We start from the raw sequence: 57,671 nt of genomic DNA on the forward strand, positions 1-57,671 counted from the left end.
TCCAAGTCATCCAACCCCTTCATGTCAAATGGGTTTTCTAAATTATCTTGGATGTTACTTAACATCACTAAAACAAGACTATAAATAAAGGCCACTACCAGTCCCACGGAATAAAACTCACTACTTAGTGATGCAAAGTAGGGAGAGAATAAGATTGGAAATATAGCCAAAAAAACATTACTGTAGGCTTTCAAACCTCTTGGAGTCCTATACTCCGAAAGACTATTTAGAGTTTCATAACTGGACATTAAATTATTGTAGAAAAATACTAAGCTGGAATCAGGGCGAATTTTAGAAGTTAATTTAAATAACTCCTCAAAATTAGTGTATATTTCTTGTTTTATTAGATTTGTAGATTTCTGGTCTTGTAAATCTTCCTTTATCAGATCAAACAAAGCACTGATAGTTTTTTTCAAACTATCTAGGTTACACGTGTTTTCTTTATCATCTAGTTGCCAATTTTTGGCTATAAAAAATATCGAAGCAAAATTAGAATTAATTGCACCATATTCTTTAAGGGCTAAGTCTCTTCTTTGAAAAGCAGTTCCTATTGTAAAAACAAGAGGGAAGACCACAGCTAATCCAATTAACGAAATAGGTATTTCAGTGACAAATTCATTTTCTATACAATAAATTGTAGCACCTAAAGCAGCTGCGGCTACTATCAAAGTTTTTATAGTTATAACGTATAAAAAGTCTTTTATAGTCAAAATTAAATTTTCCAATAATATACCTATTTTTTAATAAATGTTAAAAACACTTTCATTTCAGGAAAGGCTAGCCGGTGATATTAAGTGGCGCAATAAAAATCTGGCGTGGGACAAATAGCTACAGTTTTTGTACTAGCTGGACGGGGCGAGATTGTTATTTCTAAAGGGTAGCTGTTCATAAAAGGACAACAAATGCGTTTAATTAATAAAATAGCAATGGCCGTTGCAGCGATATGAAAAAGTTTTTTTTATTTTTTGTTGGGTTTTTTCTAATCACATTCAATCTGAGTTTTGCTGAAACGAAAGCCGACCACTCAAGCGAAAAAGTAGAGATTTCAGACATCAATACTGATCATTTAGTATACACCAAAATCCTCTATGATGAAATTTATGATATTGACATCTCTGAGGGACACTATCGTGCCTCCGTCGAAGTTTTGCTCGCGTGGGAGGATGAAAAAACTGCAGAATTTTTAGCTAAGTTTGGCGACGAAATAATTCATGGCGAGGAACTTAATGAATATCTCCATGAAATTTGGTACCCCGAATTTTTTATATCAAATGCTGAAACTCCAAGAACAGTTCATTATAAAACACTAGACGTGCTTGACGGTAAATTTGAATTATTTGAGCGATTTGACGCCGAATTAAGTATTGATGCAGAAATGCCGAAGTATCCATTCGGTGATCTTGATTTATTTTTAGATATCGCGTCATTTTCTGGAAATAAGCAAAAAATGGTTTTTTATCCTGAAAGCATAGAAATTGGCCATCACGATGCTCATCATAAAGTGGTAAAGGGTAATTGGGAGGTAGAAAAAACCATTCTGGAAGAGGAAGGTAGAACAAGTTTAAACCACGGCGGTCATGAAAAATTTTCTTATATTATAGCTCATGTAAATGTAAACCATGGGTTTTTAGATGCCTTACAAAAAATACTATTTCCAATTTTTTCTATAGTATTTCTGTCCTTGTTGATGAACCATTTCTACCCGTCTGGAAACTACGATATTTATAATTGGCGAATTGGTGGTCAATTGACTTTATTTCTCACGATCCCTGCGCTTAAATTCTCATTAGCGGGTGAATTGCCAACAACTCATTATCTGAACTTTACGGATGCATTGTTTATTTGGGCAACGGTCGTAGTAACCTATAATATGATGATCGGAATAATTAGCCATTACAAAATGGCGAATGAAGGTGCCAACACGGGTCGTTCAATCGAAAGGTTTGCAAGGATTTCAAGTCCTTTGGTTGCAGTATTGGTTGTTGGGGTGTTGTTATCTTATATCTTTTAATGATAACTATGTCGGTTTAAGATAGCGAAGAGGGTCGAATTCCGTTTTTTAGGTCAGGAGCCAAGTTAGTGGCGGTCGGCGCCAAACCCTGGTGCAATATCTCCCCATAGGCAACGCCCAATAAATGGATAATGCAAGGTTATAAAGTAAACATATTTGCCATTTAATTGTCCACCGTTACACTGGTCCAGAGCTTCATGATCGTGAGAATAGACATAGTCCTCATTATAAGTACCGTCAAAAGCTCCTCCAGGACCACTAGTTCTCTCTCCAGATCTAAGCGTATATCCTGACTGCACTTTTCTACCCACAAAATGGATTTCAAATCCATCACCAGCGTATCCGATAAAGGAGCTTTCAGGGTTCCCAATCAAGCTTTCAGCGATCCCATGATAATGATACAATCCATTAGGTCCCACGTGACCGTTGTTTATATCTAAGCCTAGTTTATTTTTCGCTCCAAAGATATCAAGCGTCCATCGCTTGTCACCATTGCGACTATGACCACTTTTCGATGACGGATCATAAGATCCTGCGGTATTGGGTCGAAACTGAATCCCATTTAATGCTATCCCTATTGTCCCTTTGATGAATTGTGGTTTGGAATTTTTCTTGGGATTATTTGAAACACACAATTTGATCCTTTGTTCTCTGATGCTATGTGGGTTCGCACGGTTAGGAAATGTCCCTACTTTGTGATCTGGAATGCTATTCGATTCTATACATATCGCATCGCCTTGTGTGATTTTACTTTGGTTTACTTGCGCGAAAGCATACCCAACGGAGAATTTTAAGAAAATGAGAAGTATAATTAAATTGCGCAAACGTGAGTTCCAAACAATGTTTTTTGTTCAAACACTATTTGAAACTTTTAATAAACAGAAACAATAATTACTAAAGAAGAACATTATCCAAGAAAAATATGGGGTTGTGATGATGCGTTGTCAGCAAACACACCGCGTTTCTAAGATGCCAAAGCCTCAACCCCGGCCTGACACAAACTAACGCTGGGTGCCTAATGGGTGCCCGCCGTGGCCGGACACCACAAGCCACCAGAAGCCAAAAACCCAACCATAGTGGCCGTAGACGGACACCACGAACCACCAGAAGACATAAAATAACGGTTTTGAGCCCCGTCAACCGCGCCACTTTTTCACAAAGATTAAAAATTAAATGGAAAATATTGGATTTGTTGCAGCAAGGGCAAATGCTAAAAAAATGCCGTGTAATGTGCCTATTGTATATGATCCGATATTTTTTCTTTGGAATTTTCCTATGTAACCAAATACTAGAAAATAACATATATATATCGGGACAGTTGTGAACATAACGCCATATTTTTCGGGAAAAATTGCTAATAAAATTGAAAATCCTATTAATGGCACGAGCCGAATAAAAATTGCTATGGCAGTAGCTGACATCGAAATAAGTTTTTCGATCGCTACACAAAAAATAGTTAATGGTATTATCATACTCATAAATGCAAAAACTCTATTATTAGAAATAAAGAATGAGCCAATAAAATGGTTGATTAAAATGACTAAAATCGAGAAAGCGACCAACATTTTAATAAATGGATAAAAATTGAATCTTTCTGAATTTTTCCATATTTCTCTGCATAACAGCAAAGTAGCGGCCCCTACTAATCCAAAATATGCTGCGACACTCCCAAAACCGAAGATTGAAAAGAGCTCATATTCAAAGAAGCTCGAGGATAGGGCGATAGTTGGTGAAGAAATGCCAACGACAATTGATTTGACTGAACTGACCCTTGTGTTCTCATTGTAGTTCATCGATGATACCTTACTTCGTGACAATCCATAAGTTATCATAGTTAAACCAAGCAATGTCCAAATAATGTGAGTCGACCAGAGCGTTCTATGAACATTTTCTAGGTTAAACCATTCTGTAATTGTTGCGCTCGTTTGGGGAGAATAGATAACGCTTACATGCCCTGTGTTTTTTGTGAAAGAAGCCTTCCTGCGAACAAGTCCATTAGAATATTCAACATTTTCATCCGCATCTTTAGCTATTAACTTTGTAAATTTTAAAGAATGATTGCGAAGATGTTTTTCAAATTGGCCTGATGTTAGTAATAGGTCCTGAGGAAAATTTTCTGTAACCTTAGTAGAATAAGGCGAAATAGCAGCTATTGATGAAATATTTTGCTTTTCGCTAGCCCGAATAACAATATCTGATGCCATAGAATGGCCAATTAAATTCAATTGAATATCGCTACCGTATTTTGATTTTAATAAATCAATTACCGAAATTACTTGATCAACAAGTTGTTGTGTGGTCCCAGAAAGCTCAGTGGGATTATTTATTAACTTTTGGGAACTGGATCCATGCCCAATGAAATCAAAAATTACAGCATTACTCCCTGCGTTCGCAATGTCGAATGCTAGTTGCCTCATCATTTCTTTGGAACCAGCGTAGCCATGACAAATGATTGTAAAAATTTTTGAGGGCACCTCACTCTGTATTATTTCAATAGTATCGTTGCCTAGGTGCTGAAAATGACTTTTATATGATTGCCTATCGATTTGGATCAGAACCAACAAAAATATCCCAGCAATAAATGTATAGGAAGAAAAGCTATGTAATTTAATCATTAAATGCTCATTCAGTAGCTGAAGTAAGATTCAATTAGGCGTTTGTTAATAGCAAATTTTTCTTACCCACTCTTAATAGTTAGAACTTTTTAAGTTTAATAAAGTTATTTGCAAATTTAATATGTCGATGACATTTTATCATCTTTTGAAATTCAATTTCTAGATCTCAAAGAGTACAATTGTTTCCAATCGCTCGGCTCAATATAAAAGTATCACAGACAATTATAATCATCAAAGTAATTTAACTTGACATCTCGAATAGGGTACGGTGTCTTTGAGCGATGGGATCGGGGGATACTATGGGCAGTCAGAAAATACAGGGATTTAAAATTTCTGAAATAAGTGAGTTAGCCAGGATAGAGTTTAAAAGGAATGAAAAGACAACTCGAAATCATTTGGGTAAGCCAGACAAAAAAATAAAGCAATCTGTTCTGCGTCAGCTTCAAGAGCATAAGAAATTTCTAAAAAATACCTAGAAGCAATAGTATTATTGTAGAATACCAAAAATGATCACGATCCATGCGAGACCAACTGCAATAGCGGATATGGCAACAGCAGCACTGGCAGTATCCTTCGCTTGTTTTGCACGATCTCTTTTGTCCTCAGAGATATCATCAACTACTCGTTCTATGGCAGTATTCATGCATTCCATTGCAATTATCATGATGCCCCCCATTATTATTAGAGACCTTTCAGCCACTGATAAAGGCAGTGAGAAAGCTGCGATCGTGGAAACAGTATTTGCGAAAACCCATTGGTAGATACTTCGCTCAGTGGTCAAAACGTGAGAAAATCCTTCCCAGGACCATATTGCTCTTTGCGTTATGTAACTAATTATCCTTAAAAACATCGAATGCGGCCTGAAGGGATACTAATTTATGTTCACATCAAACTTTCTCTTCGGAACTGAGTTCTGATGCTCTTTGCTCCACCAATTCTACAATATGGTCAATCATTTTGGCGTTTTCTATTCTATGGTCTTGTTTTCCAGCCCAATAAACCATTCCATTTCCTGCACCGCCACCCGTAAAGCCTACATCCGTCATTAACGCTTCACCTGGGCCATTTACAACGCACCCTATTATAGACAAACTCATTGGAGTTTTTATGTGTTCGAGCTTTTGTTCTAAAATTTCAACTGTTTTTATTACATCGAATCCCTGCCTCGCACACGATGGGCAAGAAATTATATTTACACCCCTGTGTCTCAATCCAAGCGATTTTAGTATTTCATATCCGACTTTTACCTCCTGGACTGGATCTGCAGACAAAGATACACGAACCGTATCTCCTATGCCCATCCACAATAAGTTTCCAAGTCCAATCGCAGATTTAATTGTTCCGCTAGTTAGGCCACCTGCCTCAGTAATTCCAAGATGAATAGGCGCATCTGTAGCTTCAGCTAGTGCTTGATAAGCCGCCGCCGCCATAAATACATCCGATGCCTTGCAACTTATCTTGAACTCGTGAAAATCATTGTCTTGAAGAATTTTAATATGGTCCAAACCGCTTTCAACCATCGCATCAGGGCAGGGCTCTCCATATTTTTCCAGAAGATGTTTTTCCAGTGAGCCGGCATTTACACCAATTCTTATAGCACAATTGTTGTCCTTTGCTGCCTTAATAACTTCTTTAACGCGATCTGCTGATCCGATGTTACCAGGATTAATTCTTAAACATGATGCGCCAGCTTCTGCAGACTCAATACCCCTTTTGTAGTGAAAATGAATGTCGGCGACTATCGGCACTGAGCTATTTTTGACAATTTCTTTTAATGCTGCGCTGCTTGCTTCATCGGGAACTGAGACTCGAACTAAATCTGCTCCAGCTTCCGCTGCTGATGTAATTTGTTTAAGGGTTGCTTTGACATCAGTTGTATCTGTGTTTGTCATAGTCTGTACTGATATTGGTGCATCCCCACCAATCGCAACATTCCCAACTTTTATTTGCCTAGAACGCCGCCTCTCTATGGTGCGCCAGGGACGAACATGGTTGATAGACATACTAATCCTCGAATGTTACCACTCTATTGCTTGTAAGGCTAAAACTAAGTTACGATTCTAGCAAGGCACCTATTGATCAAGTGACTCAGCAGTGAAGCTATTTAATCCTAGCTCGGCAACTAACTTCTGCAAATCTGGATCACTTTTTATTTGTGCGGGTTCATAACTCAAGATTATAGATTGAGGATCCAAAGTGACATCTTTCACAACATTTACACCTTTACCGGCAGGACCATACAGAACGCCATCTATTGCCATATAAACATAGCCAGACATACCGGCTAGTAGTTTAGGGGCGCTCTCGGTCTGAGGAAGGGCAAATTCAACTCCTGGTTGCATCAAATTTTTGTAAATTACAGATCCATCAGCTGCGACAATTTCGATCCAAGCCTCTTTTGAGGTAACTAATGTTACAACCGGAGGAGTGTCGGCAGATACTTTAGGAAAGTTTATTTGAAGATTTTCATCGGTACTATTTTTTCTGGGTATTAAATCAGAAATAATTTCTTCGATTCCAATTTCTTTGCTGGATGGAATTGGCGCAAAAAGCCCAAATTGATTTGGATCTAGCTTAGATATAGGTTCGTCTCGGGCGACAATGACGGGTTGATCTAGTGCAGTTGATCTGTAAATTCTGTTAATCCTAGATGACCCTTCCTGAAAATTTTCTGTATTGTCCAGCATAGGATTATTTGTAATATTCAGTGCTGTAGGTAAGTTTTGCAGCTCTGTAAGTACTACAGGCTGACTTTCTGTAGGAGTTATATCAACTTTTTGTATTTCTTGAAAAAACGACCAAGCTCCATATCCTAGGGCTGAAACTAAAGCGATCGTAACACAAAGAGAACCTACGGCACCTGGTTCAATATTTTCATACCATTTTTGTTGCTTTGGTAAATATGCTGTAGTCGGCTTGATGAATATACTATCTTCTAGATTCCTATTGCCGTATTTTTTTTCTTTCTCTTTTGCACTTTCCTTTGCCATGCCATGCATGGTCTGAAAGCCACTTTCATTGCAAAAAAGTGTATAGATAATGTCTGGATCTAGCTCAAGATAGCGCGCGTATGATCTAACAAAACCGGCAATAAAGCCCTGGGATTCAAATACTGTCGGATCGCAGTTTTCTATTGCTGCTACATAGTTGGCCTTAATCTTCAATTCTTTTTCGACATCAAGTAATGACTTGCCTAATGTAGCACGCTCACCTCTCAAAATATCCCCAAGACGAAAGTCATAATCATCGAACCCTTTAGGGTGCGCTGTTCGAGAAGTTTCGCTACCTTTGGGCTCTCGCCATTTCATATTTCACTCAACCAAAAATATTTGAAGTCGATTCGCAAATTGCATGCCAAATACCTAGCACAATTACTATATAATGCACATATCCGTTAGATTGTGCTGCTAGGCAGTAAGTTCAGTCCTGTTCAGTGCGCAATGAGACCAGAGTTCGTCCATAGCTCTCACCAAATAATCGATTTCCTGGATTCCATGCACTGGAGAAGGTGTAAAGCGCAATCTTTCTGTTCCTCTGGGTACAGTTGGGAAATTTATAGGCTGAACATAGATTTTGTGGTTTACTAATAATAGATCAGATAGTTTCTTGGTATGAACTGGATCACCTACAATAACGGGTACGATATGAGACCCATGATCAATAATTGGTAATCCCAGACTTTTTAAACGCATTTTTAGTATCTTCGCGTTCAATTGATGTTTGTCTCTAACCTCTTGGTGTTCTCTCAAATATCGAACTGAAGCTAAAGCGCCGGCCACTAAAGCTGGAGATAGTGAGGTTGTAAAGATAAAACCCGGGGCATAACTTCTGATTGCATCACAAACCTTTGCACTTGCTGCAATATATCCACCCATTACCCCGTATGCTTTTGCGAGGGTTCCATTGATTATATCTATTCGGCCCATTAGCTCTTCTTGCTGTGCGACCCCTGCTCCGGTGGCTCCATACATGCCTACCGCGTGGACTTCATCTATATAGGTCATGGCCGAAAACTCTTCAGCCAAGTCACAGATCTCTTTAATCGGTGCAAAGTCACCGTCCATTGAATAAATTGATTCAAATGCTATCAATTTTGGGTTTGAACTATTGTCTTCTTGTAAAAGTCTGCGAAGATGCTTCATATCATTATGCTTGAAAACCCTTTTTTCGCCACCATGTCTGCGAATACCTTCAATCATGGAGGCGTGGTTTAGCTCATCCGAGTATATTATCAAATTAGGTAGTAATTTTGCTAATGTAGATAGTGTTGCATCATTTGCAATGTAGGCACTTGTAAACAGTAAAGACGATTCTTTGGAGTGAAGGTCCGCCAACTCTCTTTCAAGTTCTTTGTGGTAAACAGTTGTTCCGGAGATATTTCTTGTCCCGCCTGAACCGGCTCCTGCTTCGTCGAGCGCCTCGTGCATAGCTTCAAGGACTAAATTATTTTGCCCCATTCCCAGATAATCGTTTCCGCACCAAACTGTTATTTTGTCTAGGTCACCGTTTGGCGTTTTCCATGCTGCGTACGGAAAATTCCCGCGTTCGCGTTCTATATCAATGAAGGTTCTATATCGGCCTTCTTCGTGCAAACGATTTATAGCAGCTTCAATATGATCTTCATAGTTCATTATTTTCTCTTCCACTTGGGTCGTTTGAAAGCATACTTTCTGACATTCCGTAAAACAACATATTCATAAAATTAAATATGTCAAAAAAATAAACATTTCACTTTCGATTTGAGTAATAGATAGCAGGAGTTTAAGAAGAAGCTAGTTAAAAAATGGTGCTGATTGACGCATCTGGTTGAGTAATTCGTACCCAATATATAAAAGTTAAAATAAAAAGATTGAATAAATATTAGACTGTTCAGGTTACAAATTTGCGACTATGATATTGTTAACTATCTCTTTGGGTTTAAGAAATAATTCGTAAATAACAAACATCGGGCTTTGCATGTTTGGAGGATTTAAAAAACATCGTTTAGTTTTAAAAGATTGTGATATATTCTTTGTTGATAACGGCAAGGGTATCCCTGTCGTCCTCTTACATGGATTTCCTCAAACCCACGCGATGTGGGCTAATGTAGCCCCGTTACTATCAAACGGCTATCACGTTATTTGCCCTGACCTACGCGGATATGGTCAATCAGCTAAGCCACTAGGTTATGAAAATTATACTTTTCGCAATATGGCAAAAGATGTCGTTGCTATTTTAAAATCCCGAAATATCAAAAAGGCGCATATCATTGGCCATGACAGAGGTGCTCGAGTTGCATATCGGCTGGCCATAGATAATCCAGAATTAGTATCTTCCACGATGTTTATGGATATAGTCCCAACGAAGACAGTATTTACCGAGCTATCTGCATCATTAGCTTTCTCATACTATCATTGGTTTTTTCTATCCCAACCTTTTCCAGTTCCTGAAAAACTTATAGAAAGGGACCCTGATCAATTTTATAATAGCTGTCTCCAAGGATGGGGTGCCACTGGCATTAATGCTTTTTCAAAAAACCAACTAAATGCTTATCAAAAAAGCTGGAAAAATAAATCCTGTATCCGCGCAATGTGTGATGATTATAGAGCAGCATATCACATTGATCAGCATCATGAGGCTGCTGACGGTAATTCCCCAATTAAAGTACCATTTGCCGCTGTATGGGGGAGGGATGGGGTTATGGCAAAAACGTTTGATATGGACTCTGTTTGGAAAACAAAAGGGAAACTTTATTCAGGGATAGAAATGCCAGGGGGGCATTTTTTTGTTGATCAATATCCCTTGGAGACTGCTGAAATGATCGACAATTTTATAAAAAAAGTAGGGGTGACAAACTGAAACTTTTGTCTCGTCATTTTTTTCTCTCGGATTGAGCCACCTGTAAAAGCATCTCTAAAGGTACAAATCCACGCAGAAATTGGCTACCCAAAATAAATGTTGGTGTCCCACTGATTTGAAGTTTTTTAGCTAATTCTGCAGTTCGAGAAATTTCCTTTAAAACTGCATCGGATTTCATTTCTTTAAGAAGTTCATTGGGGTCTAGTTTTAGTTCTGTGGCTATTCTTCGAAGATAAATTTCATTCGGCTCTGCAGTAAGTGTCAAAAGGATCTCATGAGCTAATTTATATTTCTCTGATCCACCAATATTCTTAACTGCTATTGCGAATTTTGAGGTAGTAAGTGAAGCTTCCCCTAAAATAGGAAATTCTTTAACAATAAATCGAATATTGTCATCTTCTTTCAGTAATTCTCTAACTATTTCAGCGGCTTTTCGACAATAGCTACATTTATAATCTACAAATTCCACCAACGTTATATCGCCGTCTAAGTTTCCTCCGACATAAGAGTAATTGTCATAAAATATATCTTCATAATTGGATTTGATCAGCTCTTCATCTTCAAGAATTTCGATTGCCGCTTCCCGCTTTCTAACAAGATCGGCAGCTTCAAAAATTATATCTGGGTTTTCAAGAATGTATCGTCGAATTTCTTTTTGCAAAACTTCTCGATCTGTATTTGTTAAATTGTTTAAATCTAGCGCAATCACCATTGAACTGAATGCAAAGAGAAATATTGACGTTAATAGTGCTTTATACAAAATTTTACCAAACTTAAGTGCGCTGCAAGTGACTTGATCTAAGATCAACTCTCCGATTTTTTGAACGTGTTAAAGGCGTTTTAAAGCTATTCTTAAAAAGTTCAACTTGTCTCTTTAATATATTATATATCTTTTTGGGTATACAGTAATTACAATTGATTTGAACTTTAAAAAGAACTTTTGGAATATTAGGATGAAGAACTCAGCTCGTGGTAGAGTGGATCCATTTATCGTTATGGATGTTATGGAGGCCGCCCGACAAATTGAGAAATTAGGGCATGAAGTAATACATTTGGAGGTTGGGCAGCCTGGCACTGGAGCCCCCACCTTGGCTAAAGAAAAAGTGATAAATGGTTTGTCTGACTCTACGATGGGTTACACTGTTGCGTTGGGTATCCCAGAATTAAGAGAAAAAATAGCTGATTTATACTGGCGATGGTACAAAATTAAAGTCGATCCAGGCAGAATTATAGTAACACCTGGTTCATCGGGATCATTTATACTCGCCTTCACAGGGCTATTTGATGTCGGTGATACTGTGGGAATAGGATCGCCTGGCTACCCAAGTTACAGGCAAATTCTCAAAGCTCTTAGTCTAAATACGTGTGCGATAAAGACAACAAATGATAATAAGTTCCAACCTGTAGCTACTGACATTATCGATAATAACCTTGATGGTTTACTAATTGCTTCACCAGCTAACCCAACAGGATCTATGTTAAATAAAGATGAACTTGAGGGGCTGATGGAGGCATGTGATCGGAAGCAAACAGTTTTCATTAGCGATGAAATTTATCATGGAATTGAATATGATGCGAGGGCTGTATCCGCTTTAGAAATTTCTGATGACTGTTTTGTTATAAATTCATTTTCCAAATATTTTTCCATGACCGGTTGGAGATTAGGGTGGATAGTCGTTCCTGATGATTACATTCGGCAATTCGAAAGATTAGCACAAAATCTATTTATTTGCGCGCCCCACATATCACAAGTCGCGGCTCTGGGCGCATTGGATTCTCATGATGAGTTAAATCAAAATCTCAAAACATATAGAGCAAATCGAGCTTTGCTAATACAGCAACTACCCAAAATCGGTTTTAAAAAATTTGCCCCTCCAGATGGTGCTTTTTACTTTTACATAGATGTTTCGGAGTATACAGATAATAGCCTAAATTTCTGCAAAGCAATTTTGGAAGAGGTGCGTGTAGCAATAACTCCAGGGAGTGATTTTGATCCGGAGCGTGGACTTGAAACTGTTCGGTTGTCGTACGCTTGCAGCACTTCAGACCTAAAGAAGGGATTAAGACGACTTAATAATTTCATGAGCAATTACAGACTTTAAAATGAAATATATAAAAATATTGTTTTTGTTGTACCTGATATGGGCAAATTTCGGACCTAAAATTGGTAGCCATCCAATATTTCAAATGGCGAATGCTTCAGATTTCAATGCTATTTATGATTTCCGATTAAAATTGGATGAGGCGGTACCATTCAGAGTTTATAGTTTTAATCATCCCAATAGGATTGTCCTTGAATTGCATACATCTGCTGTCAAAGGTCTTGAAAATTTAGAAGTAACAAGTTCACCACTTTTAGGAGAAATAAAATTTTCGAAAGGTTTAGATGGGTGGTCAACTATTTCTATCGAATTAGCCAAACCAGCAAAAGTCCACAATCTAACCATGGACCAACATAAATTGCACGGTTTGGATGCAGAACTAAGTTTTGCACTGGTTCCAATCGAACAGGAAGATTTCAATAAAATGGTTAGAGTTTTTGCTGACGACCGCTTTGATACGTTACCAATCGGTTTGAAAAATGAGGACTTTGAAAATACAAATAATAATTTGACTGTAGTTATTGATCCGGGTCACGGTGGATTAGATCCCGGTGCGAAGGTTGAAAGTATTCGAGAATCAGATTTAATGCTCACTTTGGCTAGGGTGGTAGCGGAAGAAATGAACGCTCTTGATAACACAACCGTCATTCTAACTAGAAAAACCGATGAATTTACTTCATTGGATAAAAGACTTACATTAGCAGTTCAAGTTGGTGCCGATCTATTTATTTCTTTGCATGCAGACACTGTTAAAAAGGGTAAGGCGTCTGGATCAACTGTCTACACTCTATCAAACGAAGCTTCTGACAAAGCGAGTGCAAGATTGGCTGCCAGGCATGGTGGAAACGAACTTATTTCTGGTCTAGATCTTTCAGGCGCAGAAACAGCAGTAACATCTACCTTAATGGGTCTGTTGAGACGGGAGAATACTGTGCGATCCAATACATTGTCAAAATCAATTATAGAAAATTTGGAAACCTTTGATATTAAGCTAAACCCTAAACCTTCACGAAAGGCAAACTTTTCTGTACTAAAGCTACCTAGTGTACCCTCAATTTTGATCGAAACTGGTTTCATGTCTACGAGTTCTGATTTAAAAAACTTACAAGATCAAGAGTGGGCTGAGAAATTTGCGTTAGCGATATCTTCAGGAATTTTAGAGTGGATTGAAGAGGATCAGTTGTTTGCAAAGAATAGAATGAAATGACGCGGAACATAAAATATAATGCTCGAACTGAGGTTACCATTTTTCATAAAGCTGCGAATTATAGAATTGCTTAGTCAATTTGTTCGCAGTGTGTTCGGCTTTTTGGGCACTATTTTTACTCTTATTACTATGAGTACCATTGTTTGTGGGCTGTCTTTAGGTGGTATTTTTTGGGTTTATGGCCGCGATTTGCCAAGCCATGAATTTCTTGCTCAGTACAAACCTCCAACTATTAGCCGAATTTATTCCGCGGAGGGAAAAATAATTGATGAATTTGCAAAAGAAAGACGGTTATTTACGCCAGCAAATCAAATCCCAGATTTGATAAAAAATGCGTTTATTTCCGCAGAAGATAAAAATTTTTATGAGCATCCGGGTTATGATATGAGAGGTATTTTAGCCGCTTTAGTCGATGCAGTTCAGTCGAGAGGTAAGCGAATACGGGGAGCATCAACAATAACGCAGCAAGTTATGAAGAATTTCCTACTGGATCGTTCTCGAAGAGCGGAGCGAAAGGTTAAAGAGATAATATTGGCTACTCGTATTGAGAGAAGTTTGACAAAAGAACAAATTCTCGAACTTTACTTAAATGAGATCTTCTTGGGTCAGAATTCTTATGGAGTAACAGCTGCTTCTCAGACTTACTTTAATAAAACTTTAGATGAATTAGCTCCACATGAAGCAGCATTTCTGGCTGCTTTGCCTAAGGCACCATCAGATTATCATCCTGTTCGTGAGAAAGAACGTTTATTGGAAAGGCGTAATTATGTTTTGAAAGAAATGTTCCAGAATGGTTATCTTCCTAAGAGAATTTATGAGTATGAATTAACACAACCCATAAAATCGGTGCAGGGTCGGGATTATACAGGTTTTCGATCCAGATTGCCTAGTCGTAACTACTTCACAGATGAAATAAGAAGGCAACTCAGCGGGACTTTTGGAGAAGAAGAGTTCTTTACGGGAGGTCTGACGGTGCGATCGACTTTTGATCCAATTTTGCAGCAAAAAGCTGCTCTGGCTTTACAGAGAGGTCTTCAACAATATGACCGTAAGCAAGGCATTTGGCGAGGTACTGGCAAAAAGATACCGTTTGCAATTTTAAGTGATGAGGCAAAGTGGCAAAATTCATTGGCTAGTTTAAATCTACCTAGGGACATAAATTTAGATGGTCAATGGATCCCAGCGGTTATTCTTGGAATTGAAAATTCTGAATTGCGTATTGGCATTGAGGGGATTGAGGATACAGCTGAAGGTAATTGGATTCCACCAACTGATATGACTTGGATTAAAAAGGTTTTTGCTTCGGGAAAGCTGGTAGATGTAGTTGGGCAATTTTCAGATTTTGTTAATATTGGAGATGTTGTTCTAGTCCGAAGGCTTAATGATCAGGATGGTAATTTTTCGCATTGGAGTTTGCGGCAAGTTAGTGAAGTTCAAGGCGCCTTTATGGCAATGGACGTCAACAATGGACGCGTTATTGCAATGCAGGGGGGCTTCTCTTATGAATCGTCGGTTTTTAACCGCGCTACACAAGCAAAAAGGCAGCCTGGATCCAGTTTTAAACCATTTGTTTACGCCTCAGCTTTAGATAGCGGGTATTCTCCAGCTACAGTTGTTGTAGATGCTCCAATTGAGATCGATACCCCTCAAGGTTTGTGGCGTCCCAAGAATTCGAATGATAAATTTTATGGTCCAACTCCACTTCGGACTGGAATAGAAATGTCACGAAATCTCATGACAATTCGTTTAGCTCGAGAGGTGGGTCTAGATATAATTGCGGAGTATGCTGAAAAATTTGGCGTATATGATAATATGAAAGAATTCCTTGCAAACTCTCTTGGTTCCGAGGAAACAACATTATATCGGATGGTAGCAGCCTACGCCATGTTTGCAAATGGTGGCGAAAGAGTTATGCCTACTATGGTAGATAGAATACAAGATCGATATGGTAAAACTATATTTAAGCATGATCAGCGAATTTGCTTAGATTGCGGAATTGATCAACTATCTTTGGGAGATGTTCCTACGATTTTAACTAATAGAGAGCGCGTTATGGACCGAATAACAGCTTACCAGTTAACATCTATGATGGAGGGGGTAGTCTCTCGTGGCACCGCTAGAAGGACAGTTAATCTAGCAGTTCCAACCGCAGGAAAAACTGGCACTACCAATGAAGCAAAAGATGTCTGGTTTTTAGGCTTCACGTCCAACATTGTGGCAGGCTGCTACATTGGGCATGACATTCCGCGGCCTTTGGGACGGGGGTCCGGGGGTGGTTCCATGTGTGGTCCTGTTTTTAATGAGTTCATGTCCGCTGTATCGGAGATTTATGGAGGAGCTGATTTTATAATACCGCAAGGCGGTAAGTTTATAAAAATCGATAGATACTCTGGAGAGCGGCTTCCAGATCATGCCGACGGTGAGCACGTTGTTGCGGAATTTTTTCGGGATGGTGAGGAACCAAAGTTTGGCTTAACTTTTGATGGGGGCTTTGCAATGGGTAGTAATTTTACCTTGATCAAGCCCGGTGAAACAGTTCTTCGAGAAATCAAAACAACCACTGGGGAAACAGTTCTAGTAGCCCCTAAAGCAACGTTGGGAACTTTAAGCGCAGGCGGTTTATACTGAGCTTGCTCTTGACGTATCACTGGTTTAACTAACTTCCTGACTGCTAGTGGGGTAAGTTTCAGATATGCGCGCTGACATACAAATTATTATTAGTGAAATCGACAAATCTCTATCGCTCTTAAGGCAGAGGCTTGATTGGGATAATGTTAGAAAAAAGCGAGAAGAGTTTGATGCTTTGACGGAAGATCCTGATCTTTGGAATGAACCTGATAAAGCCCAAAAGCTTATGCGGGAACGGCAGAATTTTATTGATCAGGTGGATGCTCATGATGCAATGAGTACTGAATTGAAAGAGAACATTGATTTAATCGAATTAGCTGAAATCGAAGCTGATGAAGAAATATTGCAAGAAGTAGTTACAGCTTTACAACTGCTCAAAAACAGGGCCTCAGCGAAAGAATTAGAGGCTTTATTGAACGGTGAGGCAGATGGCAATGATACATTTCTTGAGATTCATGCTGGAGCGGGAGGTACAGAAAGTTGTGATTGGGCAGGAATGATTTCTAGGATGTATGTAAGGTGGGCTGAAAGGTCAGGTTATAAAGTTGAACTTCAGTCAGAAACGGCCGGTGATGAAGCGGGACTTAAATCTGTAAGTTACAAAATCTCTGGTCAAAATGCCTATGGATGGCTCAAAACTGAAAGTGGTGTGCACCGATTAGTAAGAATTTCACCTTTTGACTCAGCCGCAAAAAGGCACACCTCTTTTTGCTCAGTATGGGTTTACCCCGTTGTAGATGATAATATTGATATTGATATCAGTCCTAACGACATCAGGATTGATACTTTTCGTTCATCTGGAGCGGGGGGACAGCATGTGAATACAACAGACTCCGCAGTTCGGATAACACATAATCCCACTGGAATCGTTGTCACAAGTTCTGAAAAGTCGCAGCATCAAAATCGGGATATAGCGATGAAGGCACTAAAGTCTAGGCTTTACCAGATGGAGTTAGACCGTAGAAATGCTGCAATTACGGAAGCACATGAGAATAAAGGTGATGCCGGTTGGGGTAATCAAATCAGGTCATATGTGCTTCATCCATACCAAATGGTTAAAGACTTAAGAACTTCTTATGAGACTTCGGATACGAAAGGCGTGCTAGACGGCAATATTGATGAATTTATGGCAGCAACGTTAGCCCTTGATTTATCTGGTAAATCGAGAGCAGAGGCAACATCTTGAAATTGATAACTTTTAATTTAAAGTACTAAGAGCTTTTGGATAAGTGATTGATAAACAGTGGATATTTTAAACAAAGAGGCTTGGGAACAAAAAGCGCTTATTAAGGCTGGAGCGCTGAGTGTTTCAGAATTAATGCAGGAGACTTTAGCTCGCATAGAGTTAGTCAATCCTAAAGTTAACGCTTTAGTTAATATATTGAGTAAAGAGGCCTGTGAGAAGCTGACATCAGCAGAGTGCCCTCTTGGGGGGGCTTTGGGCGGGATGCCCATGGCAATTAAAGATCTAGCGAATGTAAAAGGTTTTAAAACTACCGAAGGATCTCCTTTGTATTCCGAGAGAGTAGCTCGAAAAGATGATCAAATGGTTGCTCGATTAAGAGCCGCAGGAGCATTATTTATTGGAAAGACAAATACGCCTGAGTTTGGACTGGGCAGTAACACCTTCAACCCGGTGTACGGTAAAACTAAAAACCCGTATGATCTCACCAGGACATGTGGTGGCTCGTCTGGAGGAGCTGCAGTCGCGTTAGCCGCCAGAATGCTAAGTATTTCTGACGGATCTGATATGATGGGGTCTCTAAGAAACCCAGCTGCTTGGAATAATGTTTATGGTCTGCGTCCTACTTGGGGACTTGTTCCTCCTGAGCCATCAGGGGAAATCTTCCTGTCTCAGCTCTCAACTTTAGGTCCAATGGCCCGATCGCCAAAGGATTTGGCTTTGCTTTTGGATGTTCAAGCAAATTATTTTGACAATAAGTCTTATGTTTCACAGAGTAAGAGTTTTTCGAATTTTACAGCACAACCACGTATGAAAGGTATCAAGATTGGATGGTTAGGGGATTGGGGTGGAACACTAACTTTTGAGGATGAATTGCTAGATCTAGCGCAAAATGCCTTGAACGAAATGTCTTCGCTCGGTGCGACTATTCACGATCTAAAGGCTCCATTTGCGATGAATGACATTTGGACGTCTTGGTGCGATTTACGTGCCTGGCAAATTACGAACGGATTGAGAGATATTTACGAAGATATCGAGAAGCGGAAGAATTTAAAGCCTGAGGCTGTTTGGGAAATCGAAAATGGTTTGTCCTTATCAGGTCAAGATATATATACTGCGGCTTTGAAGAAGTCGAAATGGTATAACTCGGCATCAGAGCTCTTTGAAAAATTCGATTTACTTGTTTTGCCGAGTACTCAGGTGTGGCCATTTGATCTGGCAGAAATTTATCCAGTGTCTATTAAAAATGAAAAAATGGATACTTATCACAGATGGATGCAAGTAACCATCCCAGCAGGTTTGCTAGGTTTGCCTGTTGTCAATATACCAATTGGATTTGGTAAAACAGGTTTGCCAGCCGGAATACAACTCATAGGCTCGAAAGGATCCGATGGCTATATTTTAAGTATTGCCCAAGCATGGCATGAGCACACAAAATGGCCTTATGTAAATATTCCAAATTTTAATTAGAAAAGAAGCTTTTTATGATTTTGAATTATTTGGTTTGAATGTTCTGGTCTGGTTTCCATCTGCCATAATAATAAGATTTACATTGCGGATAAGGTACCCTTTATATAAGCCGTTATCAAAAAGGAGATTTTTTATGGCTCTTGCTTTCATCGCACCAGGGCAGGGTGCACAGTTCATAGGGATGGGTCTAGAACTGGCTGAGTCATATCCTCAGTCGCGCCTTGTTTACGAAGAGGTTGACGACGCTTTGGGTGAGAAATTAAGCGATCTGATTTGGCACGGGTCAATAGATGATTTAACACTGACAGAGAATGCGCAGCCAGCGTTGATGGCGACCACTTTAGCGGCCTTCAGGGCTCTTGAGTCTGAGGGCTTAAAAGTAGAGGACGCCAAATTCGTGGCTGGACATTCCTTAGGTGAGTATTCCGCCTTAGCCATGGCTGGGTCTTTATCAATAGGCGATGCAGCCAAATTGCTTCGTATTCGCGGCAGAGAAATGCAAAACGCGGTTCCTGTTGGAATTGGCGCTATGGCTGCTATTTTGGGTCTGACCTACAGCGATTTAGTGGAGGTAGCTAAAAAAGCTGCTGATAATGAGGTTTGTCAAGCGGCTAACGATAACGACCCCTCTCAAGTTGTTGTTTCTGGGCACAAAGATGCAGTGGAAAGAGCAATAGAAATTGCAAAAGACATGGGTGCAAAGCGTGCAGTGCTTCTGCCAGTTAGTGCGCCATTTCATAGTGAGCTAATGGCTCCAGCCGCTCTAAAAATGGAAGACGCACTTTCAAATACCTCTGTAGCAGACCCGGAGGTTCCTGTGGTTTCTAATGTAAAAGCGCAAGCAGTAGCTTCAGCTGTTGAAATTCGCAGTTTGCTCGTAGCACAAGTTACTGGGGTTGTTAGGTGGAGAGAGTCAATTGAGTGGATGGCGAGTAATGGAGTAAAAGAAATGTGGGAAATTGGTGCAGGAAGAGCACTTTCTGGAATGGTGCGTCGGATTGATCGCTCTATTTCATGTTCATCTGTGTCCAAACCTGAAGAAGTTAAAAAAGTAATTCTTTCACAAAATGAGATGAGATAATGTTTAATTTAAATGGTAAAAATGCACTCATTACTGGTGCTTCTGGGGGAATTGGAAGGGCTATTGCGGAGACGCTTCACGCATCTGGAGCCAGGTTAACCATTAGTGGCACTCGCATGGAACCTTTGGAGGAACTTGCAAATAGTTTAGGTGATAGGGTTCAAATAATGGGCTGCGATTTATCTAATGGCGTTGAAGTTGAAAATTTATATAAAGGCGCTCAGGAAAAAATGGGTTCGGTAGATATTTTGGTAAATAATGCCGGCATAACAAGAGATAATTTATTCTTAAGAATGACAGATGAGGACTGGGCTAGTGTTTTGGAGGTAAATCTGACTTCCACTATGAGGCTTTGTCGTGGAGTGTTAAGAGGAATGATGAAGTCGAGATGGGGCCGAATTGTAAATATTGGCTCAGTAGTTGGTTCTACTGGCAATCCTGGTCAAGGAAACTACGCTGCCTCCAAGGCAGCACTAGTTGGTATGTCGAAGTCTTTGGCTAATGAAGTAGCTTCTCGAGGCATAACGGTAAATTGTATTGCGCCAGGTTTTGTAAAAACTGCTATGACTGAAAAGTTGAACGAGAAGCAACAAGAGGCAATCAAATTGCAAATACCAGCCGGAAGAATGGGAGAAGTATCAGATATAGCTTTTGCTGCGTTATATCTGGCATCCGAAGAAGCATCTTATATTACTGGATCAACTCTACATGTAAATGGTGGTATGGCGATGCTTTAATTCCCTTTGGATACTAGCTCTAGGCGATGATAATCTTTGCAAGTTAGAATTTTAAAATCGTGCCGCTTGATTTTAATTTTTTAAAAAAATTAAGTAAAAATGTTTGCCAATTGCTCGTGCTATGATATAGGCGGCTCATAAAATCGGGCAGAATTTCAGAATTGCCAAGTTTCCAGTTAGGATGTAGAAACTAGCTGGGCTATGTAACGGCCCATTCTGGGCGAAACGGGCTTGGCCCATTATTTGATGAGGGAAATACTATGAGTGATATCTCAGACCGCGTGAAAAAAATTGTTGTCGAGCATCTAGGGGTCGATGAAGATAAAGTAGTTGATAATGCGTCTTTTATTGATGATTTAGGTGCAGACAGTTTGGATACAGTTGAGTTAGTAATGGCATTTGAAGAAGAGTTCGGTATAGAAATCCCAGACGATGCCGCTGAAAATATCCAATCATTCGGCGATGCCGTTAAATTTATCGAAGACGCGTCTTAGTATTTTCAAGTTAATAGTGATTACTGCCCTTGTCATAGGACAAGGGCTTTTTATTATGCGATTTTGTTGCTGGCCTTGCTCAACGAGCATTAGTCGAGTTATTAAGTATTCTAAAATGCTTTAAACAAAGGAATTAACATGCGTCGAGTAGTGGTAACGGGTCTTGGTTTAGTAACGCCATTAGCTTGTGGCGTTTCGGACACCTGGGCCAGGCTTATAGCTGGTCAATCGGGCGCCGGTAAAATTACTAGATTCGATCCGTCAAGAGTTACTACAAAATATGCCTGTGAGGTTCCTTTTGGGGATGGGGCAGATGGGACATTTAATCCCGATGACTGGATGGAGCCAAAAGAACGCCGTAAAGTGGATGATTTTATTCTGTATGGAGTTTCCGCCGCAGAACAGGCGGTTACTGATGCTGGTTGGAAACCTAATAATGAAAAAGACTTAGAACGAACTGGAGTTATGATAGGATCAGGGATTGGTGGTTTAAACTCAATTGCTGAAACTGCCGTTTTGATCCATGAAAAGGGTCCAAGACGTGTATCCCCGTTCTTTATACCCGGAGCATTAATTAATCTTATATCTGGCCAAGTAAGCATAAAGTATGGTTTTAAAGGCCCAAATCATTCTGTAGTCACAGCCTGCTCTACAGGCGCACATGCCATCGGCGATGCAGCTCGTCTGATAATGACCGATGACGCTGATGTAATGATAGCCGGGGGCGCAGAAGCATCAATATCAGAAATAGGTATTGCTGGATTCAATGCTTGTAAGGCATTATCAACCAAATTTGAAAGTGAGCCGACGGCTGCTTCACGGCCCTATGACATGAACCGTGATGGTTTTGTAATGGGTGAGGGTTCAGGAATTGTGGTTTTAGAGGAACTTGAGCATGCGGTTTCTCGAGGTGCAAAAATATATGCTGAGATACTAGGTTATGGCCTTTCCGGAGATGCTTATCACATAACCGCACCGTCAGAAAATGGTGAAGGCGGTGAGAGGGCTATGCGAGCCGCCTTATCAAAAGCAAAACTCGATCCTGAGGATATTAACTACATTAACGCTCATGGGACATCAACTATGGCTGATGTTATTGAGCTTGCAGCGGTTGAAAGATTAATGGGTGATGCCGTTGGGAAAGTAAAAATGTCATCGACAAAATCGATGACAGGACACCTCCTGGGAGCAGCCGGAGCTATAGAAGCTATCTTCTCAATATTAGCCATCCGCGATCAGGTTGTTCCTCCTACTATAAATCTCGACGAGCCAGCTGTAACGACGCAAGTTGATTTAGTCGCCAACCGGAATCAAGAATGTGAAGTTAATTACGCTTTGTCTAATTCTTTTGGTTTTGGAGGTACTAATGCCTCATTGCTTTTGGGTAAACTGCAATAATGTTACGCTCTTTGGCGTCGAACATGCTAACCGTTTTGATTTTTGGCTTTTTCCTGATTGGCGCTATGGGTATTTGGGGTAAGTCGCAATATGTGGCAGAGGGTCCACTTAAAAATGCAATTTGTTTCAAAGTCAAAAGTGGCACCAGCATGCGCACTGTGGTTCAAGACTTGGTTAATGATAAAGCAATTTCTTCAGAATTTGTTTTTAGGGTTGGCATGGAATCCAGTGGTTTGTCGCGAAAAATCAAAGCTGGAAGTTTTTTAGTCCCCGAAAACGCTTCAATGGCGGAAATATCAAAGCGACTTACTGAGTCTGGCATTAGTAATTGTGGTAATCAAATAATTTACCGTGTTGGTGTAACATCGCTAAAAATTGAAATAAGGGATACTGATCCCAATACGGGCAAGATGGTTAAGGTTGGCGATTTTATTTCTGATGAGTTTGCAGATGAAAAAATTAATGAGTTTGCCTCTGAGCACTCCACCAGGTTTAGAGTTACTTTGGCCGAGGGGGTGTCGAGTTGGCAAGTATATAAGGCATTGTCGGAGATAAAATTCTTATTGGGCAAGTTAGAAAATATTCCTGACGAAGGAACTATTGCACCGGCGAGTTATGATTTTGTTATAGGTATGACAAAAGAGGCATTAATTAAAAAAATGCAAGAAAGGCAAGCGTCTATTCTGAACGAAGCATGGAATGCTCGGCAGCCAAATCTTCCAATTAATACAAAACAGGAAGCACTTATTTTAGCCTCAATTATCGAGAAAGAAACATCCTTGAAAACTGAACGAGGTAAAGTTTCATCCGTGTTTGTAAATCGATTATTGCGAGAAATAGCATTGCAAACAGATGCTTCGGTCGTATACGGAATTACCAGAGGAAAAAAAGTCCTTGGTAGGGGGCTTCGCAGAAGTGAGCTAAAAAAAGATACACCCTGGAATACATACGTAAACAAGGGTTTGCCACCTAGCCCAATTGGAAATCCGGGAAAGGCCTCTATACATGCTGCGTTGAACCCCGATATAACTAACTATTTATATTTTGTTGCAGATGGCAGTGGTGGGCATGCTTTTGCTGAAAATTTGCGAGAACATAATATAAATGTTGCAAAGTGGCGAAAGATTGAAAAAACCGATAATTAATCATGAATTATCTTTAAATGATTTGCATCGTTAGAATCTACTGAATTTGAAAATCAATAAATAATATTATATATATCTAACAAGGCTGAGAGCAAAGCTTCAAGAAACAGTAATTATTTGAGTGGAGTAGGAAATCTTATGGGTAAGAAAAAAGAAGTGTTAAACGCACTCGACCCTGTTTGGGAAAGAATTCAGATCGAAGCCAAAGCTGCCGTTGAAAAGGAGCCACTGCTTGGAGGCTCGCTTCACTCCTGCATTCTTCACCACAGTTCAATTGAACAGGCTATGGCCTATCGAATAGCCTCTAAACTTGCGTCGCAAGAAATGAGTGAGCAAATCCTGCGTGAATTATGCGATGATGCTTATAAAAGTGAGGGTGAGCTTTCCATGGCTGGCCGTGCTGACATAGTCGCTGTTTATCAAAGGGATCCTGCTTGCAATACTTATCTCCAACCTCTTTTATTTTTTAAGGGATTCCAAGCCTTACAAGCGTACAGAGTTGCGCATTGGCTTTGGAAGAAGGGTAGAAATGATATGGCTCACTTTCTACAGATGCGGTGTTCTGAAGTCTTTGGTATTGATATACATCCAGGTGCTCGTATTGGTAAAGGAATTATGATCGATCATGCACACTCAATTGTTATTGGAGAAACCGCTGTGGTGGGAGATAATGTTTCTATGCTACATTCTGTAACTCTTGGTGGCACGGGTAAAGATGATGAAATCAGGCATCCTAATATAGGAGATGGTGTTCTTTTGGGGGCGGGAGCTAAAGTGCTTGGTAATATTTCAGTTGGCAGTTGCTCACGGGTTGCAGCGGGATCTGTGGTGTTGCAGAATGTGCCCGAAAAAACAACTGTCGCAGGTGTTCCCGCGAAGGTTGTTGGCGCAGCTGGATGCACTAACCCATCGATCAGTATGGATCAAATAATTAAAAGAAAGTAACTCGTTTATCGGAAATTTGAATTAAATATTTAGTAGCCCAATCGGGTTCTCTAAATTATCGACGATAGTTTGCAAAAGTTGAGCTCCAAGAACACCGTCGATTACTCGATGATCAACTGATAAAGACAGTTCCATTTTTGTAGCAACACCCAGGGATCCATCATCTAATACAGTTGGTTTTTTCTTACCAGTACCCACAGCTAAGATTGCGGCATGAGGCGGGTTAATTATTGCGTCAAAGCTCTCTATACCAAACATGCCTAAATTTGAAATAGCGAAGCTTCCACCTTGAAACTCTGTGGGCATTAGTTTCCTAGCTTTAGCCCGGGAGGCTAGATCTTTCATTTCTTCCGAAATATTTGAAATAGTTTTTTGATCACTATCTTTAATTACAGGTGTGAATAGGCCACCCTCAACGGAGACTGCGACAGCGATATCCGATGATTTGAATTTAATTAATTTATTTCCAGCCCATATTGCATTTGCATTAGGATTGCTTTGCAGTGCTTCCGAGCATGCTTTTATTACAATATCGTTAATGCTTACTTTTATATTTTTATCCGACAATTTTTTATTAATTTTTTGTCTAAAATCTAAAAGATTTTCCATTTCTACACTTCTCCTTAAATAGAAGTGAGGAATATTTTGTTTTGCTTCAGACAAACGAGATGCAATAGTTTTGCGCATTCCATCTAATGCTATTTCTGTAAAATTTCTATTTGAGTAAATTTCCAAGAGCGCATCATAAGAAAAACTATCTGATGTATCTGGAGATACATTTTTTGCAGTTATGACATCAGGTTTTTGAAGAACCTTAGCTAAAGATGTTGATTTTATATTGGTTAAATCTTTTTTAATTATTCGACCGTGAGGCCCAGTCCCTTTAACTAGTTTTATGTCAATTCCCTGTTGTTCTGCAATTCGACGTGCAAGAGGCGTGATAAAAACGCGGTCTCTAGGTTTAGAACTTGAATTATTTTTAATGTCTTTCGCAGTTTTTTCGGTTGCATCAGTTATAACTGGTTTAGGAGCAGCAGGCTCTTCAATTTTTTTACTAGTCGAATTATCTTCCCCACTTAAGGTTGCAATTGCTGAATTTACTTTAACCCCTTCTGTGCCTTCAGCAACTAAAAGTTTCTCGATAATTCCTTCTTCGACAGCTTCAAACTCCATGGTTGCTTTGTCCGTTTCTATTTCTGCAAGAAGGTCTCCAGACTCAACTTTGTCTCCCTCTTTAACAAACCATTTTGCCAATGTACCTTCTTCCATGGTAGGAGAAAGCGCTGGCATTAAAACTTCGATAGCCAATGTTTTCTCCTTACTCATATATTACTTTTTTGACAGCACTAATAACTTCAGCTGTAGTAGTTAGCGCAAGTTTTTCTAAATTAGCAGCATAGGGCATAGGTACATCCTTCCCAGTACAATTAATTACAGGAGCATCCAAATAGTCGAATGCTCTTTCCATTATAACAGCAGATAAATGGTTACCTATCGAACCGATAGGAAAGCCTTCTTCAACAGTTACACATCGATTTGTTTTTTCGATTGAATTTATAATTGTTTCGTAATCAATCGGTCGTAGCGAACGTAAATCGATAACCTCTACTGACACGCCTTCTGCTTCCAACTGGTTTGAGGCTTCAAGAGCATATTGCATTCCAATGCCAAAAGACACAATTGTAACATCTGTACCTTCGCACCAAACACGGGCTTTGCCGAAAGGCACCGTGTAATCTTCCAAAAGTGGAACTTCGAATGATTTTCCATAAAGTATTTCGTTTTCTAGGAAGATAACCGGGTTGTCATCACGTATTGCTGTTTTCATTAAACCTTTAGCGTCGGATGCTGAGTATGGTTGCACTACTTTTAATCCCGGTATGTGAGCATACCAAGCGGCATAATCTTGGCTATGTTGTGCGCCAACCCTAGCAGCAGCACCATTGGGCCCTCGAAACACCATTGGCGCACCCATTTGGCCACCAGACATATAAAGGGTCTTAGCTGCGGAATTGATAATCTGATCGATCGCTTGCATAGAAAAATTAAAAGTCATAAATTCAACGATAGGTCGTAACCCCGCAAATGCAGACCCTACTGCTATACCGGTAAAACCATGCTCAGTTATTGGTGTATCTATGACACGTTTTGAGCCGAATTCATCCAATAAACCTTGAGAAACTTTATATGCCCCCTGATATTCCGCTACCTCTTCTCCCATGAGATACACGGTTTCATCACGGCGCATTTCTTCTGCCATGGCATCTCGAATGGCCTCTCTGACCGTTTGTGTTTTGGTTTGGATGTCAGTGCCCCATTCGGCTTTCATGCCGCTTAATGGTGTTTCTTGGCTTTTAAACTCAGTCCTGGTTAAAGGAGCATCAGTCTGAACATTTTTCTCAATCGGCTGTACATCAACCGTGCTTTCGGTTGCTTCGTTTGCCATCGTCGCAATTGGTGAATTTACTAATACACCTTCTGTACCTTCAGCCACTATAATTTTTGCAAGTATACCTTCATCTACTGCTTCAAATTCCATAGTGGCTTTATCTGTTTCTATTTCGGCTATAATATCTCCTGCTGACACTTTGTCGCCTTCTTTTACAAGCCACTTAGCAAGCTTGCCCTCTTCCATAGTCGGCGATAATGCTGGCATTAAAATTTCAGTTGTCATAGTTTAAACTCTCAAGCGTATATGTCTGTCCAAAGTTCTTCTGCGGAAACTTCTGGGCTATCTTTTGCATATTCAGCACATGCATTAATTATCTCTTTAATCTCTTTATCTATAGTTTTGATTTCTTCATCTGTGGCGTGTTTTTCTGAAACTACTAGAGTTCTAACTGCTTCTATTGGATCTCTTTGAGCTCGCATTTTCTGCACCTCTTCGCGAGTTCTATACTTTGCAGGGTCAGACATCGAGTGTCCTCGATACCGGTAAGTTTTAATCTCTAAGATATATGGACCTTTACCTGCACGGCAATAATCTGCAGCTTTGTCTCCTGCAGTTTTTACAGCTATTACATCCATCCCATCAACAGCTTCACCTTTTATTCCAAATGCCTCACCCCTTGTATAGATTTCAGGGCTTGATGTTGATCTCTCTTGGGCTGTTCCCATAGCGTACTGATTATTTTCTATTACAAATATTACTGGAAGTTTCCATAATGCTGCCATGTTAAAAGTTTCGTAGACTTGACCTTGGTTAGCTGCGCCGTCTCCAAAATATGTAAATGTTACGCAATTGTTTTCTCGGTAGCGATCTGCAAAGGCCAAGCCGGCACCGAGAGGTACTTGTGCCCCCACAATTCCATGCCCACCATAAAAGTTTTTTTCTTTAGAAAACATATGCATGGATCCACCTTTGCCTTTTGAGTAGCCTCCACTGCGCCCAGTGAGTTCCGCCATAACACCATTAGGGTCCATGCCGCAGGCAAGCATGTGCCCATGATCTCGGTAGGAAGTTATTCTCTTATCGCCGTCTCTGGCCGCTGCCTCTAAGCCAACAACAACTGCCTCTTGACCAATATACAAATGGCAGAAGCCACCTATCAATCCCATGCCATAAAGCTGCCCTGCTTTCTCTTCGAAGCGTCTTATCAGGAGCATGTCCCGATAAAATTTGAGTAAGTCATGGCTCTCATCAGTAGATTTTTTAGTGACTTTGCTTGCAGCCATCAGCTTTTCTCCGATAAGTAGTTTAACGTTAAACTACTTATTACATATATTTTTGCAAAGTGCGAGTGCAAAAAATCAAAAGCATATCAGCTATGACTTTTATGCAATTTCAAATGGTAATGTTGCTACTGGATTACAAGTTCGTCTGATCTAACGTATCCGAGAATATCTCTGGCCTGTTGGTCCAAAAGTTCTAGATCCAAGTAATGATCGGAAAGACGCCGCGTCAGGTTTTTTAAATCTGCTATTTCGACATTCAAACTCGTTAATTCTGCCTGTAATTTTTGTATATCGTGATTTATTTCAGCTCGACGAAGGATACCAAAATCGCCTTGCACGGCTGCAAAGGTAAAATAAAGTCCCAATGAAAGAGAAATTGTGAAAACACAAATAATGACCCAAGGTGTGCTTGATCTTTGTTCTGCCATTTTGCCTCAATGTATCTTTTTGGTCAAAGGATGGCACAGAATTAATCAAAAGTGAATCCCCTTTTTTAACTTAAGTCAGAGATGCTTCGTAAATACTTTGGATAGTTTGCTCTAATTGTTTATCAAACTCTTCTTTCGGGTCGTTTCTTTTTAAGCCTTCCGCCAAAGCTCTTGAGAAACTTGCGATAATTTTTTTATTTCGGATTAGCTTGTCAACGGCTTCGTTCTTTTTGAAGCCACCACTTAAAGCGACTATTCGCAATATGTTGGGATGTTTTGTTAGTGGTTCGTATAAATTGTCTTGATCAGGGAGGCTCAGCTTAAGAATTACTTGTTTGTTCGTCCCAATTCGATCGAGCCTGCTCCTAAGGCTGTCATACAGCAGATCTTCAGCTACTTTTTTGTCAGAAATTGTGATGCTCACCTCTGGTTCGATTATTGGTACAAGCCCATATGATAGTATTTCTGAAGCTATATCAAATTGCTGATCTACGATATCTTTGATGCCAGTTTCATTTGCGCCATTTATTACAGAGCGCATTTTTGTACCAAACACTTTGTTTTCTTTTGCCATTTTCAAAGAAGCTTCAAGGTCATCAATTGGCTTTAGTAGTTGCACTTGGTTGTCTATTGAAAGTAGGCCCTTATCGATTTTAAGAAACGGCACGACTTTCAATTTTTCCCAGAGATAAATTGCAGATGGTATTTTATCTATTTTCTTTTGTATTGTATTTTCAAAAAGTATTGCTCCTAAAATCCTGTGGCTAGCGAATGCATTTGACTTTATAATTCGTGTGCGCATTTCATGAATTAAATCATACATATCTTCGGAATTATCATACTCTGATTCCTCTATGCCGTAGAGTTTTAGGGCTTTTGGCGTAGATCCGCCGCTTTGGTCAAGGGCTGCAATAAACCCTTGACCAGCTGATATTTTTAACAATTGTGCATTATTCAATTTATTTGAACCTTTTAAACCATAAGATGGACAATAGCTTAGAAGTCTCGGAAAATGATTCAATCCTGTTAGCGCTATAAATTAAAATTTATTTAAAACCAATTATCCATTATTTTTCTCATTCTAGTGCTGCAATTCCAGGAAGTTTTTTACCTTCCATCCATTCCAAAAATGCGCCACCAGCAGTAGACAGATAGCTAAATCCATCAGAGGCTTCAGCGTTACTTAACGCCGCTAATGTGTCTCCACCACCAGCAACAGAAATTAGCTTTTCATTGTAACTTAAGTTTGAAACAAAATTAGCTAGAATATTTGTCGCCTGGTCAAAAGGCTTTATTTCAAACGCCCCGAGTGGACCGTTCCAAATTACGGTTTTGGAGTTTACTAGAATTCCTTTAGCATTTTCTAGCGTTTTAGGCCCAATATCTAAGATCATTAACTTACTCGGGCAATCGGTTACTGGAACAACAAAGTTTTCAACATCGCTATTTAACTGTTTTGCGACTACCACATCTGAGGGCAGTAAAATTTTACATCCAGCTTTCTGGGCAGTATCTAATATCATGCAAGCATTATTCTTCATTTTGTGTTCTGCTAAAGAAGCTCCAATTGAAAACCCTTTAGCCGCTAAAAAAGTGTTTGCCATGCCACCGCCCAGTATCAGTGTATTCACTTTTTGGATAAGATTGTTGAGTAAGTCTAGCTTGGTAGATACCTTTGAACCGCCCACAATCGCTGTTAAAGGTCTTTCCGGCTTGGTAAGTGCAGATTCCAGAGATAGTAGCTCTTGTTCCATCAACTTGCCAGAGCAATTTGGGAGCAAATGAGCAATCGCCTCGGTGGATGCATGCGCTCGGTGGGCGCAAGAGAAAGCATCGTTGCAGTAAATGTCAGCCAGTTTTGCCAATGATTTTGCAAATGAGATAGAGTTTTTCTCTTCACCTGCATGAAAACGGGTATTTTCAAGTAGAACAACTCCACCAGTTTTCTGTGATTTGACAGCCAGTTCGGCCGCAGTTCCAATGCAGTCGGCAGCAAATATTAAAGGCAAACCGATTAATTTTTCTATGTCAGCAAAAATTTTTGCAAAACTTAAGTGTGGATTTCTCTTACCATTCGGTCGGCCAAGGTGAGCAACTAATATCGGAAGCCCGCCTCTTTTAATTATGTGAGATAAGGTTGGAATAATTTTTTTTATTCGCGTATCGTCTGAAATTTTTTCGTCTTTGATCGGGACGTTTAAATCTACTCGGGTCAGAACCCTTTTGCCTTCTAATTCCATTTGATCCAGCGTTTTCCAGCCCACTGATATTCCCCCTCAATTCAAACTTGGGCTCTTATGCCTCAATAATTAGCAATTATTCAATACGATATCTTGTTAATGAAATAATTTCATCATAGGTATCGTAGCTACAATTAACAGGAGCCGTAAATGGACAATATAAAAGACCCAGAAAACACAATTATTATGGAAGTAAAAGGTGGTACCGTTCTGATAGAACTGCTGCCAGATATTGCACCACTTCACTGTGAAAGAATGAAGACCCTTGTGAGGTCAGGACTTTACGATAATGTTTGTTTCCATAGAGTCATCGAAGGTTTTATGGCGCAAACTGGAGATGTGCAATATGGCAACATGGAGTCAAATTTTGATATAAGAATGGCAGGCCGTGGGGGTTCAGAGTTTCCGGATGTAACAGCAGAATTTTCAGGCATTCCCCATGATAGAGGCACTCTTGGAGCAGCTAGAAGTGCGAACCCAGATAGTGCAAATAGTCAATTTTTTATAAATTTTAACGATAATCACTTTTTAAATCGGCAATATACGGTTTATGGGCGGGTTATATCAGGAATGGAGTTCGTTGACGCACTTGAAAAAGGCGAGCCACCGGCATCTCCAGATAAAATGATATCGGTCGTGGTGGCTGCCGATGCATAGATTGTTACTGTCTTTTTTTATTTTTATGTTTTCGACCATAAGCATCAACGCGGCTAAACTCGAAATTTCAATAAAGGGTGAGGGAGCAAACGGTACTGTAGTAGTAGACCTCTTTGAAGATGTAGCACCACAGCATGTCGAAAGAATTTTGACCCTAGCATCTAATGGAAGCTATGATGGTATAGTTTTTCACCGGGTGATTGAAGGCTTTATGGCTCAAACTGGTGATGTTCAATTCGGTAAAGTTGGAGACAATATCGCTATGGCAGGGCGCGGTGGATCAGAACTGCCAGATTTGCCTGCAGAATTTTCGAATATACCGTTCGATAGAGGTATAGTTGGTATGGCTAGAGCTCAAAACCCAAACAGCGCCAATAGCCAGTTTTTCATAATGTTCAAAGAAGGTTACTTTTTGAATGGTCAATATACAGTAGTGGGTAAAGTCGTAGAGGGAATGGAAATCGTTGACACCATTAAGTTAGGTCTAGGGTCAAATGGAGCGGTTTTAGGAGCTCCGGATTTTATGGCAAAAGTTTCGTCTATGGTTCAATAAATTCCAGGCTTACATGTTCTATTATTTTTGAAGAGTTACAATAGCATGCCTTTTCTTGCCCGCACTAATTTTTAAAGGTTCATTAAAGTCATGAACACTTAGAATCTGATTTGTATCGCTGATTAAAACTCCATTAAGACGAGCTCCATTTTCTGAAATCAAGCGTTTGGCTTCCTTTCCTGATTTAGTCAGTCCTGTTTTCATCAATAATTGGGCCACAGACAAACCAGTTTCAACTTCATTCTTCGAAACGAAGTATGATGGAAGATCGCTTCCAACGCCACCTTTCTCAAAAACTTCTTTTGCAGTTTTTTCTACATCTGATGCCACTTTTTCACCGTGGCATAACTTGGTTACTTGGTTTGCTAGAATAGACTTTGCTTCATTAATTTCGGAGCCTTTCAGAGATCCTAATTTTTCACATTCGATCAGGTCAATTTCCGTGTAAAGTTTAAGGAACTTTCCAACATCTGCATCAGCAGTGTTTCGCCAAAATTGCCAAAAATCAAAGGGTGATAGCATTTCTTTATTTAGCCAGACTGCTCCGTTTTGAGATTTACCCATTTTTTTGCCGTCTGAAGTTGTAAGTAAGGGAGAAGTTAAACCAAATACTTTTGAGTTTGCTTTACGGCGTGACAATTCCATACCGTTTATTATGTTTCCCATCTGATCGGAACCACCCATTTGCAGTATACATCCATATCGCTGGTTTAATTCGTAAAAATCATATGCCTGTAAGATCATATAGTTGAACTCTAGAAATGATAAAGATTGTTCTCGATCTAATCTTGATTTGACACTTTCGAATGAAAGCATGCGATTTACAGAAAAATGGCCACCGATTTCACGAAGGAACTGAATATAATTCAGATCATCGAGCCATTCCGAGTTGTTTACCATTAATGCATCAGAATTCTTCTCTCCAAAATTAAGATAATTTGAAAAAATTCCTTTTATTCCTGAAATATTTTCCTCTATCTGTGAATCGCTTAACAACGGTCTTTCATCCGCCCTAAAGCTTGGATCTCCAACCTTTGTTGTACCGCCACCCATCAATGTAATTGGTTTTCCTCCGGTTTTTTGCAGCCAACGAAGCATCATAATTTGCATTAAGCTGCCGACGTGTAGAGATTTTGCTGTGGCGTCAAATCCTATATAGCCTGGACAAATTTGCGAATTCAAAAGATGATCTAACCCCTCATAGTCGGTGCAATCAGAAATAAAACCACGAGATATCATAATGTTTAGAAAATCTGACTTAGGTCGGAAAACCATTAATAATCCTATCTTTAAATTTCACTGCTTTATAACTAGGTAGCAGACCGAGTAAAAGATACTTACGTAAAATATGTTCTTTTTTTACTAAAAAATCCTTTATTTTTAATTGTAAAGAGTTCCTATGGACAAATTACCTTTTCAGTAATAAATCGTTAATAGTTAGCGCTAACATGAGCATTGCCTGTATATGGGGTGTTATTTGAGCTCGAGTGGTTTACTATACAGTCGGGTATTGTTTTTAGGAGTAAAAAATGGTCTCACGTGTGATCCCAGTTAAAGCCTTCGATCTTGTGGTTTTTGGTGGAACTGGTGACCTTGCCAGAAGAAAAATTTTGCCAAGTCTTTTTCGAAGGTTTGTTGCGGGTCAGATGCCAGATAATGCGCATGTTATAGGGGTTGCAAGATCAGAATTTGACACTAGTGGCTACCAAGATTTAGTTATTGCCGCACTACAAGAGTTTGAGCCAGAGCTGTCGGCGTCAGGTGAATTGAAAAGTTTTATCAAACAAATCCAATATGTACAAATAGATGCTCAAGGTGACCTTGGCTGGTCAGATTTAGCAGAAATAGTTCGAAAAGATGCAATACAAGCTTTTTATTTTTCAGTATCGCCGTCCTTGTTTGGTCCTTTAGCTGAAAAGTTGCACCAATATTCAATTTCATCCAAAAGTTCACGAATAGTATTGGAAAAACCCTTTGGCAGAGATTTAAACTCAGCTCGTGCTTTAAATGCAGTGCTAAAAGAACATTTTAGCGAGGAGCAAATATACAGAATTGATCACTACCTAGGCAAAGAAACGGTTCAAAACCTGATGGCTGTTCGTTTTGGAAATATGTTATTTGAACCGCTGTGGAATTCTCAGTACATCGATCATATTCAAGTCACTGTTGCTGAGTCAGTAGGGGTAGAGGGGCGTGGTAGTTATTATGACCAAGCTGGTGCCATGCGGGATATGGTACAAAACCATCTTATGCAACTGCTTTGTTTAATTGCGATGGAGCCACCAGCTAAGTTTTCACCAGATGCAGTGCGCGATGAAAAGTTGAAAGTTATACGTGCTTTAGATCCAATTAATTCAAAAGATATTGTTCGTGGGCAATATAGTGCTGTGGGCACAGAAAAGGGTTATCTTGAGGCTGTAGAAAACCCTCGTTCAAAAACAGAAAGTTTTATTGCACTTAAAGTTCAAATCAGCAATTGGCGTTGGGCTGGTACTCCTTTTTATCTAAGAACTGGTAAAAAATTAAAAGCAAGATGTTCTGAAATAGCAGTAGTTTTCAAAGAAACACCCCATTCAATTTTTGGCCCAGATGCGGGAAGTCATAGAAATGCACTCGTTATCAGGTTGCAACCCGATGAAGGGATGACAATGGATCTCACTATAAAAGAGCCGGGACCTGGTGGTATGCGACTGATTGATGTTCCTTTGGATATGACTTTCGCCGAGGCTCTAGGTCCTGAGATTGGTGCAGTTCCAGATGCATACGAAAGGCTTATTATGGATGTTATCCGAGGTAACCAAACGCTATTTATGCGAGGCGATGAGGTTGAGGCAGCATGGTCTTGGACAGACCCGGTGATTAATCAATGGGTAAGTAAAGGTACTTCGCCAATCTCTTACGATGCTGGAAGCTCTGGCCCTGAAGACTCTATGATGCTCATGCATAAAGATGGAAGAAAATGGCGCGAAATATCATGAAGAAGATAATAAAGTATGACGAACGAGAAGAATTAATTCAGAAAGTTGCAGCAAAAATATCGGGTGCCTTAATTACTGCGTTAGACGGTCGTGAAACCATTACATTTGCGGTGCCAGGCGGTACAACACCTGGACCTATTTTAGAAAAACTTTCTGAATTTTACTTAGATTGGGCTAGGGTGAACGTCATTCTGGGAGACGAGAGATGGGTTCCTCATTCTCACGAAAGATCAAATACCAGATTGATAATGAAGACACTTTTCAAGAATGAGGCAAAAAAAGCGAGATTTATCCCTATGTACGCTGATTTTGCAAGTCCAGAAGAGGGTATTTTGCGTATTAATAAAGATATTGAGCCTACTCTTCCGTTGTCAGTCGCTCTTCTGGGTATGGGGGAAGATATGCACACCGCATCACTTTTCCCGGGATCAAAAAATTTGGGGCTTGCTTTAAGTAAAGATGCTCCGAACGTGGTTGCTGTATCAGCTCCGGGGATACCTGAACCTCGAATCTCTTTGACTGCGAGAGTTCTAAATTCCTCGCAAGAAAAACATTTGGTGTTTTTTGGTGTAGATAAGAAGAGGGTTCTTGATGAAGCAATGTTTCTTGATCCTTTATCTGCACCGGTTAGTGCCGTTTTAGATGGCGCCGTCGTTCATTGGGCCGAATAGAAAACTGAATAATTTGAGAGAATGAAATGTTCAAGAAGTTAGAAAGACTTTGGAAAGAAAAAAGTTCTAGGTCAATAATTTCTCTATTCGATGATCCGAAACGAGCTATGGATTTTTCAGTGGATTTAGGGGATCTCCTTTTTGATTATTCTAAAACCCAAATTGATGACGAATGTCGTGCAGAGCTTTTAAAACTTGTGGAACTTCAAAAGGTCGAAAAGTTTAAGAATGCAATGTTTTCTGGAGACAAGATAAATAAAACCGAAGATAGATCCGTGCTTCATATGGCATTGCGGAATAAATCAGAGACAAAGATCTTTTCTGACGGTGAAAATGTGATGCCAAAAATTTTCGAAACTATTAAAAAAATGCGGGTATTTACAAAAAGTATACATGAAGGAGAATTTAATGGGTTAGGTGGCCCTATTACTGATGTTGTTAACATAGGCATCGGTGGATCAGATCTAGGTCCGCTTATGGCTACGTCAGCATTGGCCGCCTATCATAGTGGACCGAAATGTCATTTTGTTTCCAATGTTGACGGCGCTCAGATACATGACATTTTGAAAAACCTTAATCCTAAAACAACTTTAATAATTGTTGCGTCAAAAACTTTTACAACCACTGAGACTATGACGAACGCACACACAGCTTTGAGTTGGATGTCACGCGAAGTTCCAAATCCCACCAATCAGTTTGTTGCTGTTTCAAATTCAGTAAGTAATACCAAAGCCTTCGGTATTCCAAAGGAGCGTGTTTTTGATTTTGCGGATTGGGTTGGAGGAAGGTACTCGATTTGGGGCCCTATTGGATTGTCATTGATGCTCGCAATTGGGGTAAAGAACTTCGACGAATTTCTTGAGGGAGCCTTTGAAATGGACCAGCATTTCATGGATGCTCCAGCCGAAAGAAATATGCCAATTATGCTTGCTTTAGTAGGCATTTGGCATAACCAGATTTGTGGTTACCACACTAGAGCAGTTTTGCCTTACGAACAAAGATTATCCAAATTACCTGCCTACTTGCAGCAATTAGAGATGGAAAGTAATGGAAAAAATGTTTCTATAGAGGGTAAAAAATTAAATTATGACACGGGTCCGATTGTCTGGGGCGAGCCTGGCACAAACGGGCAACATGCTTTTTTTCAATTGATCCATCAGGGAACCAGGATTGTTCCATGCGAGTTTTTGGTAGGTGCCATGGGAAATGAAGGCTATCTTGTCGAACATCATGATATTTTGGTTGCGAATTGCCTTGCCCAGTCGGAGGCATTAATGCTTGGGCTTTCTTTACCGGAGGTTATCGAAAGAATGGCCAAAAATGAGGAAAATAAGCAAGAAATTGAAGCTATTGCATCTCATCGAGTATTTCCAGGAAACCGACCCTCGACCACACTAGTTTATTCTAAACTTAACCCATCAACTCTTGGAAAAATTATAGCACTCTACGAACATCGTGTGTTTGTTGAGGGAATAATTCTTGGAATTAACAGCTTTGATCAATGGGGCGTCGAGTTAGGTAAAGTTTTGGCGGAAGAACTTACTCAAATTATTGCAGGCAAAAAAAGTGCTGCTACAAAAGACGGGTCTACCAAAATGCTATTAGCGCGTATCGGTACTTACAAAAACGCATAAATTAACCAATTTTATATACTATTTGTTTGCATCCCATTTTGATACATTTTCTTGAATTTTCTCAATCCGTTTGTTGGTTTTGGGATGGCTGAGCAGCCAAGCGGGCTGTAAGTTACCGTTATTTCCGCTTAATTTTTCTAATTTCTCAAACATGGAGATCTGCGGTTTGACACCTATCCCAGATTTAATCATTATTGCAGATGCGTATTCATCAGCTTCGAACTCATCTGCTCGAGACAAACGAGCCATCAAAAGATTTGAAAGCACGTTGGCCACAATTCCGCCTACACCTGGTAAAACCCTTGAAAGAATGCTGCCCAAAGCCATCCTAAGAGCATTTTGACCTGAAAAGTCTATCATGCGTCGTCTTGTGTGTCCTAAGGCCACATGACCTAATTCGTGTGCGATCACGGATGCGAGTTCATTCCCAGTTACCTCACCGGATGTAAATTTATTATAAAACCCCCTTGTTATGAAAATTTTTCCATCGGGCGCTGCCAGCCCATTCACTGGTTCGATCTCATAGATGTTTACAGATATGCTTTCTAAATCAAGTGCATTAGCCAGCAATTGAATTGGTTTAAGGAGCTGTTTATCTGCTAACAAGCTTGATTGATTTTTAAGGGTTCGGTTCAACCTCCAAGCTGATAACCGAAACATCACCAAACCATATACCAGAGGCAATATTATGGGGACAAACTTTATCATCCTTTTAGATATGATACTTTGGTCAGCAATTTTCAACTCATGAGCGTAGTGTTTTCATGCCCTGGTCTATTCCATTTAAATTTAGCGGGAACATCCTTGATTGGAAAATTTCCTTTATAATTTCTACTGATTGCGTGTATTGCCACTGAGAAACGGGTAAGGGGTTGATCCAGATATTAGATGGCCATTGAGTTCGTGCACGCTCTAGCCAAACCGAACCAGACTCTTCGTTCCAATATTCATTAGCGCCGCCTGGATAAAGGATTTCATACGGAGACATCGATGCGTCGCCTACAAATATACATTTATAATCAGAACCATATGTATTTAGAATTTCCCAAGTGTCTATTTTCTTTTCCCAACGCCTAGTGTTGTCTTCCCATACACCTTCATAAAGACAATTATGAAAATAGTAGTGTTCAAGGTTTTTAAACTCTGCACGAGCCGCCGAAAATAGTTCCTCAACTAATCTGATATATGGATCCATAGAACCACCAACATCTAGAAAAAGAAGTAGTTTCACCGCATTACGTCTCTCAGGTCGCGTTTTAACGTCCAAGTAACCTTTTTCAGCAGTAGACCGAATTGTACCTTGCAGATCTAATTCATCCTCAGCACCATTTCTCACCCACTGCCTTAGACGTTTCATTGCTACTTTAATATTTCTTGTACCAAGTTCTATCGTGTCATCTAAATTTTTAAATTCACGCTTGTCCCAAACTTTTACTGCACGCTGGTGCCTACTTCGGTCCTGACCAATTCTGACGCCCTCAGGATTGTATCCATAGGCACCAAAGGGTGAAGTGCCTGCTGTCCCAATCCACTTACTACCACCTTGGTGGCGTTTTTCTTGTTCTTCGAGACGTTTCTTTAAAGTTTCGATCAGCTTTTCAAAACTACCAAGCGCTTCAATTTTTTCTAATTCCTCTTTGTCGAATACTCGCTCCATAAGTTTTTTCAACCAAGCCTCAGGCACATCCAAAGACTCTATTAGGTCTGTGATTGATAAAGATTCAATACCGGCAAAGGTTCTTGAAAAAGCTCTATCAAATTTATCTAAATGCCTTTCGTCCTTCACCATTATTATGCGTCCAAGAAAATAAAAGTGATCAACATCGTAAGTACAAAGCTCAAGTGATACGGACTCAAGAAATGTTAAGTATTCTCTTAAACTCACTGGCACCTTGTGTTGTCGTAAATTTTCGAAAAATTTGATAAACATTTTTTTAAAAAATCGTTCTGTCCAAAATAACAGTTATTATTACACCAATTATTGCATAAAATAGAAAGTATCCAGCAGAGTACTGAAGTATATCAAGTGTTTTGCCACCACGCTTTTTAGCTAATCTAGCACCCCAAATACCTCCAAAAATGCCAAATAATAGGTACATAGGCTTCTCCCCAAAATTATCTTTGATTTCGCGCCATAAAGGCTAGGCGTTCAAAAAGTTGTACGTCTTGTTCATTTTTTAAGAGTGCTCCATGCAACTGAGGTAAAGCGTTTTTACCTTGCTTTGTCAGATCAGTTGCACTCAGATCTTCTGCCAATAATAACTTTAACCAATCCAATGCCTCCGAGGTTGAAGGTTTCTTTTTCAATCCAGGCTGCTCACGTAACTCGAAGAATTGTGCCAGTGCTGTCGACAAAAGGTTTTGTTTTATATTGGGGTAGTGCACTCGAACTATTTTTTCTAATGTTTCTTGATCAGGAAACCTAATGTAATGAAAAAAACAGCGTCTCAGGAACGCATCAGGGAGTTCTTTTTCATTATTTGAGGTAATAATAACCACTGGTCTTCTTATCGCTTTTACGTTCTCGCCTGTCTCATATACGTGAAAAGCCATTTTATCTAGTTCTTGTAAAAGATCGTTAGGGAATTCGATATCGGCTTTGTCAACCTCATCAATAAGCAAAACAACTTTTTCCTTTGACTCAAAAGCTTGCCATAGTTTCCCTTTTTTAATGTAGTTTCTTACGTCTTCGACTTTTTTATCACCCAACTGGCTATCTCTCAGGCGTGAAACAGCGTCATACTCATATAAACCTTGTTGGGCTTTAGTTGTTGACTTAATGTTCCATTCATAAAGTTGTAGGCCCAGAGAGCTTGCTACTTGTTTTGCAAGCTCGGTTTTTCCAGTACCTGGCTCACCCTTAACAAGCAAAGGTCGCTCCAAAGTAACTGCTGCATTCACAGCAATTTTTAAATCTTCAGTTGCAACATAATTCTGAGTGCCGTCAAACTTCATTCAGATCACCTTCTTCTCAAAACTACCAACCAGTAAAACAACGAGATCTTTTGCACATAAATAAAAAACGTTCAATCTTCATTTTTGACTAGTGACATTTTAATCCAATTGCTTTACTTCGCCAGAGATAGGTTTAATTACATATCTAGATATTGGTCAAGTTTTGGATTTATGAACTGCTTGGGGGACAAAGCATGAAACAGGATAAGGTTTTTTTCGAAGATTATCGTCCAGTCGAGGGCGAGCCGTTTATGAATGATCGTCAATTAGAATACTTTAGACGTAAACTCGTTACTTGGAAAAATGATCTTATGTCTGATTCCAAGGAGACTATTGAAGGGCTCCAGGATAACACACGAAATATTCCCGATATTGCGGATCGGGCCAGTGAAGAAACCGATAGAGCGCTTGAATTGAGAACGCGAGATAGACAAAGAAAGTTAGTTTCTAAAATTGACGCCGCGCTTCGCAGGATCGATGAGGGTGAATACGGCTATTGTGAAATGACTGGCGAGCCGATCTCACTCAAAAGGCTTGATGCAAGACCAATCGCAACAATGACGCTCGAAGCTCAAGAACGTCATGAACGTAGCGAAAAAGTGCACAGAGACGATTAGAAATATAGTTTGATATTTTCTAGTCTTGATGCTGGAAAACTCGAAACATATTATTATTGTAGGAGCCGGGATAGCTGGCCTAACCGCTGCGATCAGTTTGAGGCACTATGGTATAAGAGCAAGCATATACGAGAGATCCCCGGAAATCATAACTGCCGGTGCGGGCATTCAGCTTAGCCCAAATGCAAACAGAGTACTCTCCAGGATAGGAGTTTTGAAAGAGATTTCTTCGGTCTCGATACGCTGTCATGGTGTGAAGGTCTTTGACTATAAATCAAACCGACAGCTTGCGCTATTTGATTACATGAAATTCAAAGGTAATGACTTGTTTTACTTTTGCCATCGAGCGGATTTAGTTGGGGTCCTCTATGCAGCCTGTAAAAAATTGGAAATTCCAGTTTACTTCAATAAAAAATTAGAGAAAATAGTTAATAGAAAAGCTATATTTTCAGATGGGAAGGCATTATCTGCTGAGCTAATAATTGGAGCAGATGGTTTGCATTCCAATGTTCGAAAAACCATTGCTGATGAGGCTAAACCCGTATTTACTGGTCAAATTGCTTGGAGATCAATTGTACCGAATTCAATCAATCAGGGTGATTTTTCTCATGTTACACTAGCTCCTAAAAGGCACTTGGTGAGCTATCCGATTAAAGATGGAAGTGAGCTGAATTTAGTTCTAATTAAGGAGCAAGATGAGTGGCAGCCGGATGGATGGAAACATCTTGAAGACCCAAAAGTAGTAAAAGAAAACTTCAAGGATTTTTCTGGTGGAACAGCTGAAGTTATATCCTCAATAGAAAATGTATATAAGTGGGGATTATTTAGATATCCCCTGAAACAAAGTTGGTACAACGACCGAGTGATTTTGATCGGAGATGCTGCTCATCCCACTTTGCCATTCTTGGCTCAGGGGGCTGCAATGGCAATTGAAGATAGCTTCGTGCTTGCTTCTAAAATCTTTGAATTTTCAAATTCATTTGTTGCTTTCAAAGAGTTCCGACGTGAAAGGTTTCCACGTGTAAGGCGAGTAGTACTCGCATCCACAAAAAATGCGCATATCTTTCATTTATCAAACATAATATCTAGAAGGGTTTTCCAAGTTTCATTGCGGTTCTTGAGTAAGTTCTTTCCACATCTTCTTGTAAAGCGTTTTAACTGGATCTATGATCATAACGTTACAAATAAACATTACTCTAGCTGATCCAGTGCATTGATTATTGTAAGTAAGATTAAATACTGAGTTCAATCCAGATTGGGACGTGATCAGACGGTTTTTCTCCAGATCGGATATGTTTATCAATTTTGCAGTTTTCCAATAAATCAGCGCATTGAGGAGTGAGTAAAAAATGGTCTATTCTCACTCCATCATCGCGGTCCCAGGCACCAGCTTGATAATCCCAGAAGCTGTAGTTTCCTGAACCAAAATTTTTTGCCCGGAAAGCATCTGTATAACCTAAATTAATTATTTTCCTGAATTCGGCTCGACTTTCTGGTAAAAACAGCGCGTCTTTCTCCCAATTGTCTATATTTGCTGCATCTTCTGGTTGGGGAATGATGTTGAAATCACCTGCCATAAATGCTGGCGCCTCACTATCTATAAGGTCTTTAGCTCTTTGGTAAAGTCTATGCATCCACTTTAGTTTATAATCATATTTGGGCCCAGGTGTAGGATTTCCATTTGGAAGGTACAAATTACACATGCGAATTGCGTGATCTCCCACAATTGTGGCTTCTAACCAACGAGCTTGATCATCTGTGCTGTCGCCTGGTAATTCGGTCACAACGTCCTCAAGAGGAAGTTTTGAAATAATGGCAACACCGTTAAATGATTTTTGTCCATTAACTGCTACGTTATAACCAACATCCTCAAATAGGTTTGATGGGAATTTTTCGCTAACTGATTTTATTTCTTGCATCAGAACTACATCTGGCCGAGCTTCTTCAAGCCAAGTCATTAAAGCCTTTTCTCTTGCTTTTATTCCATTAATATTAAAGCTGGCAATTTTCACCGTGATTGCTTCTTTAAATTGAAAAGCTAGTACCGCAACCACATGAGCTAGTCGCGTTAGGGTTATCGATCACAAATCTGGCACCAATTAATTCATCGGAATAATCAATAATAGCATTTTCCAAAAATGGGAGAGAAGCTGAGTCAATAATAACTTTTTCTCCGCCTTCCTCTATTACCAGGTCTTCCGCTGTTGGATTTCCCAAACTTATTTCGTATTGAAATCCGGAGCAACCACCACCTTCTACAGCAATTCGTAAAGCCTTTCCTTCATTCGCGGCATTGATTTCATTCAAACGTTCAAATGCTCTGCGTGTGACTTTTGGTGGTAGATACATCGATTAAATTCCAATATTATATGGCATACAAGAGATCTATACTATAATTTGTAATCACTCAATTTACAAGGAATCTTCAGAAAAATGCAGTCAAACTTCGCATCAAACCCTGCACAAAGCATGGGTAGATTGCATAATGAAAATAAAAGTAGTTTCCGTGATAACTTTCAGCGTGATCGGGATAGAGTTATTCATTGCAGCGCTTTTCGTCGTTTAAAACACAAAACTCAGGTCTTTGTTGAACACGAAAGCGACTATTTCAGAACGAGGTTAACACATACAATCGAGGTTGCACAGGTTGCTCGGACTATTGCGGGTGTATTAGGACTAAATTCAGAGTTGACCGAAGCAATTTCTTTAGCACATGACTTGGGTCATCCGCCTTTTGGGCATACAGGAGAGGAAGCCTTAAATAGTCTAATGTCAGAGCACTCAGGTTTTAATCACAATGCACATGCATTAAAACTTGTAACATTTATTGAGCGCCACTATGCCGCTTTTGATGGGCTAAATCTCAGTTGGGAGACTTTGGAGGGTATAGTTAAGCACAATGGCCCTCTAGTGAAAGAGGTTCCAAGGTACATCGAGCATTATGACAGGTTACATAAATTAGATTTGTTTGATTATGCTAGCGCGGAAGCTCAAGTAGCCGCAATATCAGATGATATTGCATATAACAGTCACGATTTACACGATGGCCTAAGGGCGGGGCTTTTTAGCATCGAAGAGTTAACATCACTGCCCTTGTTAAGTGAATGCTTTCAGTCAGTGGATAAGAAGTATCCACAAATTGATAATTACCGAAGACAACATGAGGCATTAAGATGTTTTTTGGGTATGTTAGTTGATGACGTTCTTAAAGAAGCGCAAAAGACTTTCGCTAAACTGGTACCCACTTCGCCAGATGATTTTAGGAAAGCTGGTTTCCAGGTTATTAGTTTTTCTCATGAACTAGAAAGGAATTTGGATATAATAAGAAGTTTCCTTTTTGAACGGATGTATAGGGCGTCAAGTGTTTTGCAGATGCGAGAGAAAGTTACAAAGATTGTTAAAGAGCTTTTTGCGGCTTACACTAACGATCCAAATTTGATGCCTAAAAAGTGGCAGAAGGATCTTATTTCTGTTTACTGTGATGCCGATATAGTAAGCTTAGTTTGTGACTATATAGCAGGAATGACAGATCGATTTGCAATTTCTCAATATGAAAAGATATTTGGTAAGCCGATTAAGACTTCTTAAAATTTAACTTGGTCCTGATAGAGCATTGAACTTTTTCCGTAGCTTGATAAACACAAGGTATTAAAGGGTTTAAGCAAATATGAATTTATTTACGCATGTTCGTGAAATTTTGATAGACAGTTTACATGATCTGTCAACTCAAGGTATTTTGCCTGCTGATACAGATTTTTCACAAATTACGGTAGAACCACCTAAAGATTCTCGTCATGGGGATATGGCAACGAACGCTGCGATGGTTCTTTCAAAGTCAGTAGAAACTAAACCGCGGGAACTAGCTAAGATAATAAGTGAGTCATTGTCACAGAATGAAATCGTTTTATCGGTAGATATAGCTGGTCCTGGTTTTATAAATATCAGTTTGAGTGAGCCATGCTGGCACAGTTTACTCTCTTGCGTACTATTAAATGGCATAAATTTTGGTAGGTCTAATATCGGATCCTCAAAAAAGGTAAACGTAGAATTTGTTTCTGCTAACCCGACAGGCCCACTTCACGTAGGCCATACTAGAGGCGCCGTTTTTGGTGATGCCCTCGCAAGTCTTCTATCATATTCTGGTTATGAAGTAACCCGAGAATACTATATTAATGATGGTGGCACTCAAGTAGATGTTTTGGCTAGGTCTGTTTTCCTCCGGTATCAGGAAGCATTTGGCAAGGAGGTTGTATTTGAGGATGGGACTTATCCGGGAGACTATTTGAGACCAATTGCACTAAAGCTAAAAGACAAAGTTGGAGATGCATATTTACAAAAGTCTGAGGATGAGTGGCTTCCTGAATTCAGAGATTACGCTGTTCAGGCGATGATGGACTTAATTAAGTCGGATTTAGATCTTCTGGGTATAGAAATGGATACCTATTTTTCTGAAAAATCTCTTTATGACAGTGGAAAAATAGAGGCTGCATTGGATCGCCTAAGCAATAATGGGCTCATTTATAAAGGGATTTTAGAGCCTCCTAAGGGCAAAAAGACAGAAGATTGGGAGCCGCGTGAGCAAACATTATTTAAATCCACTCTGCATGGCGACGATGTAGATCGGCCAGTTTTAAAATCTGATGGTACATGGACATATTTTGCTCCAGATATAGCCTATCACTTTGATAAAATAACCCGAGGTTTTGATCTCTTAATAGATATATTTGGAGCGGATCATGGCGGTTATGTAAAAAGAATGAAAGCCGCAGTTTCTGCTCTCTCTAATGGGGCAGTAACGTTGGATATTAAACTATGTCAGCTAGTAAAACTTTATCAAAATGGCGAGCCGTTTAAAATGTCTAAGCGTGCAGGTAATTTTGTGATGCTTAGAGACCTGGTTGAGCAGGTTGGGCCCGACGTAACTCGATTTGTTATGCTTACTCGAAAAAATGATGCAGCACTAGATTTTGACTTTCAAAAAGTATTAGAGCAAAGTCGCGAAAATCCGGTTTTTTATGTGCAGTATGCACATGCGCGAATAAAGTCAGTTATTCGTAAGGCAGAGGAATTGAATATTGATATTTCAGATCGCTCTCTATCCGAGATAAATTTAGCTGATCTTACACATTCCTCAGAATTGAGTCTTATTAAAAAGATCGCTGAGTGGCCCAGGCTTGTTGAGGTGGCAGCTCGTTTATATGAGCCGCATAGAATTGCGTTTTACCTTTTTGACTTATCGTCCCAGTTACACGCTCATTGGAGTAAAGGTAGCGACAATCGGGACCTTAGGTTTCTGCACAATGATAATTTAGTAAAAACTCAGGGCAAAATTGCACTTGCCCGTGCAGTTTCTATTGTTATTTCCTCAGGGCTTGCTATTCTGGGAGTAGAACCAGCAGAAAAAATGTAAAAACGATAATTCTGCGGTTTATGAGGCAAGGTGCTGGGATAACCCAGCGAAGAGAGGTTTTAATGACTGAGCAGCTTTATTCAGCCAGCGCTGTAGGGAATTCAAATAAAGATATCCAAAACAGCAAATTATCTATTTTTTCAATATTTGGTGCTATAATAAGTTTAAATCTGATATTGTGGGCAGGTTATTGGGCATACAATATCATTTCTCGTGATATAAACGGAATACCAATTGTCGCGGCTCAACCGGGACCACTAAGGGTCGCTCCGGATACCCCAGGGGGTATTGAGGCAGAAAACATTGAATTAGCTGTGACGAAGATTGCCTCACAAGAATTACCACCCAATCCTCAGGCAGTAGAATTAGCCCCTAGCACCGAAAAATTAACCCCTGACGATATAACGATATTTCAGGCTGTAGGACAAAAAAAGATAATTGATAGGCAAGCTACACTAAAAAATCAAATTCATGTAGGGATAATTGAGCCCAATCTTTCGAAAGAAATTTCATTCGAACCAGTCAATACAGTAACTAATACCGCGAATTATACTATCACTGAAAATCAATCTGAATTAGTGGCTGCCGCCCTTGCTCTAGCTTTGAAGCCAAGCGCTGATAATTTAATAGGCAATGCTTTTGCGCAAAACAATAAATTCAAACAAATAAAACCCAGGCCTAGACCAGGTTCGTTACTTGAAGTAAGTATGTCTACTACTGAGACTGTCATTCGTCCAGCTCTTGCTTCTGTTGAGACAGGCCTTGCGGTGGTTCAATTTGGAACATTCCCAACAGAAACAGTAGCTTTTGAGGAATGGGATAGGCTTTCCAAAAATCTTTCAGTTATTTTGGCTGGTAGGCCAAAATATGTCGAACGTATTAAAAGAAATGGTGCCGAGATATACCGTTTAAGATTAGGTGGCTTTGTTAATATTGATGACGCTAGCCGCTTTTGTTCTGCGGTCATATCTCAAGAAAACTGTGTGCCCGTAATAGCAAAGTGAATTAAGAGAATCTCTTGAGTAAATTTTTCTAATTTACGGATTCTTCCATGCAATTACTTGACATCTTTGTTCTGAAAGATCAGCCTTGTTAAGGGGTCCGCAAGAGTGAAGTATGAGTAACACACCGAACTTAGAATTTTTTACAGAAAATGATTATATCTCTGAAAATTCTCCGGAAAATTTAGTCGTCAATGTAGATGGTTTCGAGGGGCCTCTGGATATGTTACTGACTTTATCCAGAACCCAAAAAGTAGACTTACTTAAAATTTCTATTTCTCAGCTGGCTAGCCAGTATTTAGATTTTGTAGCAAAAGCAAAAGAATTACGGATAGAATTGGCTGCTGACTATCTCGTAATGGCCGCTTGGCTTGCATTTCTCAAATCGCGTTTATTACTTCCGGCTGATCCGAATGATGATGGGCCAACGGGAGAAGAATTGAGCGCCATCTTGGCATTCCGGCTAGAACGATTACAAGCGATGAGGAACGCTGGCGCTAAATTAATTGCTCGAAATCAACTCGGTAAAGATTTTTTTTCAAGAGGTATTCCTGAAGCTTTAGAGAAAAAACGTACGATCAACTATACATTGAGCCTTCTCGATCTAATGCAGGGATATGCCCGGATTCGCACACGTGATGACTTCAAGCCTTTTAGTGCGGATAGAGAAAGTGTATTCACAATGGAGAGTGCTTTAGAAAGAATGCGAGAGTTGCTTGGATTTTCAGGAGATTGGAACGATCTGATGAGTTTTTTGCCAGAAGAATGGCAAAATGAGCCAAAGAGAGTGAGGGCAGCTACCGCTGCGACCTTTGCAGCAACTCTTGAGTTAGTTAAGTCAGGAGCGGTTGAACTTAGACAAACAGAGACCTTTGCTAAAATTGAGCTTAGGAAAAGGACCACTGAATGAGTGATCAATCAAATAAATCGTTAGGTGAGCACAAGATGGGTGAAGTTGACCAAGCCAACCTTTTCGAGGCTCCATCAATACCTGAACAACGGCGTATGGTGGAGGCAATTCTATTTGCTTCCTCTACACCAGTTACAGTTGCAGAGTTAAAAAACAGAATGCCGCAAGGATCTGATCCCGCATTTGCTCTAGATGAATTAAAAGTGCAATATAGTAGCCGCGGTGTTAATTTAGTAAAAGTTGGTGATGGTTGGGCGATGCGCACTAGCGCTGATCTTAGTTTTTTAATGAGAAAAGAGACTATCGAAACTCGTAAATTGAGTCGTGCAGCAGTGGAAACATTAGCTATAATTGCTTACCATCAACCTGTGACAAGGTTAGAAATTGAAGAGGTCCGAGGTGTTGGAGTTTCTAAGGGTACTGTTGATTTACTTTTAGAGATGGATTGGATAAAATTTGGCAGACGAAAAATGACTCCAGGAAGGCCAGTTACTTTTGTTGTCACTCAACATTTCTTGGATCACTTTGGGCTAGAGAGTGCAAAAGATCTGCCTGGTCTTAAGGAATTGAAGTCTGCTGGTTTGCTCGAAAGTACTATCCCAAATGTTAAAGACACTGGGGAAGGGATCGATAAAGAAGATCAAGGTTTATCAGAGAATTTAGATCAGCCTGAGCTTTTTGAGGAATAAAAACAACTCTTTGAGTATTAAAAACTCAGAAACTTTTCTTGAAGTGTTTTGATAATTTTAGTCGTTGACCTTGATAATTTGATTTTACCCCTTGACCATATAGTTTTGTAGGTCGCTTGGACATTTTTTCATATATCAAACGTCCTACAACTTGACCATGCTCCAATACAAATGGGGCTTCATGGCATCTTACTTCCAATACGCCACGCGCGCCTGATCCACCTGCTGCATTGTGACCAAAACCTGGATCAAAAAAGCCGGCGTAATGAACCCTGAATTCGCCAACCATGGCGACATATGGTGCCATTTCCGCAGCGTATTCTGGCGGTATGTGAACACTCTCACGACTAACCAAAATATAAAATGCACCGGGGTCTAAAATTATCTCACCTTGTGAAGTTTTTATCTCATCCCAAAATTCCGCTGGATCGTAGTAATCAATTAGATCTAGATCAATTATTCCAGTGTGTGGTTTTGCTCTGTAACCGACCAAGTCACCTTGTGATGGTCTTAAATCTACTGAAAATCCAAGTCCGTCATCAATTATAGCGTTTCCAGGTACTAATTTTTCTTTAGCATGAAGAGCTGTTAAGTCTTCATCATTCAAAGTCGTATTTTTATTTCTAAATCTGATTTGATTGAGTTTCATTCCCTGTCGCACTAATACCGAAAAAGAGCGGGGGCATATTTCCGCGTATAGTTTGCCGCAATATCCACTGGAAACCCGATCGAACTCTTCCCCGGAGTTTGTAATTACCCTGGTTAATAAATCGAGGCGCCCGGTTGAGCTTTTAGCGTTGGCTGCAGCCTGGATATCTTGTGATAAATTTAGTTCTTCGAGGAGCGGTACTAAATAAACACACCCTTTCTCTAGCACTGCACCGTCTCTTAAATCAATTTCATGCATTTTTAAAGATTTTAATCGATCTTCAACTTTTTCACGGCTTCCGGGCAAAAAAGATGCTCTTATACGAAACGCTTTACCACTTAGCCTCAAATCTAGACTTGCAGGTTGTATTTGTTCAGGGTCTATTGGAACATCTGACGTAATTGAACCAACTTCAATGAGTTTCTCTATTTCCTGATTTGGGAGAACTCCGTTCATTTACAATACTTCCAATACAATATAATAGAAATTCACATGGTCGGGCTAGCAGGACTTGAACCTGCGACCTTCCGTCCCCCAGACGGACGCGCTACCAGGCTGCGCCATAGCCCGCCGTGTTAACACCCTAATTACTGGTTTTTTTCCCATACACAAGTTAAAAATTTTCTTACTTTTTTTTACTTCCATAATGAAATCAGATTTTTCATATCATTTATTATCGGTGTAATTTTGTTTACCTGGTCGTTGTTAAAATTCTCGATCTCTCTCAATAAAACTGATGTTGAAAACACTTCGCTCGTTTTATTTTCGATGGGTTTTGGATCAATTTTCTGATTTTCTGCCTCAAAAAAGTCAAAAAGGCCTGGTTGTTCTGGGACTTTTGGGCTTGAAGTATTGAGTTGTTCACTTTTCACAGAAACAAGTTTTGCATTGCTCATTTTTTCAATAGGTTTAACGACTTTTGTAATGCTCTCTTTATCGCTGCTTGTTCCCCCGAGATCTTGGGACATTAAGGGTTTTGATAGTCCTACGACGTAATTTAGGCCCTTTTCGCGAAAAACTTGTTTCGCACCCTTGATGGTATGTCCCTCAATATGCAGTAGCTGTTTTATTCCACCAATAATAAGCATGTCTTTTGGACGGTAATAACGCCGTCCCCCAGCTCGTTTAATCGGTTTAATTTGACTGAATTTACTTTCCCAAAACCTCAGTACATGAGTCGGGGTATCTAGCCACTCTGAAACTTCACTTATATTACGAAAAGCTTTCTCAGATTTTGACATAACTCTACAATAACCTTATTTATTTCCCTTCTGACACTCTGTCTTTCATCAAATGAGAGGGTCGGAATGTCAGAACTCTTCTGGGCGGTATAGGCGCTTCTTCGCCTGTTTTCGGATTTCGCCCAACTCTGGCGTTTTTCTGACGAATACTGAATGTTCCAAATGAAGAAATCTTAACTTGTTCACCTGCTACGAGCGATGCACTAATTTTCTCGAGCACGCTTTCTACTAAATCGGATGACTCGTTTCTGGAAAGTCCAACCTCCCGAAAAACTGATTCACTTAAATCCATTCGCGTTAACGTCTTTTCACTCATTTAATAATCCCCCATTTTTATCTAATTGTAGTGCTCACAAATTTAGTAAGTCAACTTAAATGGGACAACGATAAATAAAGTTGTTAATTTTTTTTATATATTTAGGTTTACCAGCGTATAACGAGCGATCCCCAAGCGAGCCCGCCTCCAATAGCCTCTGTAACAATCAAGTCATTTTTCTTAATATGCCCGTTTATTTTTGAAACTGACAAGGCGAGGGGAATAGAGGCTGCGGAGGTATTTCCGTGATCCTGCACTGTCGTTAATACACGGTCTGATGTTATACCCATCTTTTTTGCAGTTCCATGAATAATCCTAATATTGGCTTGGTGGGGCACAATCCAGTCAATTTCTTCAACAGAAATACCTGCAGATTTCATGGAGTCTTGAGCAGTAGTTGCTAACTTCTCAATTGCGTGTCTATAAACTTCTTTGCCATGCATCCTTAAATATCCAGTAGACTGCGTGGATACGCCTCCGTCCACATATAAAATATCTTTCAGTCTTCCGTCAGAGTTTAAGTCAGACGCTAAAATTCCACGATCATATTTATCTCCTTTCCCATTTTCTGCAGACAAAATGACCGCACCGGCACCATCGCCAAAAAGTACACACGTGGATCTATCTTCCCAGTCCATTAATTTTGAAAACGTCTCTGAACCGATCACCAAGATTTTTTTTGCTTGTCCCGAAATTATTAGTGCATTCGCATTTGCTAGAGCAAAGACAAAACCAGCGCAAACTGCCTGAACGTCATAGGCAAAACCTTTTACTATTCCTAAATTTGCCTGTACCATTGTAGCAGCGGAGGGAAATGTAAGATCTGAAGTTGAAGTTGCTAGAATGATTGCGTCTATATCATCAGCCTGTAAGTTGGCATCTGCTAACGCTTCTTTGGCTGCCAGTGTAGCCATGACAGAGGTGGTCTCATCCTTGTTTGCAAAATGTCTGCGTTTAATCCCAGAACGACTAGAAATCCAATCGTCGGATGTATCTAAGGTTCTCTCGAATTCAGAATTATCAACTACTCGTTTAGGTAAGTAGTGTCCACATCCCTGTATCACAGCACGAACCGTCATTGATTATCCTAAACTATTTATCTGTAACATCTTGTACATGGTTATCAATTGCGCCTGCGTATGCAACCCGCGCGGCTACTTTTTGTGAAAAATCATTCTTCGAGAGCTCAAACGCTAATTTAATTGCTGCCTCGATTCCAGTTGCGTCAGCCGAGCCGTGTGATTTTACTACTGTACCATTTAGACCCAAAAATACCCCGCCGTTAACTCTTCTGGGATCGATTCTCATTTTAAGTCGATTTAATGAGGTATATGCTAAAATACTTGCAAGTCGTGATAATGGTGAAAATTTAAATGCCTCGCGAAGTAAATAACCAATTAAACTTGCGGTGCCTTCACCTGTTTTCAGAGCAACATTTCCTGTGAAGCCATCAGTAACTATAACATCAACTTTTGAACCAGGGATATCTCCACCCTCTACAAATCCCTCGAAAGTAAAATTTGCGTCTGTTTGACAGTGCTCAATTTTTGAAAATGCTTCTTTTAGTTCACTTCTGCCTTTATGCTCTTCAGTCCCCACATTAAGCAGTCCAACTCTTGGCTTTGGTATTCCCAATCCGTTTCTGGCGTATGATACTCCCATCAAAGCATATTGTAGTAAGTCTTTTGCCTCAGCTCTAATGTCAGCCCCTACGTCCAACATAACATTGAATCCCATAGGATTGGAAGATGGCCATAGTATTGCAATTGCAGGACGGTTTACCCCAGTAAGCTTACGTAGTCTTAGCATACTTATTGCCATCAAAGCTCCAGTATTACCACAGGAGACGCAAACGCTGGCTTTGCCGTCTCTTACAGATTCAATGGCTGACCACATTGAGGTTGCCTTTCCGTGTCTCACCACGTGGCTAGGCTTGTCCTCCATTTTTATTACTTCACGACTATCTATTATCGTAACTCTGCCTACCAAGGAGCGACGTTTATTTACTAATTTTTTAAGTAGTTCACTTTTGCCATGCAAAAGAAAGTGTATACTGTCATTTATTTTTGCAGCTCGCACTAGTCCTGATACTATGGCAGATGGTCCTAAATCACCTCCCATAGCGTCAATGCTTATAGTTGTGCCTGAATGCACCACCTCCGAATTATTTTTTACGGTCGTGGTCATGTCGCCTTCCTTTATTAGGAATTAGGCTGCGTCATCATCCAAGTCGATTTCCTCGGTCATGGATATAACTTCTTTATCTCCATAAAAGCCGCAAGATGCGCATATATGATGGGGACGTTTTAATTCACCACAATTTGGACACTCATTAGGGTTCCCAGCCACCAGAGCGTCATGAGCTCTACGATTATTTCGTCTGGACTTTGATACTTTATTTTGCTGAACAGCCATGTCTAAATCTCAGTATTATAGGGGGTCTATCCCAAAGTTGATTATCGTCCTAGCGCAATACATCTATTCTGCACCGATATACAACCCAATTTTTCCTATTTTGTGAATTTAGTTAAATTTTATGCTTTTCTTTAAGACTTTAACTTCTCCTTAAGGGTATTTAAAATCGCAAAAGGATTTTGGCTATTTTCTTCTTCGACTATTTGATCATCAATACCTATCGATCTTGTTACATACTCGGCATTATTTGATCTCGGATAGTCGGGCAATGCTAGGGCAAGAGCCTCTAATGCTATCGTTGATAGATCTAAAGAATTGGTTAATGGCTCTAAGTTCTCGTCTAACTCGAGTTCAACATCTCGTCCGTCATCTTTCTCTAAAGAAGGTATTTCTTCTAAAGGTATATAAATACGCTTTATTTTTTCATCTACACGGCATTTTACGGCTTCTAGCGTCACAACACATTGTTGAAGTGCTGTTGCACCCAATTTACCAGATAGTAACCACTTTTTTTTGCCGTGAGCGCTTATCTTTCCTCTAAGGTCAATTTTTTCAACTGAAAGTAAATCAAGCTGTTTGGCGATCTTAGAGTTATTAATTGCATCGCTCTTCCAATGAAAACTATTCGTCCTTACCGTATTTAAGTTCGCGAATTTTATGATTTTGTCAGAAATTTCAATTTTGGGCATTTATAAATTTCTTCCTTGGTTGTAATGAACATTCAATATGATGTACTTGAAGATAGCGTTGTATTTTAATCAAGTAGGCTTAATTCATGAATGGAATTCTTAAAAAGATTTTAAGTGTTGCTTTACTAGTACTTATTTTCGGTTGTTCCGAACAATATCGTAATCATGGTTACATACCTAGTGACGAAGAATTATCAAGTGTTTCTGTATCTCAAGATGATAAAAATAGTGTTATCGAAAAGCTTGGAACACCATCAATTGGTGGTATCTTAAATGATGGAAACATTTATTTTGTTCAGTCCAAAGTCTTGAAGAATTCCATAAGAGCTTCGAAACCTATAGATCGGCAAGTTCTTGTTTTAAGTTTCGACGACAATGATAGACTAAGTAATATTCAAAAATTTGGAATTGATAAGGGTAAAATCGTTATTCTAGATTATCGAACCACTCCATCTGGGCTAAAAAATATGTCATTTCTATTTCGGTTATTTCAAAATGTTGGAGGCCCCTCTGCCGAGTCCTTACTACAATAAATAAAGATTGGTTTGACCTTTATAAGCCTGCTGTAACTCCGTTTTAATAGGAGAAACATTGTTGATTTTTTTTCATCCTAAGTTTGATATCGAGCCAGCTTTAAATCCTGTTGATATCAAAGAAGCTCAAGCATTTAGATACAAAGCATTCGGAGTGGTAAATGAGAGTGGGCTTGATAAAGATGAGTATGATCAAAAATTTAATCACATAATTATCCGTGATAGGCGACATCGCAAAGTCGTAGGTTATTTTAGGTATACTTGTTATAGCTCTGGTTCGCGTATTCAAAATGGTTATTCTGCCGCTCATTATGACCTCAAAGCTTTAGAAAGATTTGATAAACCGGTATTGGAGGTGGGGCGGGTATGCACTGACCCCTTTGCGAATGATCCAGATATATTGCGATTGGTTTGGGCTTATTTGGCACAGTTCGTTGAGAAAAGAAATATTGTTTTTGTATTTGGTTGTACTTCATTCGAAGGAACTGATTATAAAAAATATATCGATTGTTTTGCTGTTCTTCGCGCGCGATATTTAGGACCAAAAAATATGTTACCAAGTATAAAGTCACAATCTGTTTTAAAATTTGCAAAAAAACTTCGGTCGGAAGTTAATTTAAAGACAGCAATGATGAAGATGCCTCCGCTATTACGTGCTTACCTTTTGATGGGGGGGTGGGTAAGCGATCACGCTGTTATAGATAATAAGTTAAACACGCTTCATGTTTTTACAGGCTTGGAGGTGAGTAAAATACCACCTGCAAAGAAACGGTTTCTACTGAAGAAGCCTTGACCTGCTAATTTTTCTGAATTAGTTCAGTATGTTATGAGTGCCCCTTTAATCCAATTGAGCGAAGTTAGCCTTGGTTTTGGAAAGCATGATATTTTCAAAAATATAGATTTGGTTTTGAACAAGGGAGAGCGGACATGTCTGGTTGGTCGAAATGGGTCTGGTAAATCAACGCTTCTAAAACTGATTGCTGGTAAAATTGTCCCCGATGCGGGTCATGTTGCTGTGCAAAAGGGCATTCAAATAAGTCTTATGGAACAGGATCCGGACCTATCTTCTTTTTCTACTTTAGGAGATTTTGCAGCAAGCAAATTAAGTAGTAATGAGATTTATAAAATCGAGGCAATAAGTAATGGGCTAAAGTTAAATCTTAGACAAGAGGTAAAGTTTGCGTCTGGTGGAGAAATTAGACGAGCAGCATTGGCGAAAATAATAGCAGAAACGCCAGATTTGATGCTTTTAGATGAACCCACCAACCACCTAGATATTGAAAGTATTCAATGGCTCGAGGATCTATTGAGAAATTTAAAGTGTGGAATAGTGATAATTAGCCACGATAGAGCATTTCTTCGAGCAGTATCCAAAACCACTTTATGGTTGGATAGGGGAATTCTTCGGCGAAATGAGAAAAATTTTGCTGATTTTGAAGATTGGCGAGATAAAACTTGGGCTGAAGAGGATGCACGTAACCATAAATTAAAGCGACGCATAAAAGAAGAATCTGTATGGGCCGTCGAAGGTATTTCTGCAAGACGCAAAAGAAATCAGGGTAGGTTGAAAGCACTGAAAGAGCTCAAGCTTGAAAATGATTTGCAAATAAAACGTCAAGAAACTGCAAAAATGTCTTTTCAATCTGGTGAAATTTCTGGCCGAAAGGTATTAGAAGCACAGTCTATCAGTAAAAAAATTGATGGAAAGCCAATATGCGGTAAATTTAGTGTCACAATTTCTCGTGGAGAGCGGATTGCTTTAGTTGGAGCAAATGGCGTCGGAAAGACCGCACTATTAAATATTCTATTTAGAGATTTATCTCCCGACGAGGGGAGTATTAAGAGAGGTACAAACTTAAGTATTGCCATCTTTGAGCAGGATAAAGGCAGTCTGAATATGGATGCAAGTCTACAGGAAAACTTAGCAGGTGACCCAGAAATTGCACTTCCTGGTAGAGCTGATCAGATACTAGTGAAAGGTATACCTAGACATGCCGCTGGGTATTTAAAAGAATTTTTGTTTGACCCCAGTGCTTTAAGGGCACCAGTGCGTTCTCTTTCTGGGGGTGAAAAATCTAGGTTAATTCTTGCGAAACTAATGGCTAAAAAGAGCAATTTATTATTGTTGGATGAGCCAACCAATGACTTGGATATAGAGACACTAGATTTATTGCAGGAAATACTTTGTGATTACGACGGTACAATTATTTTGATTAGTCATGATAGAGATTTTGTTGAGCAGGTGGCAACTCGAGTTTTATTTTTTGAAGGAAATGGTAAAATAATCGATTTTACCGGGGGTTACAGAACATACTTAAACAATCGTTCAGTGGATAAAAGCCAAAAAAATACTGATCGAAAATCCGTAAAGTCCAAAACCATGATGGATTTGCATGCAAAAAAGAAGAATGTAAATTTATCATTCATGGATCACCATAGGCTGAGTGAGATTCCGAGAGAGGTTGAAAGGCTTGAGTTAGAAATAAAAAAATTAGAAGATTTCTTGTCGATCGATGACCTTTATGTGTCTGATCAAAAAAAATTTGATAAAGCCTC

General features: G+C 39.6%; 56 protein-coding genes and 1 tRNA gene (1 of these 57 running past the window's edge). 28 read left to right on the forward strand and 29 right to left on the reverse strand.

Annotation, left to right across the window (positions count from 1 at the left end; translation table 11 throughout):
* Positions 1-725: hypothetical protein (locus ACTF5Q_RS08910; RefSeq protein ID WP_438954267.1), on the reverse strand; the 725-nt coding region annotated here is incomplete at its 3' end.
* A 218-nt stretch (positions 726-943) separates the two neighbouring features.
* Between ACTF5Q_RS08910 and ACTF5Q_RS08915 the strand changes: the two genes are divergently transcribed.
* Positions 944-2,011, forward strand: a complete 1,068-nt coding sequence (locus tag ACTF5Q_RS08915; protein ID WP_438954268.1) for a hypothetical protein — start codon at positions 944-946, stop codon at positions 2,009-2,011.
* Positions 2,012-2,076: 65 nt separating this feature from the next.
* Here the strand turns inward: ACTF5Q_RS08915 and ACTF5Q_RS08920 are convergent, their stop codons facing one another.
* The 6 genes from ACTF5Q_RS08920 to hemA form a co-directional block, all read right to left on the reverse strand.
* Positions 2,077-2,835 (reverse strand): YHYH protein, encoded by a 759-nt coding sequence (locus tag ACTF5Q_RS08920; protein ID WP_438954269.1) that lies wholly within the window; start codon positions 2,833-2,835, stop codon positions 2,077-2,079.
* A 345-nt stretch (positions 2,836-3,180) separates the two neighbouring features.
* On the reverse strand, positions 3,181-4,626 hold the full coding sequence (locus ACTF5Q_RS08925; RefSeq protein WP_438954270.1) for an alpha/beta hydrolase: 1,446 nt from the start codon (positions 4,624-4,626) through the stop codon (positions 3,181-3,183).
* A 487-nt stretch (positions 4,627-5,113) separates the two neighbouring features.
* On the reverse strand, positions 5,114-5,476 hold the full coding sequence (locus ACTF5Q_RS08930; RefSeq protein ID WP_438954271.1) for a diacylglycerol kinase: 363 nt from the start codon (positions 5,474-5,476) through the stop codon (positions 5,114-5,116).
* Positions 5,477-5,513: 37 nt separating this feature from the next.
* Positions 5,514-6,629 carry a flavodoxin-dependent (E)-4-hydroxy-3-methylbut-2-enyl-diphosphate synthase gene (gene ispG / locus ACTF5Q_RS08935; protein WP_438954272.1) on the reverse strand — a complete coding sequence of 372 codons (1,116 nt, stop codon included), beginning with the start codon at positions 6,627-6,629 and terminating at the stop codon, positions 5,514-5,516.
* A gap of 69 nt (positions 6,630-6,698) precedes the next feature.
* The gene (locus tag ACTF5Q_RS08940; RefSeq protein ID WP_438954273.1) at positions 6,699-7,934 is read right to left on the reverse strand and encodes a RodZ domain-containing protein; all 1,236 of its coding nucleotides are present in this window, start codon (positions 7,932-7,934) and stop codon (positions 6,699-6,701) included.
* A gap of 99 nt (positions 7,935-8,033) precedes the next feature.
* A complete protein-coding gene (gene hemA / locus ACTF5Q_RS08945) occupies positions 8,034-9,257 on the reverse strand; it encodes a 5-aminolevulinate synthase (protein ID WP_438954274.1) in 1,224 nt (407 codons plus the stop codon).
* A 325-nt stretch (positions 9,258-9,582) separates the two neighbouring features.
* Here hemA and ACTF5Q_RS08950 point away from each other — a divergent pair, with 325 nt between their 5' ends.
* On the forward strand, positions 9,583-10,464 hold the full coding sequence (locus ACTF5Q_RS08950) for an alpha/beta hydrolase (protein ID WP_438954275.1): 882 nt from the start codon (positions 9,583-9,585) through the stop codon (positions 10,462-10,464).
* A 13-nt stretch (positions 10,465-10,477) separates the two neighbouring features.
* Here ACTF5Q_RS08950 and ACTF5Q_RS08955 read toward each other — a convergent pair whose 3' ends face one another.
* The gene (locus ACTF5Q_RS08955) at positions 10,478-11,224 is read right to left on the reverse strand and encodes a DsbA family protein (RefSeq protein ID WP_438954276.1); all 747 of its coding nucleotides are present in this window, start codon (positions 11,222-11,224) and stop codon (positions 10,478-10,480) included.
* 193 nt (positions 11,225-11,417) lie between these two features.
* On the opposite strand from ACTF5Q_RS08955, the gene ACTF5Q_RS08960 reads away from it, so the two are divergent.
* From ACTF5Q_RS08960 to cysE, 11 genes are all read left to right on the forward strand, one after another.
* A complete protein-coding gene (locus ACTF5Q_RS08960; protein WP_438954277.1) occupies positions 11,418-12,566 on the forward strand; it encodes a pyridoxal phosphate-dependent aminotransferase in 1,149 nt (382 codons plus the stop codon).
* Position 12,567: 1 nt separating this feature from the next.
* Positions 12,568-13,773 carry an N-acetylmuramoyl-L-alanine amidase family protein gene (locus tag ACTF5Q_RS08965; protein WP_438954278.1) on the forward strand — a complete coding sequence of 402 codons (1,206 nt, stop codon included), beginning with the start codon at positions 12,568-12,570 and terminating at the stop codon, positions 13,771-13,773.
* A 129-nt stretch (positions 13,774-13,902) separates the two neighbouring features.
* Positions 13,903-16,401 carry a penicillin-binding protein 1A gene (locus ACTF5Q_RS08970; RefSeq protein ID WP_438954279.1) on the forward strand — a complete coding sequence of 833 codons (2,499 nt, stop codon included), beginning with the start codon at positions 13,903-13,905 and terminating at the stop codon, positions 16,399-16,401.
* A gap of 64 nt (positions 16,402-16,465) precedes the next feature.
* Positions 16,466-17,587: a peptide chain release factor 2 gene (gene prfB / locus ACTF5Q_RS08975; protein ID WP_438954280.1), complete on the forward strand. Its 1,122-nt coding sequence runs from the start codon at positions 16,466-16,468 to the stop codon at positions 17,585-17,587.
* 57 nt (positions 17,588-17,644) lie between these two features.
* Positions 17,645-19,054 carry an amidase gene (locus tag ACTF5Q_RS08980; RefSeq protein WP_438954281.1) on the forward strand — a complete coding sequence of 470 codons (1,410 nt, stop codon included), beginning with the start codon at positions 17,645-17,647 and terminating at the stop codon, positions 19,052-19,054.
* Positions 19,055-19,187: 133 nt separating this feature from the next.
* Positions 19,188-20,135 (forward strand): ACP S-malonyltransferase, encoded by a 948-nt coding sequence (fabD, locus tag ACTF5Q_RS08985; RefSeq protein WP_438954282.1) that lies wholly within the window; start codon positions 19,188-19,190, stop codon positions 20,133-20,135.
* Entirely contained in the window at positions 20,135-20,872 is a 738-nt protein-coding gene (gene fabG / locus ACTF5Q_RS08990) for a 3-oxoacyl-[acyl-carrier-protein] reductase (RefSeq protein ID WP_438954283.1), read from the forward strand. The genes fabD and fabG overlap by 1 nt, the downstream gene beginning before the upstream one ends.
* 260 nt (positions 20,873-21,132) lie before the next feature.
* Positions 21,133-21,366 carry an acyl carrier protein gene (locus ACTF5Q_RS08995; protein ID WP_020044907.1) on the forward strand — a complete coding sequence of 78 codons (234 nt, stop codon included), beginning with the start codon at positions 21,133-21,135 and terminating at the stop codon, positions 21,364-21,366.
* Between the two features lie 138 nt (positions 21,367-21,504).
* A complete protein-coding gene (gene fabF / locus ACTF5Q_RS09000; protein WP_438954284.1) occupies positions 21,505-22,764 on the forward strand; it encodes a beta-ketoacyl-ACP synthase II in 1,260 nt (419 codons plus the stop codon).
* Positions 22,764-23,909: an endolytic transglycosylase MltG gene (mltG, locus tag ACTF5Q_RS09005; protein ID WP_438954285.1), complete on the forward strand. Its 1,146-nt coding sequence runs from the start codon at positions 22,764-22,766 to the stop codon at positions 23,907-23,909. Before fabF ends, mltG begins: the two co-directional genes overlap by 1 nt.
* 138 nt (positions 23,910-24,047) lie before the next feature.
* Positions 24,048-24,854 carry a serine O-acetyltransferase gene (cysE, locus tag ACTF5Q_RS09010; protein WP_438954286.1) on the forward strand — a complete coding sequence of 269 codons (807 nt, stop codon included), beginning with the start codon at positions 24,048-24,050 and terminating at the stop codon, positions 24,852-24,854.
* Positions 24,855-24,875: 21 nt separating this feature from the next.
* Here the strand turns inward: cysE and ACTF5Q_RS09015 are convergent, their stop codons facing one another.
* From ACTF5Q_RS09015 to ACTF5Q_RS09040, 6 genes are all read right to left on the reverse strand, one after another.
* Positions 24,876-26,162 (reverse strand): pyruvate dehydrogenase complex dihydrolipoamide acetyltransferase, encoded by a 1,287-nt coding sequence (locus ACTF5Q_RS09015; protein WP_438954287.1) that lies wholly within the window; start codon positions 26,160-26,162, stop codon positions 24,876-24,878.
* Positions 26,163-26,172: 10 nt separating this feature from the next.
* Positions 26,173-27,528 carry a pyruvate dehydrogenase complex E1 component subunit beta gene (locus tag ACTF5Q_RS09020; protein WP_438954288.1) on the reverse strand — a complete coding sequence of 452 codons (1,356 nt, stop codon included), beginning with the start codon at positions 27,526-27,528 and terminating at the stop codon, positions 26,173-26,175.
* An 11-nt stretch (positions 27,529-27,539) separates the two neighbouring features.
* On the reverse strand, positions 27,540-28,529 hold the full coding sequence (pdhA, locus tag ACTF5Q_RS09025; RefSeq protein WP_438954289.1) for a pyruvate dehydrogenase (acetyl-transferring) E1 component subunit alpha: 990 nt from the start codon (positions 28,527-28,529) through the stop codon (positions 27,540-27,542).
* 125 nt (positions 28,530-28,654) lie between these two features.
* Positions 28,655-28,957, reverse strand: coding sequence for an FtsB family cell division protein (locus ACTF5Q_RS09030; protein ID WP_438954290.1), 303 nt, complete (start codon positions 28,955-28,957; stop codon positions 28,655-28,657).
* Between the two features lie 70 nt (positions 28,958-29,027).
* Positions 29,028-29,915: a fructose bisphosphate aldolase gene (locus tag ACTF5Q_RS09035; protein WP_438954291.1), complete on the reverse strand. Its 888-nt coding sequence runs from the start codon at positions 29,913-29,915 to the stop codon at positions 29,028-29,030.
* A 118-nt stretch (positions 29,916-30,033) separates the two neighbouring features.
* Complete coding sequence (locus ACTF5Q_RS09040) at positions 30,034-31,221, reverse strand: phosphoglycerate kinase (RefSeq protein WP_438954292.1); 1,188 nt, start codon at positions 31,219-31,221, stop codon at positions 30,034-30,036.
* A gap of 126 nt (positions 31,222-31,347) precedes the next feature.
* Here ACTF5Q_RS09040 and ACTF5Q_RS09045 point away from each other — a divergent pair, with 126 nt between their 5' ends.
* Both ACTF5Q_RS09045 and ACTF5Q_RS09050 read left to right on the forward strand, forming a co-directional pair.
* On the forward strand, positions 31,348-31,854 hold the full coding sequence (locus ACTF5Q_RS09045) for a peptidylprolyl isomerase (RefSeq protein ID WP_438954293.1): 507 nt from the start codon (positions 31,348-31,350) through the stop codon (positions 31,852-31,854).
* Positions 31,847-32,407, forward strand: a complete 561-nt coding sequence (locus ACTF5Q_RS09050; protein ID WP_438954294.1) for a peptidylprolyl isomerase — start codon at positions 31,847-31,849, stop codon at positions 32,405-32,407. The genes ACTF5Q_RS09045 and ACTF5Q_RS09050 overlap by 8 nt, the downstream gene beginning before the upstream one ends.
* Positions 32,408-32,428: 21 nt before the next feature.
* Here ACTF5Q_RS09050 and tyrS read toward each other — a convergent pair whose 3' ends face one another.
* Entirely contained in the window at positions 32,429-33,682 is a 1,254-nt protein-coding gene (gene tyrS / locus ACTF5Q_RS09055) for a tyrosine--tRNA ligase (protein ID WP_438954295.1), read from the reverse strand.
* Positions 33,683-33,936: 254 nt separating this feature from the next.
* Between tyrS and zwf the strand changes: the two genes are divergently transcribed.
* From zwf to pgi, 3 genes are read left to right on the forward strand one after another with little or no spacing between them, the layout of a single operon-like run.
* Positions 33,937-35,385 carry a glucose-6-phosphate dehydrogenase gene (zwf, locus tag ACTF5Q_RS09060; RefSeq protein ID WP_438954296.1) on the forward strand — a complete coding sequence of 483 codons (1,449 nt, stop codon included), beginning with the start codon at positions 33,937-33,939 and terminating at the stop codon, positions 35,383-35,385.
* Positions 35,382-36,056 (forward strand): 6-phosphogluconolactonase, encoded by a 675-nt coding sequence (gene pgl, locus ACTF5Q_RS09065; protein ID WP_438954297.1) that lies wholly within the window; start codon positions 35,382-35,384, stop codon positions 36,054-36,056. The genes zwf and pgl overlap by 4 nt, the downstream gene beginning before the upstream one ends.
* Before the next feature lie 26 nt (positions 36,057-36,082).
* The gene (gene pgi, locus ACTF5Q_RS09070) at positions 36,083-37,690 is read left to right on the forward strand and encodes a glucose-6-phosphate isomerase (protein ID WP_438954298.1); all 1,608 of its coding nucleotides are present in this window, start codon (positions 36,083-36,085) and stop codon (positions 37,688-37,690) included.
* Positions 37,691-37,708: 18 nt separating this feature from the next.
* Here pgi and ACTF5Q_RS09075 read toward each other — a convergent pair whose 3' ends face one another.
* From ACTF5Q_RS09075 to ACTF5Q_RS09090, 4 genes are read right to left on the reverse strand one after another with little or no spacing between them, the layout of a single operon-like run.
* Positions 37,709-38,398 carry a M48 family metallopeptidase gene (locus ACTF5Q_RS09075; RefSeq protein WP_438954299.1) on the reverse strand — a complete coding sequence of 230 codons (690 nt, stop codon included), beginning with the start codon at positions 38,396-38,398 and terminating at the stop codon, positions 37,709-37,711.
* A 37-nt stretch (positions 38,399-38,435) separates the two neighbouring features.
* Positions 38,436-39,620: a vWA domain-containing protein gene (locus ACTF5Q_RS09080; protein ID WP_438954300.1), complete on the reverse strand. Its 1,185-nt coding sequence runs from the start codon at positions 39,618-39,620 to the stop codon at positions 38,436-38,438.
* A 4-nt stretch (positions 39,621-39,624) separates the two neighbouring features.
* A complete protein-coding gene (locus tag ACTF5Q_RS09085; protein WP_438954301.1) occupies positions 39,625-39,789 on the reverse strand; it encodes an apolipoprotein acyltransferase in 165 nt (54 codons plus the stop codon).
* A 16-nt stretch (positions 39,790-39,805) separates the two neighbouring features.
* The gene (locus ACTF5Q_RS09090) at positions 39,806-40,645 is read right to left on the reverse strand and encodes an AAA family ATPase (protein ID WP_438954302.1); all 840 of its coding nucleotides are present in this window, start codon (positions 40,643-40,645) and stop codon (positions 39,806-39,808) included.
* Positions 40,646-40,839: 194 nt separating this feature from the next.
* Here ACTF5Q_RS09090 and dksA point away from each other — a divergent pair, with 194 nt between their 5' ends.
* Both dksA and ACTF5Q_RS09100 read left to right on the forward strand, forming a co-directional pair.
* Positions 40,840-41,262 (forward strand): RNA polymerase-binding protein DksA, encoded by a 423-nt coding sequence (gene dksA, locus ACTF5Q_RS09095; protein ID WP_438954303.1) that lies wholly within the window; start codon positions 40,840-40,842, stop codon positions 41,260-41,262.
* A 28-nt stretch (positions 41,263-41,290) separates the two neighbouring features.
* Positions 41,291-42,466: an FAD-dependent oxidoreductase gene (locus ACTF5Q_RS09100; RefSeq protein WP_438954304.1), complete on the forward strand. Its 1,176-nt coding sequence runs from the start codon at positions 41,291-41,293 to the stop codon at positions 42,464-42,466.
* A gap of 28 nt (positions 42,467-42,494) precedes the next feature.
* Here ACTF5Q_RS09100 and xth read toward each other — a convergent pair whose 3' ends face one another.
* Positions 42,495-43,274, reverse strand: a complete 780-nt coding sequence (gene xth / locus ACTF5Q_RS09105; protein WP_438954305.1) for an exodeoxyribonuclease III — start codon at positions 43,272-43,274, stop codon at positions 42,495-42,497.
* Between the two features lie 13 nt (positions 43,275-43,287).
* On the reverse strand, positions 43,288-43,611 hold the full coding sequence (locus ACTF5Q_RS09110; RefSeq protein WP_438954306.1) for a HesB/IscA family protein: 324 nt from the start codon (positions 43,609-43,611) through the stop codon (positions 43,288-43,290).
* Between the two features lie 84 nt (positions 43,612-43,695).
* On the opposite strand from ACTF5Q_RS09110, the gene ACTF5Q_RS09115 reads away from it, so the two are divergent.
* The 5 genes from ACTF5Q_RS09115 (at position 43,696) to scpB (ending at position 49,272) form a co-directional block, all read left to right on the forward strand.
* A complete protein-coding gene (locus tag ACTF5Q_RS09115) occupies positions 43,696-44,850 on the forward strand; it encodes a deoxyguanosinetriphosphate triphosphohydrolase (RefSeq protein ID WP_438954307.1) in 1,155 nt (384 codons plus the stop codon).
* Between the two features lie 79 nt (positions 44,851-44,929).
* Entirely contained in the window at positions 44,930-46,672 is a 1,743-nt protein-coding gene (gene argS, locus ACTF5Q_RS09120; protein WP_438954308.1) for an arginine--tRNA ligase, read from the forward strand.
* 62 nt (positions 46,673-46,734) lie between these two features.
* Entirely contained in the window at positions 46,735-47,676 is a 942-nt protein-coding gene (locus ACTF5Q_RS09125; protein WP_438954309.1) for an SPOR domain-containing protein, read from the forward strand.
* Positions 47,677-47,788: 112 nt separating this feature from the next.
* Positions 47,789-48,583 carry a segregation and condensation protein A gene (locus ACTF5Q_RS09130; protein WP_438954310.1) on the forward strand — a complete coding sequence of 265 codons (795 nt, stop codon included), beginning with the start codon at positions 47,789-47,791 and terminating at the stop codon, positions 48,581-48,583.
* Positions 48,580-49,272: an SMC-Scp complex subunit ScpB gene (scpB, locus tag ACTF5Q_RS09135; protein ID WP_438954311.1), complete on the forward strand. Its 693-nt coding sequence runs from the start codon at positions 48,580-48,582 to the stop codon at positions 49,270-49,272. Before ACTF5Q_RS09130 ends, scpB begins: the two co-directional genes overlap by 4 nt.
* Before the next feature lie 25 nt (positions 49,273-49,297).
* On the opposite strand, the gene ACTF5Q_RS09140 is transcribed toward scpB, so the two are convergent.
* The 8 genes from ACTF5Q_RS09140 to ACTF5Q_RS09175 form a co-directional block, all read right to left on the reverse strand.
* Positions 49,298-50,377: a 2'-deoxycytidine 5'-triphosphate deaminase gene (locus ACTF5Q_RS09140; RefSeq protein WP_438954312.1), complete on the reverse strand. Its 1,080-nt coding sequence runs from the start codon at positions 50,375-50,377 to the stop codon at positions 49,298-49,300.
* Between the two features lie 37 nt (positions 50,378-50,414).
* Positions 50,415-50,491 (reverse strand) — tRNA-Pro (locus ACTF5Q_RS09145).
* Positions 50,492-50,556: 65 nt separating this feature from the next.
* Positions 50,557-51,162, reverse strand: a complete 606-nt coding sequence (locus ACTF5Q_RS09150) for a MerR family transcriptional regulator (protein ID WP_438954313.1) — start codon at positions 51,160-51,162, stop codon at positions 50,557-50,559.
* 19 nt (positions 51,163-51,181) lie between these two features.
* On the reverse strand, positions 51,182-51,478 hold the full coding sequence (gene ihfA, locus ACTF5Q_RS09155; RefSeq protein WP_438954314.1) for an integration host factor subunit alpha: 297 nt from the start codon (positions 51,476-51,478) through the stop codon (positions 51,182-51,184).
* Positions 51,479-51,585: 107 nt separating this feature from the next.
* Positions 51,586-52,557, reverse strand: a complete 972-nt coding sequence (locus tag ACTF5Q_RS09160; RefSeq protein WP_438954315.1) for a beta-ketoacyl-ACP synthase III — start codon at positions 52,555-52,557, stop codon at positions 51,586-51,588.
* A gap of 13 nt (positions 52,558-52,570) precedes the next feature.
* Positions 52,571-53,665: a phosphate acyltransferase PlsX gene (gene plsX, locus ACTF5Q_RS09165; RefSeq protein ID WP_438954316.1), complete on the reverse strand. Its 1,095-nt coding sequence runs from the start codon at positions 53,663-53,665 to the stop codon at positions 52,571-52,573.
* 21 nt (positions 53,666-53,686) lie between these two features.
* Positions 53,687-53,893: a 50S ribosomal protein L32 gene (gene rpmF / locus ACTF5Q_RS09170; protein ID WP_154032704.1), complete on the reverse strand. Its 207-nt coding sequence runs from the start codon at positions 53,891-53,893 to the stop codon at positions 53,687-53,689.
* Positions 53,894-54,024: 131 nt separating this feature from the next.
* Positions 54,025-54,582 (reverse strand): YceD family protein, encoded by a 558-nt coding sequence (locus tag ACTF5Q_RS09175; protein ID WP_438954317.1) that lies wholly within the window; start codon positions 54,580-54,582, stop codon positions 54,025-54,027.
* A gap of 86 nt (positions 54,583-54,668) precedes the next feature.
* Between ACTF5Q_RS09175 and ACTF5Q_RS09180 the strand changes: the two genes are divergently transcribed.
* The 3 genes in view from ACTF5Q_RS09180 to ACTF5Q_RS09190 are tightly spaced (at most 58 nt apart) and all read left to right on the forward strand, a layout consistent with a single transcriptional unit that may run on beyond the window.
* Positions 54,669-55,115 (forward strand): outer membrane protein assembly factor BamE, encoded by a 447-nt coding sequence (locus ACTF5Q_RS09180; RefSeq protein WP_438954318.1) that lies wholly within the window; start codon positions 54,669-54,671, stop codon positions 55,113-55,115.
* Positions 55,116-55,173: 58 nt separating this feature from the next.
* Positions 55,174-55,908, forward strand: a complete 735-nt coding sequence (locus ACTF5Q_RS09185) for a GNAT family N-acetyltransferase (RefSeq protein ID WP_438954319.1) — start codon at positions 55,174-55,176, stop codon at positions 55,906-55,908.
* Between the two features lie 33 nt (positions 55,909-55,941).
* A protein-coding gene (locus tag ACTF5Q_RS09190) for an ABC-F family ATP-binding cassette domain-containing protein (RefSeq protein WP_438954320.1) crosses the window boundary here: on the forward strand, positions 55,942-57,671 show its 5' portion. It continues 79 nt past the right edge of the window; 1,730 of the gene's 1,809 nt are visible here — the first part of the coding sequence; the start codon lies at positions 55,942-55,944; the stop codon falls past the right edge of the window.

The sequence above is a fragment of the Candidatus Salinivivens marinus genome, assembly GCF_965655845.1.
Lineage (GTDB): Bacteria > Pseudomonadota > Alphaproteobacteria > Rhodobacterales > Rhodobacteraceae > Salinivivens > Salinivivens marinus.

What these genes read in the sequence shown, in the direction of transcription:
- fabF (WP_438954284.1), top strand. Translation starts at nt 21,505, where the DNA reads ATGCGTCGAGTAGTGGTAACGGGTCTTGGTTTAGTAACGCCATTAGCT.
- pgi (WP_438954298.1), top strand. Translation starts at nt 36,083, where the DNA reads ATGTTCAAGAAGTTAGAAAGACTTTGGAAAGAAAAAAGTTCTAGGTCA.
- ACTF5Q_RS09130 (WP_438954310.1), top strand. Translation starts at nt 47,789, where the DNA reads ATGAGTAACACACCGAACTTAGAATTTTTTACAGAAAATGATTATATC.
- prfB (WP_438954280.1), top strand. Translation starts at nt 16,466, where the DNA reads ATGCGCGCTGACATACAAATTATTATTAGTGAAATCGACAAATCTCTA.
- ACTF5Q_RS08950 (WP_438954275.1), top strand. Translation starts at nt 9,583, where the DNA reads ATGTTTGGAGGATTTAAAAAACATCGTTTAGTTTTAAAAGATTGTGAT.
- plsX (WP_438954316.1), bottom strand. Translation starts at nt 53,665, where the DNA reads ATGACCACGACCGTAAAAAATAATTCGGAGGTGGTGCATTCAGGCACA.
- ACTF5Q_RS09140 (WP_438954312.1), bottom strand. Translation starts at nt 50,377, where the DNA reads ATGAACGGAGTTCTCCCAAATCAGGAAATAGAGAAACTCATTGAAGTT.
- ACTF5Q_RS09115 (WP_438954307.1), top strand. Translation starts at nt 43,696, where the DNA reads ATGCAGTCAAACTTCGCATCAAACCCTGCACAAAGCATGGGTAGATTG.
- ACTF5Q_RS08965 (WP_438954278.1), top strand. Translation starts at nt 12,568, where the DNA reads ATGAAATATATAAAAATATTGTTTTTGTTGTACCTGATATGGGCAAAT.
- ACTF5Q_RS09150 (WP_438954313.1), bottom strand. Translation starts at nt 51,162, where the DNA reads ATGTCAAAATCTGAGAAAGCTTTTCGTAATATAAGTGAAGTTTCAGAG.
- scpB (WP_438954311.1), top strand. Translation starts at nt 48,580, where the DNA reads ATGAGTGATCAATCAAATAAATCGTTAGGTGAGCACAAGATGGGTGAA.
- tyrS (WP_438954295.1), bottom strand. Translation starts at nt 33,682, where the DNA reads ATGGTTTTCCGACCTAAGTCAGATTTTCTAAACATTATGATATCTCGT.
- cysE (WP_438954286.1), top strand. Translation starts at nt 24,048, where the DNA reads ATGGGTAAGAAAAAAGAAGTGTTAAACGCACTCGACCCTGTTTGGGAA.
- ACTF5Q_RS09090 (WP_438954302.1), bottom strand. Translation starts at nt 40,645, where the DNA reads ATGAAGTTTGACGGCACTCAGAATTATGTTGCAACTGAAGATTTAAAA.
- ACTF5Q_RS09100 (WP_438954304.1), top strand. Translation starts at nt 41,291, where the DNA reads ATGCTGGAAAACTCGAAACATATTATTATTGTAGGAGCCGGGATAGCT.
- ACTF5Q_RS09080 (WP_438954300.1), bottom strand. Translation starts at nt 39,620, where the DNA reads ATGTTTATCAAATTTTTCGAAAATTTACGACAACACAAGGTGCCAGTG.
- fabD (WP_438954282.1), top strand. Translation starts at nt 19,188, where the DNA reads ATGGCTCTTGCTTTCATCGCACCAGGGCAGGGTGCACAGTTCATAGGG.
- ACTF5Q_RS09160 (WP_438954315.1), bottom strand. Translation starts at nt 52,557, where the DNA reads ATGACGGTTCGTGCTGTGATACAGGGATGTGGACACTACTTACCTAAA.
- ACTF5Q_RS09175 (WP_438954317.1), bottom strand. Translation starts at nt 54,582, where the DNA reads ATGCCCAAAATTGAAATTTCTGACAAAATCATAAAATTCGCGAACTTA.
- ACTF5Q_RS09030 (WP_438954290.1), bottom strand. Translation starts at nt 28,957, where the DNA reads ATGGCAGAACAAAGATCAAGCACACCTTGGGTCATTATTTGTGTTTTC.
- ACTF5Q_RS08930 (WP_438954271.1), bottom strand. Translation starts at nt 5,476, where the DNA reads ATGTTTTTAAGGATAATTAGTTACATAACGCAAAGAGCAATATGGTCC.
- zwf (WP_438954296.1), top strand. Translation starts at nt 33,937, where the DNA reads ATGGTCTCACGTGTGATCCCAGTTAAAGCCTTCGATCTTGTGGTTTTT.
- ACTF5Q_RS09125 (WP_438954309.1), top strand. Translation starts at nt 46,735, where the DNA reads ATGACTGAGCAGCTTTATTCAGCCAGCGCTGTAGGGAATTCAAATAAA.
- ACTF5Q_RS09110 (WP_438954306.1), bottom strand. Translation starts at nt 43,611, where the DNA reads ATGTATCTACCACCAAAAGTCACACGCAGAGCATTTGAACGTTTGAAT.
- ACTF5Q_RS08940 (WP_438954273.1), bottom strand. Translation starts at nt 7,934, where the DNA reads ATGAAATGGCGAGAGCCCAAAGGTAGCGAAACTTCTCGAACAGCGCAC.
- dksA (WP_438954303.1), top strand. Translation starts at nt 40,840, where the DNA reads ATGAAACAGGATAAGGTTTTTTTCGAAGATTATCGTCCAGTCGAGGGC.
- ihfA (WP_438954314.1), bottom strand. Translation starts at nt 51,478, where the DNA reads ATGAGTGAAAAGACGTTAACGCGAATGGATTTAAGTGAATCAGTTTTT.
- hemA (WP_438954274.1), bottom strand. Translation starts at nt 9,257, where the DNA reads ATGAACTATGAAGATCATATTGAAGCTGCTATAAATCGTTTGCACGAA.
- ACTF5Q_RS08970 (WP_438954279.1), top strand. Translation starts at nt 13,903, where the DNA reads ATGAGTACCATTGTTTGTGGGCTGTCTTTAGGTGGTATTTTTTGGGTT.
- ACTF5Q_RS09045 (WP_438954293.1), top strand. Translation starts at nt 31,348, where the DNA reads ATGGACAATATAAAAGACCCAGAAAACACAATTATTATGGAAGTAAAA.
- argS (WP_438954308.1), top strand. Translation starts at nt 44,930, where the DNA reads ATGAATTTATTTACGCATGTTCGTGAAATTTTGATAGACAGTTTACAT.
- ACTF5Q_RS09085 (WP_438954301.1), bottom strand. Translation starts at nt 39,789, where the DNA reads ATGTACCTATTATTTGGCATTTTTGGAGGTATTTGGGGTGCTAGATTA.
- ACTF5Q_RS09075 (WP_438954299.1), bottom strand. Translation starts at nt 38,398, where the DNA reads ATGATAAAGTTTGTCCCCATAATATTGCCTCTGGTATATGGTTTGGTG.
- ACTF5Q_RS09020 (WP_438954288.1), bottom strand. Translation starts at nt 27,528, where the DNA reads ATGACAACTGAAATTTTAATGCCAGCATTATCGCCGACTATGGAAGAG.
- pdhA (WP_438954289.1), bottom strand. Translation starts at nt 28,529, where the DNA reads ATGGCTGCAAGCAAAGTCACTAAAAAATCTACTGATGAGAGCCATGAC.
- ACTF5Q_RS08995 (WP_020044907.1), top strand. Translation starts at nt 21,133, where the DNA reads ATGAGTGATATCTCAGACCGCGTGAAAAAAATTGTTGTCGAGCATCTA.
- mltG (WP_438954285.1), top strand. Translation starts at nt 22,764, where the DNA reads ATGTTACGCTCTTTGGCGTCGAACATGCTAACCGTTTTGATTTTTGGC.
- ACTF5Q_RS09050 (WP_438954294.1), top strand. Translation starts at nt 31,847, where the DNA reads ATGCATAGATTGTTACTGTCTTTTTTTATTTTTATGTTTTCGACCATA.
- ACTF5Q_RS08960 (WP_438954277.1), top strand. Translation starts at nt 11,418, where the DNA reads ATGAAGAACTCAGCTCGTGGTAGAGTGGATCCATTTATCGTTATGGAT.
- rpmF (WP_154032704.1), bottom strand. Translation starts at nt 53,893, where the DNA reads ATGGCTGTTCAGCAAAATAAAGTATCAAAGTCCAGACGAAATAATCGT.
- ACTF5Q_RS09180 (WP_438954318.1), top strand. Translation starts at nt 54,669, where the DNA reads ATGAATGGAATTCTTAAAAAGATTTTAAGTGTTGCTTTACTAGTACTT.
- pgl (WP_438954297.1), top strand. Translation starts at nt 35,382, where the DNA reads ATGAAGAAGATAATAAAGTATGACGAACGAGAAGAATTAATTCAGAAA.
- ACTF5Q_RS08925 (WP_438954270.1), bottom strand. Translation starts at nt 4,626, where the DNA reads ATGATTAAATTACATAGCTTTTCTTCCTATACATTTATTGCTGGGATA.
- ACTF5Q_RS08915 (WP_438954268.1), top strand. Translation starts at nt 944, where the DNA reads ATGAAAAAGTTTTTTTTATTTTTTGTTGGGTTTTTTCTAATCACATTC.
- fabG (WP_438954283.1), top strand. Translation starts at nt 20,135, where the DNA reads ATGTTTAATTTAAATGGTAAAAATGCACTCATTACTGGTGCTTCTGGG.
- ispG (WP_438954272.1), bottom strand. Translation starts at nt 6,629, where the DNA reads ATGTCTATCAACCATGTTCGTCCCTGGCGCACCATAGAGAGGCGGCGT.